A 57,671-nucleotide genomic window follows, 5' to 3' on the forward strand; every position below is an offset into this window, starting at 1 on the left:
ATTCTTTGCAGAAACATTCAGTTTCGCAGTCTGTGCATAAGTTGCGGCTACCACCTGCGACAAGCAAATGGCTAGCATTAACACGGTTAATTTCATGATTTTTATAGTCTTTTTGAAGGTTACAAAAACAACTATACGTTGATTATCCATACTTTAATTGTTTTAAGATTAAACACATTTTCCACGGCAATGGAAATTTAATTGAATCACACACAAAAGGAGAATCCGGCAAGATTTACACCTTTTTCTAAATTCTTACATTATCCACTCATTTCATTTGATTTTAGATTAACATTATTCCTTTACTTCTTACTTCTCAGAAATTGTTACATGCCGATCATCTATCTTGTATTTAATCGGAATAGACAGGTTTACAATTTCCATAATATCTTTTATACTTTGTCCCCGATAAAAAGTACCTGTAAATGTACGTTGATTTAAAATCTCGGAGTTTACGGTAAATTGCATGCCATAAACGTGACTTAACCGATCAAGAATTGCCTTCAGGCTTTGTTCATGAAAATAATAATACCCTGTGGTCCAAGAGGTAAATTGTCTGGCATCTACATGAAAAAGTGAAGCTTGTTTCGTATTTCGATTATATATGAGCTGCTGGTTAGGACGCATAATTGTCCGTTCCGGAAAATTCATTGTTTTCAACTGTACTGAACCTTCCAACAATGTGGTTATCACCAATGAATCCAACGGGTAAGCCATCACATTGAATTTTGTTCCCAATGCTTCTATATCTTGTTCTTTGGTCTTTACGATGAAAGGCTTGTCTTTTTGTTTGGCAACATCAAAATAGGCCTCTCCTTCCAGATATACGATACGTTTGTCTTTGCCATAATCTTTGTCATAATGGAAAGTTGTTTTAGAGCCCAAACTGATATGTGTTCCGTCCGGCAGTTCAACAACATCGGCTTCCAGTCCGTCTCCTCCGATATATTTGGAATATAAGCTATTATCTTCTTCATGAAAGAACAAGAAATACATAGAACTGATTGCCACAGCCAAAAGGGCTACGGCAGCATAAGTACTGATTTGATACCAAAGATTGAAGCGGCGGGATTGTGAATTTTTCTTTTTATTTAGTAAACGCCCCCAGCTTTCGCTTGTTTCCAAAGGGGTACTTAAAGGCAGACCTGCATCATACATTGCCTTAATTTCGAAAAATAACTCCTTATTAGAAGCACTCTCGTTCACCCAATTGTAAAAACAGTCTGTTTCTTCCTGGGTAAGATTATTCTGCAAATAACCTATAATTAACTCTGTATGTTCGTTTTCCATGATATCTTCTTTGAATTGCTACCTTTCGGTGACTTAGTCCTTTATGAACTTATAACGAATGGCAGCAAAAAAGTACTCACACAAAAACAAACTTTTTTTAAAATTAAATACGAACGGTTGAAAATGAGGGTGAATACGGAAAGGAGCATACTACAACCGGTAATACCTCTCCGCATTCCCGAAATAAATCTGAAATAACACATCTTCCGGCAAACTGAGGATAAGCGTCCAAACGCCGGGCTATCTCCCGGTAGTCCCATTCCAAGCTGCCCAGGTGGGCACCGGCGAAAGTCAGGCCGGGATAACGTTGCAAGATACGGTCCCGGGCTTCGATCTACTGCTGCCAGGAAGGGATTTCCGGATGCAGCCAGGCATAGTCGCATGAAAGTGAGCGTCTATCTTCGGAAAGTGTTCGAAGTCCATCCTCCGGCTATTTTTTAAACGTCATTTTATAAACGTTGGTCTCTTTAGGTTCAAAGCCGACGGATCGGTACAACTGGTTTGCCGCAACGCGTGTGGGACTGGAGGTCAGCATCAGGATGGAATTGCCGAGCGACTCCACATAACGGATGGCATGTTCTACCAACTTATAACCTAACGCCTTGCCACGAAAACGCTGGTCGACAACCACATCTTCTATCCAGTGCTTCTGCCCGGTAGGAGTTTTATAGGAACCGACCGTCAGCATGCCAGCTATTTCATCTTCATAGGAGATCAGGAAAAGGTGGCTGCTACCGGAGACGATCATCGTTTGCAAGTCGGTATCGGTAAACGAGACCGGGGAGGAAGTCAGCTGAGAAAGAAGCTCATTAATGATACCGACATATGCCGGATCGAATTCTTTCACTTCGAATATCTTCATTCTTTCCATATATAATAGGATTTAAGTAAAGCCCTAGGTTCAAATCAAGGTAAAAAGATAAAAGAAAAGATGCGAACAATGCTTACGGAGATAAAGCAAAGACCTGTACAGCTGGTTCTCAACTGTGCGGACAGAGAGACCCAACTGATCCGCAATCTCGGCCGCTTTCATCCCTTTCAGATAGGAAAGACGGAAAATCTCCTGGTTCCTCTCGGGTAGCTCCGCCACTTTCTTCATCAAAAGATCCAATAGGTCTTTCCGCATGAACAGTTCATCGGACGACTCAAAATAGTCCAGTTCCTCCAGTTTGAGCTGGACGGCCCGGTGATCCAGAATTTCCTGCTCCATATTCGAACGGCGCAGGTGATCGATACAGGCGTTGCGGACAGCAACGTAAAGAATACGTTTCAGATCGGCATCCGGAAGAAGGAAGACTTGTTTGTCCCATAGCTTGAGAAAAACGTCGTGCACAATATCTTCCGCAAAGAAACCCGAGACGAACTTCCCCGCAAAGCGAAGTAACATCGGAGCATATTCAAGATATATGCGCTGATAGCAGTTTGTCGTCTGATCTTTCACTTCCATCTTGCAAACATATAAAATATCAGGTATTATTCCGCAACTTCGCCCGCTTTTAACGCATATTACCCGCTCAAAAAGTTCAGAAGCGGAAGAGTGTCCCCCCGAAGGCAACCTCTGCAGTCCGGCAGATATTTCAGGAGAGTAAGGCAGATATTTTCATTACACCGGCATCTATTTTCGAATACCTGCCGATTTATTTTTCGTCCGACAGGAGTCGAACAGCTGTTCGACTAGGCTCAGACAGCTATCCCACACAGGTCGAACAGCTGTCTGACCTGTGTCAAACAAAGATTATATCGGCACTTAAGAGAAAATACAACGGCATCCGGAAATCTTTTCCCCGGCAGAATGGTAAATACATCCCGGCAAGAGGCAACAGGAAGACACCCGAAGTCGCAAAACAGAAAAAGGGCACAAGCCGATCGCGACCTGTGCCCTTTTTCCATCTCTTTACTTTACAATAAAACTATGTACGGACGGCTCATCGAAAGTGACGGAGTCGATCGCACCCGTTTCGGTATTGAAATAGCGGATCGTGTCCTTCTCCGTATTCTGGACGGTTACCTTCCAGCCGTCGCCTTCCCGGTCGATCGACAGGATATCCGTCGTGTTGCTGCCGGGAGATACGGCCAGGCCGTCGGCACAATGAACGGTTTCGATGTGATAACGTCTTACATCGACCGGGAATTTCTTACCGTTGCAGATAAATGTAGCTTCATGTTTCTGCTCATTACTTTGCCAATCCGTGTTCAACAGATAAATTGTACGACGGTCTTTACTGTCCCAAACCGTAAAACCAACAGACGGGGCGGCTTCGATCCAACCTTTCGAAAGCTCTTCACCGGTCGTTGCCGATGCCAACTCACGCATCGTAGCTTCATACTGGCTTCTCAGGGAAGCCTCCGCCGGATAGACCGTTTGCGGGAAATAGATGATCTTACCCGATCCGAACGGGACTACAGTTTTTGCAGACAACGATTTATAGTTATCACCCAGCATCTCACGAATAACGGCATCATTTACCGGGAATTTCACCGGCTGGTCCGGTTGAAGTTCTGCATTCAGATGAGCAGCTGTCAAAACAAGCGTGCCACCTCCAAATACATAGTTACGGATACGGAGGAAATCGCCCTCCTCAAAACTGTTCCACCCCAGGAAAACCATTGCCTTATATTTATTCATCACATCCTGCGGAGCTTCAATAGGCAAGATATCTACTGTTCCATAAGGCGTAGAAGTAAACCAACCTTTCGGACCGCAACCGTCGACGATATTATCAGGATAAAAGACATTCAGTAAATCAAAACTTTCCGTCGCCTTATTGAACGCCCATTTATCTCCTTTCTGCGACCACAGACTGCCGCGACCGAATGATTTCCAGGCATCGTTTCTTCCCTGGATAACAGCGATATTACTTTTCAGTTCGCCACGGCGGGTATGCGTTTCTATAAAGTCCAGTACACGATGCTGCGCGTACAGATGTTCCTTACCGGACTGGGAATAACGGTCGTTGGCATATTCATCCAGCCACAATGCCTCTTCGGTGTTCATATGGGAAGAGCCGTGCATATAGGCAACTGCCAGCGACATATATAAACGCAGGGAATGCTTCGGATCGGTGAAAGGTCCTGATCCCCACTGCATGGCATGCAAAGTTCCATAGTCCTGTTTGCTATAGGCACGTGAAGCACCACGCAGCGAAGAGAGGATAATTTCTTCCGGACCGTACATCTGTTCGGCTCCCAACCAGTTATAACCTGCCTGATACAAATAGCGGAACATAGTAGACGGTCCCGTATGACGACTGCTCTCTCCCTTGGAGTAACGGAAATTCTCAACCAGTTTACGAGCACCGTCAGCCATATCTTTCACACCCTGCGGGTCATAGTGAATAAATACGCCATGATCGGTATAGATAGGACGATGTTTGGCAAAGATACCGCCATAAGGACGGTTACGGGCAGCCATATCCGAAAAGACTCCCTGATAGAGGAAATGTTGCCAGTAATAATAACCGCCGTCATTTTCATGCGCCTGCTTTCCGCGGAACATGGGAGAAGCCAGTGTTTCCAGATCCGGGTTGATACGTTTTCCTGCCAGCGTACGTCCTTCCACCTGCCAGGCATAAGGGACCTGTAACTTATTCAGCAAACCGGTATAGTGACGAATCACTTCCGGACGGGCCACACGGAAACCGCTCCACTGGTAAGACGGACGGAACTGGTACCAGTTTCCGACACGTTTGGAAATATACCATTTGAAGAAATAATCATACGGCGTATATTCCTTATCGATATAAATTTCATCGCCCGAAGAGATATACACCTCATCCGGTTCTTTTTCTATGATCTGGCGAATCATGACTTCCGCTTTCCGGCTGCCGTCGTCGAAGGTCATCGGAACAGCAGACGCATAATCGCCGGCACGAAATTCCACTACATGCAAACCGGTCTCTTTCAATTCTATTTCCTGAAATGAGGGAATGACTGCAGCCGGAGCCTGTACCTTCAAACGAACATCCGGCTTATTGGTTTCCACCAAAACACCAAAAGCAGCTCCTGCCGTTACATATTCCGGAACGGAGACCACTTCGAAGTCGCGGGCACTCTCCTCGATAATCTCCAGGGAACGGAGTTCATACGGATAAGCAGCCCGGTTATCTTCTTTCAATAAAGTCAGTTTCAAATCCCCTTTCCCCTGTACGGCATCCGGCAGAAGGATATAGAAGTCGGCAATATCGGAAGCTCTGTCGAAAATATTACCTTCGTAAACAGTCGTGCCGTTAAAATCCAGCCTCCAACGCGGCCAGCTCCGGGTAGACAGGTTACAGCCTGTCCAGTAATTATAATCGTCTGTTTTATCGGCAAACTTTGCAAAAGGAATGGAGCATACCTGTTTCTTGTTCTGCGTCAACCTCGGAGCTTCCACCCAGCACTCGCCACTGAAATGCGTGCCACCGATGCGCAGGAAGGCACAGGCTACATTTTCCGGCAGGATAAATTTCTGCGTCACAGACTGAAACTTGCCGGAACCTTCGGGCACCGGAAAATAAAGCAGGGAATCCGGGCGATCATAAATATCGTCTTTGTAGCGTCCCGGCTTTTTATAGAATAACTCGATCTCCACCCCGAAGTCTCCGCCGGATGACACGGACAGATTCTGACGCTTTACGACCGGCAATGTCACCGTCAATTCACCGGGTTTCAGCAAGTCACCCGACAGGCGGTAATAAGCATGCCGCTCGAAGTTATTATCTTCTCCTTTGAAATATAAGGAGTACTTATCCTTCTTCACATGAACGGAATCCAGATTGTCATCGATATAGAACTCCGACCGCCTGAACATTTCTTCGCCTCTTTTCTCAAAAGGTGCCGGCATTTGCACACCGCCGACTACACGAAGGAATTTCCGGACAGGCCACGCTTGTTCTTCAAACGAGATGCTTTCGGTAACACTGCTACCCGGCATCAATACATGGACCTTCCCGCCCGCGGAAGGAGTGAACAGTACCGTTCTTTTCTCTGTCTGCACATCATCGGCAAACACGGAGGATACGGCTAACAATTGACAGATCAGAAGATAAAAGACTTTTTTCATAACTAATATTCAGAGATGTCTGTTAATAAATCAGCTCAAAAGTACAATTAATTTATGTACTTTTGCCATTCCATTGAACGAATAGAAAGAAAATGATCGTTATCAGAGATACGGATTTATTAAAAGGGAAAAGACTGGTCGCCACCATCGGGTTCTTCGATGGAGTCCATTTGGGCCACCGGTTCCTGATCGATGAACTGAAAGGTATTGCCAGGGCTAAAAATCAACCCTCGGCAGTTATCACCTTCCCGGAACACCCACGCGCCGTATTACATTCGGATTATCAGCCGAAATTACTAAATTCATTCGAGGAAAAACTAGAGCAACTGGCAACTACCGGAGTCGATTATTGCATCGTCCTCGATTTTACGATAGAGCTGTCGCGATTGACGGCGCAAGAGTTTATCACTTCCATATTGGCAGAAAAACTCCACACAGATGCGTTACTGATCGGTTACGACCATCGGTTCGGACACGACCGCAAAGACGGTTTCGAGCAATACGTTGTTTATGGTGCCGCCTGCGGAATGGAAGTGCTGAAAGCCTCTCCCTATGACGAAGGGCGTACAGCAGTCAGTTCTTCGGAGATCCGGAAATTATTGACCGACTGCCATGTGGAAGAAGCCGCCCGGTTGCTGACTTATCCCTACAGGCTGCAGGGAACGATCGTAAACGGATATAAAGTCGGGCGCAAACTGGGATTTCCGACCGCCAACATACAGGTGGACGAACCTTTTAAAATTGTTCCGGGAATCGGAGTATATGCCGTCTGGGTGTATCTGAAAGGGAAAAGATATAAAGGAATGTTGTATATCGGCAACCGCCCCACGCTCGATAACGGCGATAATATCACATTGGAAGTGAATATACTGGACTTCTCGGGAGACATCTATAATAATGAAATAACCGTTGCGTTTATATATTATGTACGAGGCGATGTCAAGTTTAACTCGCTGGAAGAACTGATTGAGCAGCTCGGCCGTGATCGGGAGACAGTGGATAAGATATTAATTAGTTGACAGTTGACAAGTGACAGTTGACAGTTATTGGCAAGGAGTAAGTGTTGCCGGTAACTTCAACTGTCAATTGTCAACTGTCAACTGTCAACTATAAAAAAATGTACTACGAAGCAATAGATACTTTAAAAGGGATGATCAGTCGTCCTTCTTTCAGCCGGGATGAAGCTGCTGTAGCCGATTTCCTGCAACAAAGCTGGCAGGCAGCCGGACATACAGTACACCGTAAAGGAAATAACCTGTGGATTGTTTCCCCCGGTTTCGATCTGAATAAGCCGACCCTGTTGCTGAACTCACATATCGATACCGTCAAACCGGCCTCCGGCTGGACAAAAGATCCTTTCCACCCGGAAGAAAGCGAAGACGAAAAGCTATATGGCCTGGGAAGTAATGATGCCGGAGCAAGCGTTGTCTCATTATATGCAGCTTTCTCCCTGCTGACCGGCAAGGAACAGGCATACAATCTGATATTCTTGGCATCCTGCGAAGAAGAAGTATCCGGCAAAAACGGTCTGGAGAGCGTTCTTCCCGACTTACCTCCGATTGCTTTCGCTATTGTCGGCGAACCAACCAAAATGCAACCGGCTGTAGCCGAAAAAGGGCTGATGGTCCTCGACTGTGTTTCCATCGGGAAAGCTGGACATGCCGCCCGGAATGAAGGAATCAACGCGATCACACTGGCGATAAAAGACATTGAATGGTTCAACAACCATCAGTTTCCGGAAAAAAGCGATTTCCTCGGACCGGTAAAGATGAGCGTCACGATCATTCATGCCGGAACGCAGCATAATGTCGTTCCCGACCGCTGTGAATTTACGGTCGATATCCGTACCAACGAGTTCTATCCCAACGAGAAACTGTTTGAACTGATAAAAGAGCAGGTCGGCTGTGAAGTAAAAGCGCGCAGTTTCCGCCTGAACTCGACGCGAACCGACCTCAGCCACCCGTTCGTACAGCGGGCGATCCTGATGGGAAAAGAACCGTTCGGCTCGCCTACGCTAAGCGACCAGGCACTTATGCCGTTCCCGTCCGTCAAGATCGGTCCGGGCAACTCTGCCCGCTCACATGCGGCAGACGAGTACATCGGGCTGTTGGAAATAAGGGAAGCGATCGACACCTATGTACGGTTACTGGACGGACTGAAACTCTAATCGTATGCTGAAAAAGATACTGGGAACAATCGGAACACGCTATCTGATTGCCTTTCTGAACCTGATGCTTATTTTCATAAATGCCAAGGCATTGGGTGTGGAAGGGGTCGGACTGGTGGGCATTCTCCTGGCATCTATCAATATAGCCGTCGTGTTCAACGGAGTGCTTTCCGGCAACACGATTGTCTATTTCATGAACCGGTATTCCCTGCACACCATTTTATTCCCGGCTTATGTATGGCCCTTTATCGGATCAGCGCTGGCGTGTGCGTTCATGCTACTTTTCGGGCTGTTTCCTCCAGCATATCTGACGGATATCTATATACTGTCACTGATCTCTTCTTTCATTACAACCAACGCCCGTTTCCTGCTGGGCAAGGATAAAATTACCGGATTCAATATCACTTATATGCTGCAAAGCGGCCTGCTGTTCTTCATCCTTCTATATTTCTATTATATAGCAGGGAAACAGGAAGTTTCATCTTATATTTACGGATTGTACATCACTTACGGGATTGCCCTTGCCGGCAGCCTGCTTCTCCTTTTCCCCCATCTGATCCGGAAAGAGAATAAACCGGCAGACAAGCCATTCCTTTCCATCCTGAAAGAGATGTTTTCCTATGGTCTTTGGGGAAGTGCCGACAATATAGCCGAAGTGTTGACCACCCGCCTGAACTATTTCCTTATCCAACGCTTTGCCGGTCTGGGCAGTGTCGGTCTGCTGGATGCAGGGACAAAAATATCGGAGAGCGTCTGGCATATCAGCCGGAGTGTCAGTTTTATCGAATACAGCAGTGTGGCGCAAACGACGGATCCCGAAATACAAAAGAGAACGACCCTGAAGCTGTTCAAACTCACTTTCAGCGCAATCGCATCAGCCACCATCTGTATCCTGTTCATTCCGGAATGGATTTATACGGATTATCTGTTCAGTCCCGAATTTACAGGCATGCGAAAAGTCATATTCGGCTTATCCGTTGGGATTGTAGCTTTAGGATGCAACAGCATACTCAGCCATTATTTTATCGGAAGCGGAAAAATACGTTACAGCGCGGTCAGTTCCTGCATCGGACTTCTCACCCTGTCGATAGCGGGCTATATACTGATACCTTTGCACGGCGTTGTCGGGGCAGCCATCAGCTCCAGCATAGCATTCTGCGCCATGCTGGCATTTTCGATGACAGTATTCTGCCGGCAGAACCAGACACGAATAAGCGAGTTCATTCCCGACAAGGAAGATGTCGATGAACTCGCCAGGCGGATACGTCAAAAGCTCTCCCGTTAATTTTCTCAATAACGGAAACTTCCGCCTCCCAGGAACTCACGCAGTAGTGAAGTGCCGGGCAAACCGACATCCGGAATATAATTAAAGTAACGCAGGAAGCGCAACAGGCGATAAGCCTCCGCATTCTCTTCCTCGTCTTCACGCACCTCTGCCAGGATCGGCTCGGCAAACTTACGCAAAGCCGCCAGTTCATAGAGCATGGCACTGTTAAACATCGCATCCGCATTTTCCTGATAAGGGAAAATCCATTTATCTTCTCCCCTTCGCACGCTCGGCCAGCGGGCAATCGTATCTTTGGCAGAATAACCCCGGAAACGGTAGTCACGGATGATACGCCGCAGCAAACGGTTATCCGTAGTCGGTATCCAGTTGTGATTATCCAATGATATGGAAGTAAGTACGGAGACATACACCCGGTACTTATACTTATCATCTATCATGGAGGTCAGCTCCGGATTCAGTGCATGAATACCTTCTATCACCAACACCGAATTTTCACGCATCTTCAGCTTCTTACCTTTATAAACCCGCAGGCCCGTTTCGAAATTGAAACTAGGCACTTCGATCTCCTCGCCCGACAGCAGCTTCTTCATCTCGCTGTTGAAATAAGGCAGATCGAGCGCATAAAGCGACTCAAAGTCATAATCGCCGGATTCATCTTTCGGCGTATCTTCCCTATTCAGGAAATAATCGTCGAGCGAGATACTGACAGGATGAATCAGATTCGTTATCAACTGTACTTCCAGACGTTTACAGAAAGTCGTTTTCCCGGAAGAAGACGGACCGGAGATCAGCACAATACGAACTCCGTCCTGGTAACGCCCGGCTATCTCTTCCGCAATTTTTGCCACCTGCTTTTCCTGCATCGCTTCGGATACCATGATCAGTTCCGATGTATGACCGTTTTCGATGGCACGGTTCAGATCGCCCACATTATTCAGGTCCAGTGTCCGCTGCAAAGTCAGATGCTGTTTATAAGCTTCAAACATCTTGTCCTGTTTAATGGCCGGTTCCAACTCCAGCGGATTCCTTCTTTTCGGAATCTGGAGCAGCACACCGTCAAAATAAGGAACGATATCGAACAATTGGATATAACCGGTGGAAGGCGTCAGACAGCCGTAAAAGAAATTCACATAACCATCCAATTCGTAATAAGAAGTATACGGCATACCCGCCGTTTCGATCAGACGTGCCTTATCGTTCATGCCCCGTTCACGGAAAAGAACGGTTGCATCCACAGTCCGGACCGTTTTATGCAGAAAAGGCAGGTCGGCATCGATAATTTCACGCATTCGCTTCTTTATCTTGTCGATCGTCTCCCCGTCTATCTTCTTTCCGTTATGGATCACACAGTAGTAACCTTTTGAGATCGGATGTTCTAAATTTAATGTAGCGGAGGGCAACACATCGTTAACCGCTTTCGAGAAAATATGGCACAGCGAACGGACATACGTACGAAGTCCGGAAAGCTGCGTATAATCCACGAACTCAATATCTTTCGGATGCCAGCAACGATAATTCAAGCTCTCGACCTTATTGTTCACTTTTGCATTCATCGGACGGTAACGCAGAGGCGCACCGATCATCGTATAAATATCCAATAAAGAAGAACCGATGGGAACCTCTTTATAGGTATTGTTATTTTTGCAATAAATTGTGATTGTTTCAGACATATTATATCAGTTATTATTTGTAGTTTTGCTGCCTAAAGTTAGGAATATTAATCGGATATACTTCCAGGTATAACTATTTTTTGATGGATAATACAATTTTTACCGTACTTAAACTGCTAGGCTCGCTTGCTTTATTAATGTACGGAATGAAAGTGATGAGCGAAGGCCTCCAAAAGCTTACGGGAGACCGACTACGTAATATCCTAGGCGCCATGACTACGAATAGGTTCACCGGACTGCTCACAGGAGCTTTCGTCACAGCCGCCGTACAGTCATCCACCGCTACCACCGTTATGACCGTAAGTTTTGTCAACGCCGGTCTCCTGACTCTAACACAAGCCATCTCCGTCATCATGGGAGCCAACATAGGAACGACAGTCACCGCCTGGGTCATGTCAATCTTCGGTTTCCAGTTCAATATGACAAATGTCATTTATCCCCTCTTCGCATTATCTCTCCCTCTGATATTCTCTAAAAAAAGCGGACGCAAGTCATTCGGTGAATTCGTTTTCGGATTTGCCTTTATGTTTTTAGGGTTAACGACTTTGCGGGAGAACGCCATGCATATGGACCTGGAACACAACCAGGCAATCATTTCATTCATTACCTCCTGCAAGGAATGGGGCATGTTCTCCGTATTGCTGTTCCTGCTGATCGGAAGTGTGATTACAATGGCGGTCCAGTCGTCCGCGGCTGTCATGGCTATTACGTTAATCCTGTGCTCCAGCGGAGTCCTCGACCTGTACCTGGGTATCGCACTGGTGATGGGCGAAAATATCGGAACGACGGTGACCTCCAATATCGCTGCACTCACCGGTAATGCGCAGGCACGAAGGGCGGCATTTGCCCACTTCATATTCAACTTCTTCGGAATCATTTGGGTACTCTGTATCTTCCATCCGTTTATCGATATGGTAAAAGACCTGGTTAATTACGTAGCACCCAATACACCGAAAGAAATTGCCATCACTTACACGCTGTCAGCATTCCATACCGCATTTAACATTTGCAATGTACTGATATTGATATGGTTCATAAAACCTATCGAACGCCTGGTTTGTTTTGTCATCAAATCAAAGCCGGAGGACGAAGAATATCGCCTGCATTACATCACCGGAGGTTTGCTTTCGACGGCTGAATTATCGATCCTGCAAGCCAATAAAGAGATATCTCTTTTTGCAGAACGGACCACACGCATGTTCAACATGGTGAAGGATGCGTTTTATGAAAAGGACGAAGACGCCTTTATGAAAACGTATAACCGGATCGAGAAATACGAGAACATCAGCGACCATATGGAGATCGAGATAGCCAACTACCTGACGCTCGTGGCAGAAGGCCGCCTGAGTTCGGAAAGTAAGGAAGAGATCCGTATCATGCTCCGTGCCGTATCGGAGATAGAAAGTATTGCCGATTCATGTAACAACCTGGCACGCACCATTAAACACCGGAACGAAGGGAAGTCAGACTTTACCGAGAAGCAGAACCACTGCATCGACAAGATGTTCGAACTGGTCACTATGGCACTGCATCAAATGAACTCTATATTGAAAAAGCCGGAATTGACACACGATGACATCAATCCGTCTTACAATATCGAGAACGAAATAAATAATTATCGCAACCTGCTGAAACAACATAATGTGGAAGATATCAATAATAAGCAATACCAGTATCAGGACGGGGTATATTATATGGATATCGTCAGTGAAGCTGAAAAGTTAGGAGATTACGTACTAAATGTTGTCCAGGCCGTTATAGAGAAAAAGATATAATTATGCATACATTCATTATAATCGGATATTTATCCACTTAAATTTACATTAATGGACTATTCTTTTTTTGATTTTCTTACGCTTGTAGGAGCATTAGGTATGTTCCTATACGGAATGAAAGTGATGAGTGAAGGGTTACAGAAAGTCGCGGGGGACAAACTTCGAAGTATCCTCTCGGTAATGACGACAAACCGTTTCACCGGTGTTCTGACCGGTATTTTAATAACAGCACTCATCCAGTCTTCCAGTGCCACAACGGTGATGGTCGTGAGCTTTGTCAACGCAGGCCTTCTGACACTAACCCAATCCATCAGTGTTATCATGGGAGCCAACGTCGGTACAACGGTCACGGCATGGATCATCTCCCTTTTCGGATTCAAGGTCGATATCAGTGTTTTTTCCCTGCCGCTTATCGCTTTATGCATCCCGTTGATATTCTCCGGTAAAAGTAAGCGAAAATCGTGGGGTGAGTTTTTAATGGGTTTCGCCTTTCTGTTTATGGGGCTGTCTTACCTGAAATCATCGGTACCCGACCTGCAGAGCAATCCTGAAATTCTCTCTTTCCTTCAAGATTATACCTCACTGGGATATCCGTCCCTTCTTATTTTCCTGCTTTTAGGAACAATTCTTACCATCATCGTCCAATCATCCAGTGCCACTGTAGCCATCACGCTGATCATGTGTACACAGGGATGGATTCCTTTCGAAATGGCTGCTGCCATGGTATTGGGCGAAAATATAGGAACAACCATTACAGCCAATATTGCTGCCATTTCAGCGAACGTATCCGCCCGTCGTGCAGCTATTGCCCACTTAATGTTCAACGTGTTCGGCGTATGCTGGGTAATGGTATTGTTCTATCCGTTCACCAATATGGTTTCATGGATCGTAACCAACTACGGTCCGGGTGATCCGAATGAAATGACCCAATTTCTGAGCACGCTCGATCCGAAGACGATCTCACTGATCACTTCCAGTGCACAGATCACAGACCCGCACCTGCTGGCGCTTCAAAAACAATTAATGACACTGCAGGTTTCCGTATCATACGGCCTGTCCCTGTTCCATACCATATTCAACATAGCAAACGTATGTATCATGGTCTGGTTCGTGAAATTCTACGTATATGTTTGTTCAGCCCTTATCAAGCCAAAGAATGTAAGCGACGAAGAAGAGTTCCAGCTGAAATACATTCCGTCGGGTATGCTTTCAACTTCCGAGTTGTCATTGATGCAGGCTAAAAAGGAAATTGCCGTATTCGGAGAGCGTACGCAGCGCATGTTCGGCATGGTCAAGGACCTGTTCTATGAAAAGAACGAGGATAACTTCCTGAAAGTATACAGCCGCATCGAGAAATACGAGAACATCAGCGACCGCATGGAAATCGAGATCGCCAATTACCTGACATTCGTTGCTGAAGGCCGCCTGAGCTCGGAAGGTAAAGAAGAGATCCGCATCATGCTCCGTACCGTTACGGAAATAGAAAGTATTGCCGACTCCTGTAACAACCTGGCACGTGGTATCAGACGCCGCAACGAAGGCAAATCTGAGTTCACCGACGAACAGAACCACAACATCGACCAGATGTTCGCCCTGTTGGAAAAGGCGTTGACCCGAATGAATGAAATCCTTCACATGCCGGAAGTCGTACACGATGATATCAACCAGTCTTACAACATTGAAAACGAGATCAACAATTATCGTAATCAGTTGAAGATCCATAATATGGAAGATGTCAACAACAAGAAGTATCACTATCAGGACGGTGTATACTATATGGACCTTGTCGGCGAATCGGAAAAATTGGGTGACTATGTATTAAATGTAGTACAGGCCGTTATCGAGAAGAAGATATAATCGCCTGTAAAATAATAATAACTAAAAAAGCTCTTTCCGGATTCGGGAAGAGCTTTTTTAGGCTTATGGATATAACTCTCAGGGCTCACCAAGATATTCAAAAACGAGCGTTACTTGTTTGGGAGTTAAAATCTTCTGTCCGTTATAGTAGCCGGCATCGACAAGGGCCTGCATGAGCGGTTTGTTATACACGAACCAGCGTTTTAGCTGTACGCCTGCGCTGCGGATACTGCTGTGCGGGAAATACATCACACTCAGCTCTTTGATAGATAATGTTGTTGGTTTCATCTTGACAACAAAGATAGCTAAAAGAATTGAAAATCGGAATGTTTATCGTACTATCTTTAATAGGACCAATCCGGAAAGAATCAGGAGGAGCAATAAGGTTGGGAGCTGCCAGGTTGTCTCTTTCTTTTTTTCCTGCGTTTGTGTGGATAACCGTTCGAGTTGCTCTTCATATTGATAAACAAGTGTCTGCAAGCTGTCGCAGGTAGCTGTGACAAACAAGGTGTCGTGCCGAAAGCGGATTTCGGCTGTCGCCTGTCCGCTTTTTTGTATAAAAGCAGAACCGGCAGGCAGTTCTTTCAGCGTGCCGACCGGGACAGCCAGGGTTGCACGACTTTCGGGAACTTTACCTGTCTGGATGGATAAACGGCTGATTTGCCGCAAGCTATCAGTCTGTTGCCGATATGAGCCGGTTTGTTTACCGACCGAACAGCTTGTAAGAAGTAATATTACAAATGGAAATAAACTGTGTTTCATTGGATAAAATCATATTGTCTGCGAAACTCTGTGCTCTGTCTGCGTAATCTGCGTTCCTTAATATCGACTTTTGACATATTGCCTTACTTGTAAAGTACCTGTTGCCGGTTGAAACCTTCGCGATAGGAAAGATGCAGGAACTTTTTCCGCCGGTAAACGATTGCCTGGTCGAAAGCCAGTCCGGATGCTTGCAAGATTCCCAATAAACCCTCCGGTCCTTCGGTGATATAGCAATCGGCAGCTTCGCCTTTCGTATGCTGCGAATTTTTCACGCCTCCTGCAAGTAAATTGACAGCCTCGTTGCGGTAGCCGCTGGTGATGGCGATGGTTTTGCCATAACGCTCCCGGAGCGGTTGCAACAGATAGCCTGTAAGGTTTTTCAATGCCAGAAGCGCTTGCGGGTTAGGGATGTTTTCAAGCCCCTGTTCGATAGCGATCCGACTGTAAGTAAATTCTTCTAAGGTGAAATTTCTTGATAGTTGGAGATGCATATTTTCTAAATTGGCATATTAGCACATTATTTTTTTGATTTATAGTTATAATCGATCCCGAACAACGCCCCGGCAAAGGTGCTTGTCTCGCCAAAAGCCACCAGTACGCTGTTGTGGATTTCCCCCAGCGGTGCCGTCCAAAAGCCGAAAAATAGAAGCAGGATGCCGGCTGCAGTCAGCAGCACGGCAATCCAAAGTTGTACGCTGTGTTTCTTCACTCTTTCATTGTCAATTATCAATTGCCAATTATTCAATTACCGGTCTGTCGTCCTCTCCGCTTCCGCCGTCCTCTTCTTTCTTTTCGGTTGAAGTGAAGGCGACCAGCTTCTTCGTGTTGCGTAAGGATGCACCGGGCGTAAAGATCACGCGCGCCCCTTTTACATCTGCCTGGGTGAACGACTTTTTGTCGGCAGCTCCCTTGCTGGAGAGTGAGAGGCGGAAATTACCGAACTCGCCCAACTGCACGATACGCCCTGCACGAAGTTCCATGTCGAGGATAAAGTTAAGGTTGTCCAACACCGCTTTTACATCCGCACTGGAAACGGTAGATCGCGCTCCGATCATAATACACAGTGTATCCATGTCGGTGTAACCGTTGTAATCCGGTATCGCGTAAATTTTTTCCTGTGCTGCGCCGCCTTTCAGGTCGGTCACTTTTCTTGTTACTAATTTGTAGCCCTGGGCCATTGTTTAATAAATTGTTTTTAAGGTTGATAATTTGTTGTTTTGTCTGATTGACAATGCAAAGGTACGACGGGGCGCCGGGGCGGAGTTGAGTTGTGTGCAGATGGGTGATAATATGGACAGGTATTCTTCTATATTCAAGAATTAATTCCTATCTTTGCATTACAAAGTATTAATAATTAATATGCTATGGCTCGACCGATTAAAGAAACTCCGGTATTAACCGGCAAAGACGCTAAACGCTTTGCAGAGAAAATGGCAAATCTTGAACCTGAAAGTAAGGAAGAGAAAGAGGCTGCAAAGAAAGTTTACGAGAAGTTCAAAGCCATTGCTTCATTCGTTTTGTAACAATGGCAATTGATGATTACGACTTTCTACCATTAAAAGTAGAAACTGATATAAAACCGTTTAAGAGCAAGGACAGCGACTTAAACGGTTTTTTATTGGATGATGCCAAAAGGTATCTGACAGAACTTATGGCTGTAACTTATTTACTTGAAGACAGGGTAACAGGAGTAACTGTCGCTTATTTCAGCCTGCTAAACGACAAAATAACCTTTGATCCGGAACAGCGCTCCATTTGGAACAGACTGAGTCGTCGTATCGCCAATCCCAAACGAAGGAAACATTACCCGGCAGTGAAAGTAGGTAGATTAGCCATTTCTGAAGCGCATGCAGGACAAGGGCTCGGACGAGATATTATACGTTTAGTCAAGTTTATGTTTACTCACGGAAATAGGACCGGATGTCGTTTCATCACTGTGGATGCCTATCAAAATGCGGTGAGCTTTTATCAAAAATGCGGATTCGATTTCATATCAGAAAAAGACGAAGGAGATGTGACCCGCTCTATGTATTATGACCTGAAAAGGTTTTTGGATGAATGATCCTTCTACCTCTATAATAAAAACAACGAAGCCCCGGAAGAAAACTCTTTCGGGGCTTTGTTGTTGTCTGCTTTATCTCTTCACAGAGATCGAACAGAAGAACTTTATTTCATTACTTTAGTATTAATACTGACTGCTTGTTCGCCCATCGCGGGGTACTTGGCAGGCATACTTCTAGGGTCATGTCAAACCGCTCAGCCAATTAAATTTATTGATTATAAATAATTTGTTGTTTTGTCTGATTGACAATACAAAGGTACAACGGGCAGGAAAGGCGGAGTTGAGTTGTGTGCAGATGGATCGCATTAAATGATCTTTTGCATAATATCCTTTATCTCCAGGTTTAATTTAGAAAAGGCGAACCACTTTTTACCGAGGTCTTTCAGCGAAGCACCGTCGAGTTGCATTCTTGGAGTTGACACGGTAGCCTACAGACAATATGGCATCCAGATTATAAAATCTAGTTTGGTATTTTTGTTTACCATCATTACCCATATATTCCAAAATGGAATATGTGCTTTCTTCATTCAGTTCACCTGAATCATATATATTCTTTAAGTGCTTGGATATAGCAGGTTGCTTCACACCGAACAGCTCGGCTATTTGTACTTGGGTTAACCAAACAGTTTCGTTTTCTACTCTGACTTCCATCTTTAAAGTAGCTTCCGGATAGTAAAAAATGATCTCTCCTTTATTTTTCATAGCTATACGATTTTGTTCGTGGCAAAGTTAAGATTATTATTTATCTGATAGTTGTTTTTAGGAAAAATATATGTCATTTCTGTGTATTAAATAACGAAAGCCCGACGGAATAATCCGCCGGGCTTGTTTTTGCCTGTCGTCACCCTTCACAGGGGTCAGAACAGAAGAACTTTATTTCATTACTTTAGTATTAATACTGATCGCTTGTTCGCCTGTCGCAGGGTAATTATCATGGGGCGCTTCGCGAACCGCCCCTACGATGCGCGGTCATTAACAATTAATTTATTGATTATAAATGTTTCCTATTGTGTCGTTATTTTACGATTGCTTTTACTGCAGCTTCGCCTTCAACGGCTACTACAACTACACCTGCAGGAGCAGCGATTGTAGCTTCAGAAGAAGAAACGACTGTGTTAGCAACCTGCTGGCCAAGTACGTTAGTGATTACAACGTTCTTGCCTTCAGCACCCTTAACGATTACGGCACCGTTAGTTGCAACAACTGATACACCTTCTGTTGCGATACCTTCGTTAGCTGTCGGAATTACATTTTCCAATACTTCCAAATCGAAGATTTCTGCTTCAGCTTCTTCTTTTGTTACAACAGGAATACCGTTGTGGAACTTAACATAACCACGTACTGCTTCATCTTTTACTTCACCTTCGTATTTACCAGCTGGTATTTCATCATCTTCTGTATAATAAGTAGCCGGAGTATAAAGAGTTTCGATAGTGAATGCATCACTCTTAGTATCTACATAACGGAATGCGAAAGAGCAAACTTTGTCAGCAGTATTGTTCAATTCAATCTTATCGCCAGTGCTTGTGATGAACAAAGAGTCTATCACATGTTTAGCCTGAACGAATCCTAAACGATAGTATGTATCACCACTATAGTTCTGGAAAGCGCAATCTTTACGACCTGCATTTACAGAATCCACTAAGTTAACCAAATAACGACCGTCGATGAATCCTTCTGTCGGAATTGCATGTAAGCAATCTTCTTCACCACAGATCGGGCAATACTTACCGGCAGGAACTTTTTCAGCATCTACAGCCAACATGAACTGAGGTCTCCAAGTACCGAATCCGGCAGCTGTGTCAGCATACATAGCAGGATTCTTTTCTGCATACTGCGGATCTAAGAAGTTCTGGATACCTAAGAAACCTTCGATTGCATCGCCCTTAGCATCTTCCAACAGACAACCTGTTTCATACAAAACGTAGTTGTTATCGATGTTACGGAAAATCTTGATTGTATCCAAAGCTTCTGTTGTACCAACTGAACGATACAAGTCAGAGATTGCGTCAGTGATTACGAACAGGTCATTCTGAACGTTTTCATAAGCATCTACATCACCAGTCAATTCGTTAGCATTGTGTGCGCCGTACAATTTATCCAAACCACAGAATGCACCATCAGTAGTTGTCAGATATTTATCATCATCTTCTTTAGATGCGAAATCATCGCCTTCTCTCAAGATGTTAAAGCTTTCGTCGTTCTTGCCTTTCAAGACGATGTTGATCTTAGCATCACCTGTTGCTAACGCCTTCAACTCATAACGTTTGTTTACAGCGTCATAAGACAATGCGTTACCAGCCAAATCGGTGATGTTGTAACGGTACATATTCAATGTATCTTCTTTTGTCACTTCTTCGCCGTCTTTGTCTACACCAACATACGGAGTGAAATGCTTTATTACAGCCAGGTCACTTTCTTTCACCTGAGTGAAACGGAATTCGATAGCCTCTGCAGCATCTTTAGTCCAAGTAATCTTGTTGTCTTTGCCTAAAGTCATATAAGCAGTATCATCCAATGCAACCAGCGGAGTACCGATATTGAATGTCTTAGTGATCAACTGGTCTGCAGTGTATTCGCCACCGAAGTAACCATTGAATTTGTTATCACCCGGAGTACCTACAGCTACGATTGTATAGTTAATAGAACCGTCTGTATACACATCAGCTTTATCTGTCTTGCGAAGAGCTGCAATTTCAACAGTATTACCAGATTCACGGTTCATGAATGTAGCACCACCCTGATACAACCACTGTCCTTCCGGCTGATTCAAAGCAACCTGAGCAACAGGGATGAAGTCTTCACCTTCACAAGCAGGATTGGCAACTTTCTTAGCACCTTCTGCTACACATGTAATGTTCAACAGTTTGTCGCGGAAGATAGCATAATCGATCTTGTTGCTTGAACCGAAACGAACCCAAGTGTTGTCTTTTGAGTCTTTATCGCCTGCCGTAGCTATATAATCAGCAGTACCTTCAGTTCCTTCTACTGCGACTGTCAAATAAGCAGTTCCATCAATAACAGCTACTTCCAATTCGTAGTTTTTGTCTTCACCCAATGCTACAACTTCCAATGGTTCGCCATCTACAGTAGAAGGTTGAGTAATTCGATAAGTAGCAGCTAAGATTTTACCATCTGCTTTTGCTTTATCATAATCTTTCTTTGTCAAAGCGGCAAACTTGTAACCTAAAGTTTTTGCGCCAGTTTCCAATTCACCAGACAAAGTACCCCAAGTTTCTTTGGTCAATACGATGTATTTACCGGCTGCATTCTTCAACATCATGCCATCAGCTGTAAATTCAGCTTTCAGTTGACCTGCAAATTCATTACCTTTCAAAGAATTGTAAGCTTTGAAGCCTTCCCACTGACCTTTGTTCTTATTCCAAACCTGGGCGCCGATAGACATTTCGAATGTCTTTTTGTTGCCGTAATCTATAGCAGGGTTGTTCTCGTTGTCTCCGGGGAATACAACATCAGGAACAGCAGTTACATCACAATACCAAGCAGAAGAACTCAAGCCTCCATTAGGTCCAGCATAACCTCCTACTGTATTCTGAAATATCAACTGATCACTATTACCATTGAATACATTATAAGTTTTTCCATCAACAGTAATAGCCAATGGTTCACCGCTAACTCTATTAATCAATTGATAACCAACCGGAGTTTCAGTTCCATTCACTACTGTTTTGTAAACTTTAATTGTCCACTGGGCATCTTCTCCTTTTGCAGCAGAACAACCATCTGCATTCAAATCCAAGAAAGCAGTACCATCTGTTGCCGGACTAGCTGTATTCACCTGAATGTAATAATATTGCCCTGCAGTTTTACCTTGAATTGCTTCTGCAATCTTCGCTGCATCTGCCGTGCTGAACAATCCACCAGCCAGCAACAAGCCAGCCATAAGCGTAGAAAACTTTTTGTTCATAAACCTTTAAATTTAATATTAATAATAGTGTTAAAATAGTATCGTAATACGTATTTGTTAAAAGGTGTTTAGCAAAATGACTAGTTTAAACGACCCTTTTTTCTCGTCATTTTTAGGTCAAATTCAAGTTTTATACAGAAAAGCGAAGTTTTTATACAAACAATGCTATGTGATTGATAAGAAAGGCTATATATTTGGAAAAATAAATTTGAAAAGAATTGCAAGTTAAAAAACTAGTCGTACCTTTGTGACGAGAAAAAAGGGTCGTTTAAATTAGTCATTCCGTTTTAACATTTCAAACACTTGTAAAACAAGATTTGTACCACAATAAAGCCGCCTATTTCACCCTAAATTTAACATTTACAGCATATTCGGATAAAGATTTGATATACTGCCTATTACCCATTCTTTCATCCGTTTTTTCTTTTTTCAATGTAAACACCTATACGACAATCGTTTATATTTCAAAACCTCTCTTCACCCCGACACCCCGCTGCCAAGACCTCTTGATTTCCGACTCATACACCGGAACACGGAAAACATTCGGCCTGGTTCTTCTTTTCAAACCGGAGCGCCCAGTCGCATTCATAAAAAATTTACAATAACCCCCATTCACCTCCATACCCAATCCGAACGCATTTTAAATTTCTTCCGAATGAAATTTCATTTTCTCTCGGAAGAAATTTTATTTTCTCCCGCAACCCCTTTTTTCACGCTCCGGAAGACCGGTTCGGAATAAACATAGAAAATAACAATAAGAAAATTTACATTCGTTAACAATCGGTCGTATATATATAAAAATCCGTATGGGTACTATATTAAAAAAAGGATAGCCAATAAATGTTAAACTACCATTTTAATCCATTGAAATATAAGGTATATACAAAACATATAATTATCTTTGCAATGGAAAGATAACCAATCCGCAACTATGTGATCGATTACCTTATCCATATTATTTAATAACCATAAACATTATTTCTTTGAAAAAGGAAGAGACGTTAGCAAAGAAACAGGAGACGTTGACCGTCGCTGTTCAAAAAGGAGTAGGCATACTCAGTGAAAATGCCAAACAAAGCCTTGCTTGTAAGTCGGAAGGCCATCGATTAATCGACCGGATCAACCACGAAGGAGGCGTGAACGAAACCTTAGCTCTCGAAATCGAAAGCTATCTCTCACATTGTCGTAGCATATTATCGACTATGGGCAACACCCGAAAACCATTTACCAAACAACTGACGGAGGTACAAAAACTATTCGTTTCACTTGAAAATGAGATCGATCCCACGAAAAAGGACAGTCCGGCAAATGAACTGGCAGACCGTCTCAGCGCGTGGAAACTCGCCCGGATACGCGAAGCCGAAAAGGAGGAACAGCGTCTGATGGCTAATTTCCAACGCACCGAAAAGCGCCTTGCCGGACGCGAAGACCTGAACGACGCTCAGAAAGCCACAGCCCTCAGCCGTGCAGAAAATCGCCTGCAATCCGGATGTGCTATCCTGAAAATGAATGCCATAGCCACCGAACTCATGCCTGTTGCGACTGAACCCGAAGGTTATATCGACCTGCTGCGCCTATGGTGGCAGGAAATCGGTAGAAACCTGCCCGACAGCGACCTGCAGCGTATCTTCCGCCCGATGTTGTCGTATGCCCGCAAGCAAGCCCGCAAAAACATCCTTATCGACAGTGTTTACGTAGAATACCGCCCGGTTCCGAAAGGGATCCAGGCGGCATGATTCAGGCACAGATTTCACGGTATTCAAGAACCAGGTACACGGATGACGTGGATTTGGTTCTTTATTAGCACATTAAAAAATAAGATGAATAAAATTTCAACAACCTTTTCTCTGATTTCCGTCAAGGACGGGAAATTCAAAGCCCGCTATGAAGTCTTTACGGAAAGTACGGGTGACAACCGCGTGATCACGTATGAAAATACGGATCCTGTGCACAATGATCAGATCGAAGCAATGCAACGACTGGCGTATCATATGGTTAATTTTGTAGAAGTGGCGGCAAACAGCGACAGCCTGCTCATCACCGGTTTCCAACGTCAGAACTGCGGCAACGCGCAATTGCTGACCATCTATGCCCGCATGGAAAACCACCGGCACGACTCCTGTGGCAATATCGTCAGCCGTTTTTACATCGGCCGTGACGAATACCCTTCGATCGACTTGCTGCTGGAAGACCTTTCTGCCTGCGAACGCGAGGCGCTGGCCTATATCGAAACCGGCAAGCGTCTGGAGCACGACATGTTTATCCGTCTGGACGAAAGCGATTTATCCATCCTTCGTTCTGCTGCCTGATGAAAAGATGTACACTCACCATCGGCTGCCTCCTGGGAGACCAGGCGGCAGCTTGCCTGATGCGACTGATTACAGGCGAAAAAGGTTCGCGCAATTACAGTTATTCGTGCGGAGAGGAATACGGATATTTCTACGATCCGTTCCTGAAAAAATGGATGGCATTCGACAACCGGCACAACACCTGCCTGGTCGAACAGTGCAACACCTCGAAAGAGGCCGAAAACTTTCTCTATGACGACGGAGCCTTATTCGCCGCTTAGCGAGCTGATCCGTAAGCACACGGGCGAGGAAGTGATGGCGGAATACCGTTTTCATCCTTCGCGGGACTGGCGGTTCGACTTCGCCATCCCTTCCCGCCGCGTGGCTATCGAGGTGGAAGGCGGCGCCTTTAACGGTGGCCGCCATATCCGCCCCGACGGTTACCTGCGCGACATGGAGAAATATAATGAGGCGGCAGTCTCCGGCTGGTGCGTGATACGCGTGCTGCCGTCGGAACTGCTGACGTTTAAGACGGTGCGGCTCATTATTCGGGCGATACAAAATTAATTTATTACAATCATGGCAAGACCCATAAAGAAAGGACTGGATTATTTTCCGGTCGATACCGATATATTCGATAATATACAAGTGCGTAAACTGAAAAGCCGGTACAAAGCATCCGGCTTCTTGATTTACTTCACTATTCTATGCGATGTTTACAAGAAAGAAGGCTATTTCCTTCAACTCTCGGACGATTATGTGTATGACCTTTCCGACCGTATCGGCGAAACGGAAGAAAGAGTGCAGGAGGTCATCTCATTCTGTTTGCAGACCGATTTGTTTAATCGTCGGATATACGAACTCTATAAAGTAATAACGTCTAAAAGTATTCAAGTAAGGTACATTCAAGCACAGAAGCGGAGCAAAAATACCGTTCGCGAAGAGTTGGACTGCATTCATGTAGCAGAAACCCCGGTTATTGTTGCAGAAACTATCGAAAATACGACAAAAAGTGCACATATTATATTAGGATAATATTAAACTAAATATAGAGAGTGAGAGTGCGCGCGAGGAGCCGATTGAAATTCCGGAAAAAAGTTTCGATGAAAAGTGCGCTGCGTGGCAGAAGGAGCTACTCGAAGACGAAGAATGGTGCGCTTCGTCCGTAAGGCAATCCGGACTGGGAACAGACTTCCATGCCATGCTTCCCGCCAAGATGCAGGAGTTTCAGGATTTCATCATTGCCAACAACGAGAAAGAATCCATCTGCTCGAAACAAGACTATGCTCGCCGTTTCTATTTTTGGTGGCTTTATCACGGGCTGAAAAAATATTCCGGCGGCAATCAGCCGGGGTTGCTCGTTCGTGGAAAGGAGAAGCAGAAATCACGGATAGAAGAAATCATCGACCTGGGGAAAAGTTCGACCGAACTGGCTCTCCAATTTTATAAAAATGCCGTATGAGCCTGGAAATCCGTTTACGCCAAGCTCTCGGTGACCGCCGGATTGCAGCCTATAGCGTGGAAGAACTGCTTCCGGCGGTCAACACGGTCCTGCTTCAGGCGTATGTGCTTGTCGGTTTCACTCCACCCAAAAGTGCGGATGTGGCACTGCTGACCAGCAAACTGGCTGCCGACTTGCAGGAATCGTATCCTTTTCTGACCTTGCGGGAACTGTCGCTCTGTTTCGAACTGGGTGCCAAAGGCGAATATGGCGACTTTATGGGGTTGAACCTGCGCACGTTTACCCGCTGGCTGAAAACGTATCAAACAAGCGAATTGCGTTACCGTGCGGTTGTGGAACGTGACAGGCAGGCGCAGGCGGCTCTTCCGCCGGTCTCCGAAGCCTATAAGGAAGAACACGAACGGACATACCTGCTCCGTGTGTTCGAGCAATACCGTGCCGGCTATCCGCTTGACCGCCTTTATCCGGCACGTGTCTATCGTTCCCTGCAGGAACGCGGCATTATCCGCAACACACCGGAAGAAAAGTGGGCAGCCGTACGGCAAGCAGCCGGATACCAGCCTGCCGGAAATATGATCGTCAGCGATGACGTCCGGCAGGTGTTGGTGAAACAGCAGGCGATGGCGATTCTTTTAAAACGCTTTTTCGACCGGCTGATCAAGGAAGAAAAGGAATTGTTCGGAAAGACGGCAGCGTGAGGAAACTAGAGCGACTCCACAATCCTGCGCTGTTCTTCAAAAAAGACAATGCGGTCTTTCTCTCCGCTCCTCGAAATCAGCGTGGAAGTCCGGATCAGCGACTGCATCCATTTCTTCATCCGTTGGAAGATAGCCTCGTCCGGAGAGGTGGCATCATTCAACGTAAAAGATTTGATCATTGTCAGATGGCAATGATGCGTTTCCACATAACTGTAACTGGTTTCAAAATTCACACTGCTGACAAAGAAATGGACATTCTTTCCTTCTCTCCAAAATCCCCTGGCTGCAAGCGCTTCCATATCATCTATAAATGTCAGCAGCTCCTTTTTCAGCACTTCTATCTCCTGGCGGGTTATCAGGTAAATACTGGCAAAATATTTAATGTCATTTACCAGATATCGGAAAGTCATGCTATCCATAATATGATAGGCGTTGGCAGCCTCACGCGTCTCCATAACGATCTCGCTGTTGATCAGCAACAAACGGTCCGGCAGGACAATCTCGCTGAATTTAACAGGCATCGCATTACTGCACTGATACATCCATTTGAAAAGATAGAACTGGTAAATATGCCTGTAGTCCAAGACCAGCGACTGGGGAAGAATATTCAAAGCTCCGCCGACTTCCGAATCCGGATCATCCTTGAGATATCTCAGTTCGTTTACGAAATGCTCAAGCATATCGCAATCCTCTTCACTCGGATTCAGGAAATTCACCATCTTCAACTGGAACGGCCTGCTTTTACCCGAGGCACACCCAATGATATGATCCAGCGAAATATCCAGCTTATCGGCAATAATCGCTATTTCGAAGATAGTAAAAGGGACATCGCCTCGCAACCTGCGATAGACGGCTTCTTTTTCCAGCATCAAAAGATCGGCCAATTGGTTTGTCAGTTTTCCTCTACCCGGGATCTTCTCTTTAATGGCCGCTACAAGATTTTCATACAACAGGTCATTCTTCATAACATAATCATTTTTTCAAATTTGGTCTTCAGTTCCCGGCGTTTATTCTAAAAAAACGACATTTCTGTCCTCTACAAATATAGGCAAACTTTTGATTATGTCTCTGATTATATCCGCTTATTACCTTTATTTTTTAATCACAAGGCAATGTAAACCAAAACCTTGAACCCTTCCCAGGCGTTGAATCCACACCGATCTCGCCTTGTAAGGCTTTGACGATCGTTTTACAAATAGACAGGCCAAGACCTGTGCCCTGCCTGAAAGAGTCCACTTTGGTAAACCGCTCGAAAATCGTATCGATATGCGCCGCAGAAACACCGATGCCGGTATCGCTAACCTCAAACAGCACATGATCCTCTTTCACGCTATAGGAAAGGCTTATATGACCTTGTTCAGTAAACTTAATGGCATTCGAGAGCAAATTGGACATCACCTGCGTCACTCGTTTCGGGTCCGTATAAAGTATTTTATCCGGCAACGCATCCAGGTCGCAGATCATGGTGACACCCTCCTGTACTTTCAGCGAATGCACCTTATATTGTTCACGGCATATTTCCTTTATATTGACATCGGTCAACGAATAGTCCATCACGCCGGATTCTATCTTCGAGAAATCCAGGATATCGGTTATCAGGCGAAGAAGCAAGTCGCAGTTCTGGTTGATGATCTTCACATATTCATCTTTCTCCTCTTCGTCATCCATTTCGGCCAGGATACCGGAAAAACCGACTATGGCATTCAGCGGCGTACGTATCTCATGACTCATATTCGCCAGGAAAGTCGATTTCAACATATCCGCTTCACGTGCTTTCTGCATTTCCAGTTCATTCTTTCGCGACTCGTCGCGTGCCTGCTGTAATTTCTCTTCCAGCTGCTTTTCAGCCGTTATATCCGTGATGTAGCAAACGACCTTGCTGGGATGCCCGTCTTTATTGATCTTATGGGCCTGTGCATTGATGCGTACCCAGGCTGGTTCTTCACGGACAAACATTTTACAGACGAAACTACAGTTATTGATATCTCCGCGGACGACCTGCAAGAGCGGCTCCATATTATTGGTCGGAACATCTCCGAAGCGCCCCAGATTCCACAATTCCTGGATAGACAGATAATTATGCGTCTTCAGGTAATTGAACAGATGATTAGAGCTGGAATGATCGTTCAGCACAGGATCGATATACAATTCATCCTCTTCCACATTATACTCTCCGACAATCGAACGACCGGACAAGAGCACGGCTTTCAGAATAGCCAGGTTGTTCCTGGTCTGCTCCGCTTTACGCTGCACGTCCGTATTATCAGAGATGATCAGCAAATATCCCACCCGTCCGAACTCCGGATCGTTCAGGCTGATCCCTTTTACCTGCAGATATTTGATCTGGTCGACAAAAGCAGACGGATAATAGCTGGAACTCTGTATGATACTGAAATCATACACAAGAGGAAAACTGAAAGCCCTCCCGCTTTGGATGCCTTTCAGCATCTTGGCGGGAACAGCCGGATTCTCAAACAGGTTGACCCCCAAAAGGTCTTTACGCGTGGAACCGAAAATATGCGCATCGGCTTCGTTAATATCCACCAAATATCCTTCCGAGTCATACAGTTCCACACCGATAGGCAGATTATTGAAGAACTGTTTAAACTTGGTACTGAGCTCCGCCAGATGTTTCCGCGATTCTTCCAGGCTTGCCTGCGTCTCCCAGCGTTCTATGATAAGGGAAAACATATTGGCTATTATATGCAGGTCTTCTATTTCCGTGGCCGTCCAAGAGCGCTGTACACGCACCGAATCAAATCCGATAAATCCTTGTATCCTGTTATGGAAAGAAAGCGGTATTATAAGCATGGATTTCAATCTCTGCAATTCAAATAACCGTTTATCCGTTTCTGCTTCCGACGGCAGGTCGCACAGGTCGCACATGACGATATCGCGCCCGCTCTTCACGGTCTTCATGATCCAGGGAATCGTCTCGTCCGTCAGTTCCGAATGATTTTCTTTGGGAGCTTCTACCCATTCGCTCATCACCTCGCAGGGAAAATAAGCGGTCCGCCCGTCTTTCTCGAAGATGGCGACATAGCCCCAATCCGCATCGAAAAAGTTCAGCAACAAACTCATGGCTTTCTCTATCGGCTGCTGTTCTTCATTGAACAACAATACAAGTACCTCGGATATAATACGCTTGATATTCGAAGCTTCCGTAACCGGATTTCCGGCATTCACACGCTGCCTCTCGTCTTGTGCTTCCAATAATCGTATTAGTTCTTCTCGGGATAACTCGCTATATTTGTTTTTTGTTAGCGTTGATATCATACTAGTGAAACTTTATAAACGCAAAAATATTGAATAGTTTTGATTTTTAAAGCATTTCAAGGAAGTATTTCTTCTGCCGACATGTTAAAAGTGATCCGGATTTGCCCGGTAAACGGATTCTTTAGAACAATTATGCTTTTAATCATAAGCGGGTTCACCGTAAAAAGTTATATTTGCATGTTCTAATGTAGACGATTTTAAATATGTTGAAGCAACAGTTACAACAAAAGTTACAGCAAAAGCTCTCTCCACAGCAGATCCAGTTAATCCGGCTTCTGGAACTTCCCGCCATCGAGCTGGAAGAACGCATCAAGCACGAACTGGAGGATAACCCTGCACTGGAGGAGGGAAAAGACATTGCGGACGACTTTGAACGGACTGACGACGAGGGAGTTGATGATATATCTACAAACGAAACAGAGACAGACCTCTCGCTCGGAGACTATATGAGCGAAGATGATATACCGGACTATAAGCTCCGGGAGATCAGTGAAAAGACAGAACGCAAAGAGGATATTCCCTTTTCCGTAAGCCAGTCGCTGAACGAATATCTGCTCCAGCAGCTCGGACTGCGCGACCTGCCGGAAAAAGAAGTAAAAATAGCCGAATACATTATCGGAAATATAGACGACGACGGTTATCTGCGCCGTGAACTGTCCGCCATTGCCGACGACCTGGTGTTTCAGGCGGGACAGGATGTCGACGAAAAAGAGATAGAAGAAGTCCTTGCCATCATACAGGACTTCGACCCCGCCGGTGTCGGTGCCCGCAACCTGCAGGAATGCCTGTTACTGCAACTGGGTCGCAAAGAACCGACCGAAGGGACCAACCAGGCAATCCATATCCTCACCGAATATTTCGAGGAGTTCACCCGCAAGCATTACGATAAGATCCTGCGGGGGCTCAACATCAGCGAAGCGACCCTGAAAAAGGCGATTCACGAAATAATCGCCCTCGATCCTAAACCTTGCAGCAGCTGGGGCGGTTCTATGGAAGTAGCCATGAGCCAGGTCATTCCGGACTTCCTGGTCGAAGCTGTAAACGGTGAGCTGATCCTGAGCATGAACAACCGCGACATTCCCGATCTGCGGATCAGCCGCGAGTATGCGGAAATGTTCCAGGACTACGCAGGCAACAAGGCCAACCAGACATCCAAGATGCGCGAAGCGGTACAGTTTGTCAAGCAGAAGCTGGACTCCGCCCAATGGTTTATCGATGCCATCCGGCAACGCCAGGAAACCCTGCAGCGCACCATGGAAGCGATCATCCTCCTGCAGCGGGATTTTTTCCTGACAGGCGACGATGCAACGCTGCGACCGATGATACTGAAAGACGTGGCCGAACGTGCCGGATACGACATATCGACCATTTCGAGGGTTAGCAACAGCAAGTATGTGCAGACCAATTTCGGCATCTACCCTCTGAAATTCTTCTTCTCCGAATCGATGCAGACCGACAGCGGCGAGGAAATATCCACCCGTGAGGTGAAGAAGATCATGAAAGAACATATAGACAGTGAGGATAAACGTAAACCGCTTACCGACGAGGAGCTCACCACGATCCTGAAGGAGAAAGGGTACGTAATCGCCCGCCGTACAGTCGCCAAATACCGGGAACAACTCGATATACCGGTTGCAAGGCTCAGAAAAGAAATCTAAATTTGAAGCGTTATGAGATTGTTTTCAAATATAATATCCGGAATGTTCCACCCGTTGCTGATGGTGACGTATGGAGTCATACTGGCATTGTCGTTCACCTACCTGGCGATCTACCCGCCCACCATGAAGATGTTCCTGGTTGGAGGAGCATTCCTTTCGACTGCGGTCGTACCGGGTATTTTCATCTTCCTGATGGTCAAGAACGGGGCTGCCGGCGACCTGGAACTGACGGACCGCAAGGAACGGGTCGTCCCATATCTGATTATTATCACCTCCATCATGGTCTGTATCTTCTATATGTACAAGATGATGATCCCATTCTGGTTCCTGTCGCTGATGATGGGTGCCTGCGTCGCACTGATCATCTCGTTGTGCATTAACTTTTACTGGAAGATCAGCGCCCACACCCTGGGCATCGGAGGACTTTTAGGGGGTATCATGGGGGTGGCACGCATCCACCTGATCAATCCTTACTGGGGGTTCATTATCATCCTCCTGGCAGCCGGGCTGGTCGGTACTTCGCGTATCTTCCTGAAAAGGCATACGCCCATGCAGGTTTATGCCGGCTTTTGTCTCGGTTTTATATGTACCTTTGTAGCCTCATTATTGAGTTATATCTATTTATTCATCTAATAAAAACACTAAAGTTATGAACTTTCCTGCTGATTTAAAGTACACAAAAGATCACGAATGGATTCGTGTAGACGGCGCTGTTGCCTATGTTGGTATCACTGACTACGCTCAGAGCGAATTGGGCGAAATCGTTTATGTAGACATCACGACAGAAGGTGAAACAATTGCCAAAGAAGAAGTTTTCGGAACTATCGAAGCTGTAAAGACTGTTTCCGACCTGTTCATGCCGGTAAGCGGTGAAGTGATCCAGGGTAACTCTGAACTGGATGACAAACCCGAACTGGTAAACGAAGATGTTTACGGAAACGGCTGGTTGATCAAGATCTCCATCTCTGATCCTTCAGAACTGGACGACCTGTTGTCGGCTGCCGAATACGAACAATTGATTGCTAAATAAATGACACCTGTAGTAAGCATTATCATGGGCAGTACTTCTGATCTGCCCGTAATGGAAAAAGCAGCCAAACTGCTGGACGAGATGGAGATCCCGTTCGAAATGCATGCGTTGTCTGCACACCGCACTCCGGCTGAAGTGGAAGCTTTTGCCAAAGGAGCCAAAGACCGCGGTATCAAAGTTATTATTGCTGCAGCCGGTATGGCAGCACATTTGTGCGGAGTGATCGCCTCCATGACTACCCTTCCGGTAATCGGTGTGCCCATCAACTCCACACTCGACGGTATGGATGCCCTGTTGGCTATCGTACAGATGCCTCCGGGAATCCCTGTTGCCACTGTCGGTATCAACGGAGCATTAAATGCCGGAATCCTGGCCGTTCAGATGCTTGCTGTCGGAGACGAACAACTCCAGGGTAAGCTGGCCGACTACAAGGAAAATCTGAAGAAAAAGATCGTAAAAGCCAACGAAGAGCTGGCTCAGGTATCTTTTAAATACAAAACAAACTAGTTGACAGTTGACAAGTGACAGTTGACAGATGGGCTTCACGCTCGGCAAATATGTCAACTGTCAACTGTCAACTGTCAACTGTCAACTGAAAGAAATGGAACATCTTTTTAACTACAGTCGTCGTAAATCATCTGTTGTCAATATAGGAAACACGCCGCTGGGAGGCGAAAATCCGATACGTATCCAATCCATGGCCAATGTATCCACGATGGATACCGAAGCAGCTGTCCGCCAGGCTATCCGTATGATCGAAGCCGGCTGCGAATATGTACGTTTCACCGCACAGGGTGAACGTGAAGCCCGTAACCTGGGCGAGATCCGGAAAGAACTGAACAGCCAGGGATACACGACTCCGCTTGTCGCCGATATTCATTTCAACCCCAGGGCCGCCGACGCAGCCGCCGAAGAGGTGGAGAAAGTGCGCATCAACCCCGGTAACTATGTTGACAAAGTAAAGACATTTGACCTTCTGGAATATACCGACGAAGAATATGCCGCCGAATTGCAGAAGATACGCGACCGTTTTGTCCCTTTCCTCGATATTTGTAAAAAACACGGCACCGCCATCCGCATTGGCGTAAATCATGGTTCACTGTCCGACCGCATCATGAGCCGGTACGGTGATACTCCGGAAGGAATGGTTGCTTCCTGCATGGAGTTTCTGCGCATCTGCCGGGATGAGAATTTCCCGGATGTAGTGATCTCCATCAAAGCCTCCAACACGGTCGTCATGGTACGCACCGTACGTCTGCTTGTCCGCACGATGGACGCAGAAGACATGCACTACCCGCTCCACCTGGGTGTGACCGAAGCCGGTGACGGCGAAGACGGGCGCATCAAAAGTGCCGTCGGCATCGGTACCCTTCTGACCGACGGGATAGGCGATACGATCCGCGTATCCCTCAGCGAAGATCCCGAAGCGGAAATACCTGTCGCCCGTAAACTGGCGGACTATATACAGGAACGCCGGGAGCACAGACCGATCATTGCCTCGCCCGCTCCCGGATACGATCCGGTGACAGCCTCACGCCGCATCAGCCGTGTGACGGAAGGCATCGGAGGTAATTTCCCTCCCGTCGTTATCTCGGACCGCAGTAACGGCGACTTTGAAATCGACTATTCATCCCTGCCCGATTATATCTACATCGGAAAGGAAGATCCGGACAATCTGCCCGAGACATTCCGTCTGCTGGTAGACGCTCATTTCTGGAAAGAACGTCCGAACGCCTATCCTTACTTCATCGCTTCCGAGATAGAAGAGATGAAAGAACTCAACGCTCCGCTGAAATTCATCCGCTTGACCTACAACGACCTGACGGACCAGACACTGGAGATACTGAAACAAGATAAAACTGCCGTAGTAGTCCTGAGCACCCACCATCGGAACGGTGTCGGTTCACAGCGTGCCGCCATGCACAAGCTGCTGGCTGCCGGTTGCGATATCCCCGTCATCCTGCACCGCGACTATCACGAAACAGACAAGGAGTCTTTACAGCTTAAAGCGGGGGCAGACTTCGGCACCTTGTTGCTCGACGGCTTCGGCGACGGTATCATGATTCATAATCATGAGCTTGAAGCTCCTGTTATCGACAACTATATGTTCGGTATCCTACAGGCAACCCGTTCACGCATCAGCAAGACGGAATATATCTCCTGCCCGAGTTGCGGACGTACACTCTACGACCTGCAGACGACCATTGCCCGCATCAAGGAAGCGACCTCGCATTTGAAAGGGCTGAAGATCGGCATCATGGGCTGTATTGTAAACGGCCCGGGCGAAATGGCAGATGCCGATTACGGGTATGTCGGTGCCGGACGCGGACAGATCAGCCTGTATAAAGGCAAGGAGTGCGTATTGAAAAACATACCCGAAGAAGATGCTGTAGAACGTTTAGTTCAGTTAATAAAAGAGAACGGAGACTGGATTAATTGACAGTTGACAGATGACAGATAAGAAAAGGAGTAGTTAACAATATATAGCAAGCTAAAACAACTGTCAACTGTCACTTGTCAACTATCAACTTTTCCATATCTTTGTCCGTCAAACAAATAAGAACAAATGGAAGTAAAAATAATAAACAAGTCCCATCACCCTCTCCCTGCCTATGCGACAGCATTGTCTGCCGGCATGGACATTCGTGCAAACCTGACAGAGCCCGTAGTGCTGAAACCGTTGGAACGCAAACTGATCCCGACAGGATTATACATTGCCCTCCCGGAAGGTTACGAAGCACAGATGCGCCCTCGCAGCGGATTGGCACTGAAACACGGCATTACCCTGCTGAACACTCCGGGAACGATCGATGCGGATTACCGCGGCGAGATCGGCGTCATCCTGGTGAACCTCTCATCCGAACCCTTTACCGTAAACGACGGAGAACGTATCTGCCAGATGGTGATCGCCACCTACAACCAGGTAAGCTGGAAGCCGGTGGAAATGCTCGACGATACGCAGCGCGGTGCCGGAGGTTTCGGACATACCGGTAAAGAATAATATAGAAAACGAACATATGCTGAAACAAGTAATATACGGGATACTCTTTTCACTCTTCCTGCTCGCCGGAATCCACCCGCTACATGCGGAAGAAACCCGGAAAGAAACTCCCACCAAGGCAAACGGATTGAGTGAGGCTGAACGGAGAAAATTCGATTATTTCTTCCTTGAAGGGCTGAATCTGAAGACATCCGGAAAATTCGACGCTGCTTTCGATGCATTCAACTATTGTCTCGCCATCGACTCGACGGCATCGCCTGTACTCTACGAACTATCCTCGTTCTATGTGCAGATGAACCGGCCGGAAAAGGCAGTCGATATGTTGCAGCGTGCCGTTGCCAACAGCACGGACAACTTCACCTACCGGATGGCACTGGCTACGATCAGCCGCAACCTGGGTATGTACGGAGAAGCTGCCGATGAGTATGAGAAACTGGTGAAAGCCTTTCCCGGAAAGACTGAACTGAATTACTACCTGGCAGAAGCACTGACACAGGAAGGCGAGATCGGCAAAGCCATCGATGCGTATAATGCCCTCGAATCGTCCATCGGCATGAACGAAGCCCTTTCCATGCAGAAATACAAGCTCTACAACCAGTTGGAACAGTCGGACGCCGCTTTCAAAGAAATAGAGAAACTGGCAGCCAAATATCCGATGGAGGCGCGCTACCAGATCATTCTCGGTGACCTGCATCTGGAGAAGAACGATACGGTAAAAGCGCGTTCGTATTACGACAAAGCGTATGAGATCGATCCGGGCAATCCCTATTACATCGTATCCATGGCGAACTACTACGAAGCAACCGGCAACAAAGACGCTGCCGAAACACAGATACGCAACGCCCTGATCAACGAGAAACTGGATGTAGATACCAAAGTAGCCATCCTCTCCCGTTACATCCTGAAACTGCAGCAGACACAGAAAGGGACAGACAGTGCGAATGCCCTGTTCCAGACATTACTGGAGCAGCATCCCGAAGATACCGACCTGAAACAGATGTACGGCAGTCTGCTGATCGCACAGGGAAAGACGGACGAAGCCCGTTTCCAGTTTCAGCTTGTCACTGAGATGGAGCCGGAAAACGCCGCAGCCTGGCAGCAACTGCTGAACATGTCGCTGAAAGCCGAAGATATTCCGGAGGTGATCCGTATCTGCACCAAATGTCAGGAACTCTTTCCGGACGCTCCCGAATATTACTTCTACCTGGGTATCGCCTATTATCAGCAGGAGAAATACCAGGAAGCCCTGAATACCTATTATGCGGGCATCAATATCATCCCGGCAGAGAATCCCCGGTTAAAGTCCGACTTCTACGGTCAGATCGGCGATATCTACTATCAGATGAAACAGATGGACCAGACCTACAAGGCATACGACGAGGCACTGAAATATAACGACAATAATATCGTTGTCCTCAATAACTATGCCTACTTCCTTTCGCTGGATAAAAAGGACCTGAAAAAGGCAGAACGCATGAGTGCCCAGTGCATCAAGCTCGAACCGGACAATGCGACGTATCTGGATACCTACGCCTGGATATTCTTCGTACAGGGCAACTATACCCTTGCCAAGATATACATCGAAAGTGCATTGGAAAAAGACACGACCAAAAGCGCAGAGCTGGTCGACCATTACGGAGACATCCTGTTCATGACAGGAGATAAGGACGGTGCCGTCGCCCAATGGAAGAAAGCCCGTGAAATGGGAAAAGAGAGCGAGACACTCGACCGCAAGATCATTGAAGGCAAATATATCGAAGAGGAGGAAGCCAAATGAGAATCCCGTTCTTAACGCGAGTACAACTGCCGGCACTGATAGTCGTATGCATCTTACTGGTCCTGTCGGGCTGTAAATCGTCGAAAAAGGTCGGAACGGTTGTTTCCGGCGGTGCCAAGGCGCACAATGAATTTTTCGAAGCGATGGAAGAACACTCGTTCCGGTTCAATACGATGACTGCCCGCCTGAATGCGGAGCTGAAGGGCACTAAAAATAACATGAGTTCACGTGTGGACCTGAAGATGGTCAAAGACAGTGCATTCCAGTTATCCGTCCAGCCGTTCCTGGGTATCGAAGTGTTCCGTGCCGAATTTACAGTCGACAGCATAAAGGTGGTAGACCGTATGAACAAACGCTATGTAGCCGAACGCTATGCCGACCTGAAAGGACAGACTCCGATCGAGTTCAACTTCTACAACCTGCAGGCGTTGTTCACCAACCATATTTTCCTGCCGGGACAGCAGTTTATCGAACCGAAACAGTTCAAACGTTTCAAGCTGAACCAGGAAGGATCGACGGCTGAGATCCGGATCAAGGATTCACTCGGACTGCTTTATACTTTCTTTGCCGACGGCGAAGAGAAGTTGCTCTCAACCTACATCACCGATCCGTCCGAACAGTACGCCCTGCAATGGGATTATGCCGACTTCCGCGTGACGGACGGACAACCGTTCCCGCAGTTGATGGACGTAAATGTGCTGGCTAACGGCTCCTCTCAGGGTGGAATCGCTTTCCGTTTTTCCCGCATACAGACAAATGTGCCGGTTAATCTGGAGTTTTCCATTCCGGCTAAATATAAACGTATTACCTTTGCACAGATCCTGAAGTCAATCAGTAACAGTCAGAAATAGAAATGAAATACACTTGGTTTGTCATATTCACGTTAACTGCCCTGACCGCCTTCGGTCAGAAGTCAGCCCGGGTGAGACAGCTCGAAGAACAGCGTAAAAAGGCGTTGGCGGAGATCGAAATGACAAACCAGTTGCTGAAAGAGACTACCCAGACGGCACAAAACTCGCTCAACCGCTTGAACCTGCTTTCGCAGCAGATCCTTTCCCGAAAGAAAGTGATCAGCCTGCTCAATCAGGAGGTAGGCGAACTGGATGACCAGATCGTTGCTTCCCGCCGGGAAATCACCAGGCTGGAAAAAGAGTTGGGCGGTAAACGTGACAATTACGGCAAGTCCATGCAAAGTATGTTTAAACGCCGCAGCTCACAGGACAAACTGCTTTTCATCCTCTCTGCCGACAACTTCGCACAATCCATGCGCCGCATGCGTTACCTGCGCGAATATGCCGACTGGCAAAAACAGCAGGCTACCGAGATCATCGACAAGCAAACCGAGATAGCACTCAAGCAGAAAGAGCTTGAAAAAACACGCTCCGAAAAGAATGCGTTGCTGAGCACCCGCGAACAGGAAAGTAAAAAGCTCCAGACCGAAGAGAACAACCAGAAGGTCGAAGTACAGCAACTCAGTAAGAAACAAAAGGAACTGAAAGAACAACTCCGTAAGAAACAACAGCAGGCGAATGCCTTGAACCGTCAGATCGAAAAGCAGATAGCCGAAGAGATAGCCCGTGCCGAAGCCGAAGCAAAGGCTGCCCGCGAGCGTGAACGCCGTGCCCGTGAAAAGGCGAAAGCCGAAGGCAAAGCACCAGCCAAAGAGCCTATACAGGAAGAGCGTGTAGCCGATACAAAAGGCGGTTATGCCATGACCCGGGCGGAAAAGAAACTTTCCGACGACTTTGCCGGCAATCGCGGACGTTTGCCGTTCCCTGTCGCCGGACGTTATACCATCGTCGGCACTTTCGGAGAGCAACAGCACCAGGAATTGAAATATGTACGTACCAACAATAGCGGTATCGACATCCAGACTACTCCGGGAGCAGATGCCCGCGCCGTATTCAATGGCGAAGTGACCCGTGTATTCGTGGTTCCGGGCTACAACAACTCTGTCATCATACGCCACGGTAACTACCTGACGGTCTACAGTAACCTAAGCCAGGTATATGTAAAGGCAGGCGACAAGGTCAGCACCCGCCAGGCAATCGGCAAGATATTCACCGACACGGAAAGCGGCAATGCCACGATCCTCCACTTCCAGCTTTGGAAAGAAAAAACGAAACTGAATCCTTCGCCCTGGCTCGACTAAGCAGTTGACTGTTGACAGAGGACAGTTGACAGTTGACAGTTAGGCTTCGCATTCGGCCCCCCCAAAAATATTAAACCTAAATAACCGCCTCTACATTCATTGCGGATAATAACTGTCAACTGTCACTTGTCAACTGTCAACTGAAAAAAGTTTCCTATCTTTGTCCCCGATTAAAAAGAAGATTATGTATTGGACGCTCTTTCTTACGTTCCTCAAAATAGGCGTGGGGACGATAGGTGGCGGATACGCCATGTTGCCGCTAATTCAGCGGGAAGTCGTAGACCGCGGTTGGTTATCCAAAGAAGATTTCATCGACCTCTTCTCCGTCGCACAGTCATTACCGGGTATCTTCGCAGTAAATATCTCCATCTTTGTCGGCTATAAACTGAAAAAAAGTGTGGGAAGTGTAGTCTGCGCCCTGGGTACGATTCTGCCGTCTTTCGTGATCATCCTGCTGATCGCTACGTTCTTTACCCAGGTACAGGACAATGAATGGGTGGAAAAAATATTCAAGGGGTTGCGTCCCGCTGTTGTGGCGTTGATCGCTGTTCCCTGTATCACTACGGCACGTTCCATCAAGCTGAATTATGTTTCGATGCTGATCCCCATCGCAGCTGCGTTGCTTATCTGGATAGGAGGCGTTTCGCCGGTATGGATCATTCTAGCCGCTATTGCCGGAGGGTTGGTGTATGGTTTAAAGATAAAGAAGAATTGATATGATTTGGTTACAGTTACTTTATGTCTATCTGAAGATCGGAATCTTCGGTTTTGGTGGCGGATATGCCATGCTCTCGCTGATACAGGCGGATGTAGTGGACCGCTATGGATGGATTTCCCTGCAGGAGTTTACGGATATTGTGGCGATCTCGCAGATGACACCCGGACCGATCGGGATCAACAGTGCGACTTATATCGGTTACACAGCCATTCATAATGCCGGATACCCGCCGTTCATGGCTGTTCTCGGTTCGTGCCTGACTACATTTGCCGTGTGTCTGCCTTCGTTCATCCTGGTATTGGTCATTTCCTATTTCTTTGCCAAATTCAAGAACAACAAATACGTCGTAGCCGCTTTCACAGGCCTGCGCCCTGCCACGGTCGGACTGATAGCTGCCGCCGCCTTACTGTTGATGAACAAGGAGAACTTCATCGACTACAAAAGTTTCCTGATCTTCGGTGCCGCCTTTATCCTCACCTGGAAGTTCAAGATCCACCCGATCCTGATGATCGCATTGGCAGGAATCGCCGGAGTGATACTGTATTGGTAAAACATATGCCTTTTACAGGCATATCCGTCCCCATAAGAGAAAATACTGTTTCTTCCAGGAGAAAATACTGTTTCTTCCGAGAGAAAATATAGTTTCCTTCGAGAGAAACTTTTGTTTCCCCCGGAAGAAACTATTCCCGCTAAGGCAAAAGTATCGTTGTTGGTTGCATATTTCTATCACTTCGCATTAAACCTTTTTCCTTCCCTCTTGTCTATATTTTGATTCTGTTGTGTATCTTTACACGCCTATTGATAAGTTTTAAAGTAGATACCATTGAAAATATGACGAAGAGAGTGAAGTGGGGCGTTACCGCCGCGATCTTCCTGATGATTGCAGGGATGATTGCTTATCCACAGATTAAAAACCAGTTGACAGCATCCGGCAAGGATTCCGTTGTACCACCCGCACCGGGAACAAGTGCACGTAAACAGGTGCTGAACATTAACGCCGAAGTATTGAAATTTCAATCGCTGACCGACAAAGTAATCAGTACAGGCAGTATCATTCCCGACGAAGAAGTAGACTTATCCTTCGAATCGTCCGGAAAAGTAGTGAATATCTATTTCACCGAAGGTACGCATGTAAAAGCCGGTGACCTGCTTGCCAAGATCAATGACAAACCCCTGCAGGCACAGCTCCGGAAACTGGAAGCCCAGATTCCGTTGGCAAAAGACCGGGTATACCGCCAGCGCACCTTGCTGGAAAAAGACGCGGTCAGCCAGGAAGCCTACGAGCAGGTGACTACCGAATATGAAAAACTAATGGCGGATATCGATCTCGTAAAGGCCAACATCCTGCAAACCGAACTGCGCGCGCCTTTCGACGGCATCATCGGTCTGCGTTCCGTCAGTGAAGGGGCGTATGTGTCTCCTACTACCGTCATTACCAAGCTGACTAAGATATCGCCGTTGAAGATCGAGTTCTCCATCCCTGAAAGATATGCAAACGACGTGAACAACGGCACGACGATCGTCTTCCGCCTGGAAGATTCGGACGGTATCATGCGCGATTACAATGCCAGAGTATATGCCGTCGAAAGTAAAATGGATATGACAACCCGCACCCTGAAGGTACGCGCCACTTATCCGAATACAAACGAAACGATTTTCCCCGGACGCTATACCTCTGTCGAGATCACCAAACGCGAGATCATGAACGCACTTGCCATCCCAAGCGAGGCGCTGATCCCGGAAATGGGCAAGAACGTCGTTTACCTCTACAAAAACGGGGTAGCCGACCCGGCAGAGATTGAGATCGGCCTGCGTACCGAAAGTCACGTACAGGTACTCAAAGGTTTACAACCCGGCGACACGCTGATCACTTCGGGTGTGATGCAGCTCCGGACCGGCATGAATGTTACTATTGATAATCTGTATTAAATTTCCCTATGGCAAATATATCGGAAACCAGTATAAACAGGCCGGTACTTTCGACGGTAATGATGCTTATCATCCTGCTGTTCGGTATGATCGGCTACAAGTTCCTGGGGGTTCGCGAGTTCCCCAGTGTGGACCAGCCCATTATCTCGGTAAACGTGTCCTATCCGGGAGCGAACGCCGAGGTTATCATGAACCAGATCACGGAGCCGCTGGAACAGAACATCAACGGTATCCCGGGTATCCGTTCCCTGAGCAGTGTCAGCAGCCAGGGTAGCAGCCGTATCACCGTCGAGTTCGAACTGTCGGTGGATATGGAAACGGCAGCCAACGACGTGCGCGACAAGGTATCGCGTGCCCAGCGTTATCTGCCGCGCGACTGCGACCCTCCGACCGTAGCCAAGGCAGATGCCGATGCGACTCCCATCATGCAGATCGGCGTGCAAAGCAACCGGCGCTCGCTGATGGAACTGAGTGAAATAGCTGAACTGACTGTAAAAGAACGCCTGCAGACGATCTCGAATGTAAGCGGTGTGGATATATGGGGACAGAAACGTTACTCCATGCGACTGTGGCTCGACCCGATCAAGATGGCAGGCTATGGCGTCACCCCACTGGACGTAAAGAATGCCGTGGATGCGGAAAACGTGGAATTGCCTTCCGGTAGCATCGAAGGGAATACGATCGATCTGTCTATCCGTACCCTGGGGCTGATGCATACGGCAAAAGAGTTCGACGACCTGATCGTCAAGGAAGATGCCAACAATATCGTCCGTTTCAAAGACGTCGGACGGGCAGAACTGGCACCGGAAGACCTGCGCAGTATCCTGCGTAAGAACGGTGAACCGATGGTGATTTGCGTGATCGTTCCTCAGCCGGGCGCCAACCATATCGAGATTGCCGACGAGGCTTACAACCGTATCGAGCAGTTGAAGAAAGACCTGCCGGAAGATGTTTCGATCGAAATGATCTACGACAATACCCGTTTCATCCGCGCCTCTATCGCCGAAGTGGAAGAGACGATCTATGTGGCATTGGCACTGGTAGTATTGATCATCTTCCTGTTCCTTCGTGACTGGCGCGTGACGCTGGTTCCCTGCGTGGTAATTCCAGTGTCGCTGGTGGGTGCTTTCTTCGTGATGTATATCTCCGGTTTCTCCATCAACGTATTGACCATGCTGGCAGTCGTTCTTTCAGTCGGACTGGTGGTGGACGACGCGATCGTGGTGGCGGAAAATATCTATGTCCGCATCGAACAAGGCATGAATCCGAAGGAGGCTGGTATAGAAGGGTCGAAAGAAATCTTCTTCGCTGTAGTCTCGACGACGGTAACCCTCGTTTCGGTGTTCCTTCCGATTGTGTTTATGGAGGGGATGACGGGACGTTTGTTCAAGGAGTTCAGTATCGTGATTGCCGGTTCGGTGACGATCTCTTCGTTTGTCGCCCTGACCTTCACGCCGATGCTTGCAACCAAATTGCTTCGCAGACGGGAAAAGAAGAACTGGCTGTATGTAAAAACCGAACCTTTCTTCGAAGGGTTGAACAATATCTATGCCCGGTCACTCAACTATTTCTTGAGCCATAAATGGTGGGCTATTCCTATAGTAGTCATCATGTTCGGTTCGATCGGCTACTTTTGGAAAACGATCCGTTCCGAGCTGTCGCCGCTGGAGGACCGCTCTTCCATATCCATCAATATGCGTGCCCAGGAAGGTGCCACTTTCGAGTTCATCCGCGATTTCTCCGACCGGATCGCTACACTCGCCGACTCCATCGCCCCGGAGCGTAAGTTCCTGACAAACCGTTCTTCCAGCAGCAACGCCAATATCAGCGTGATCCTGCCGGATATTAAAGAGCGTGAACGTTCGCAGATGGAGATAGCCGAGAAGCTGTCGGCAGCCGTACGTAAGGAAACGCAGGCACGCGCCTTCGTTCAGCAGCAGTCTACTTTTGGCGGACGACGCGGCGGTATGCCTGTACAGTATGTATTGCAGGCACCCAGTTTGGAAAAGCTGGCGGAAAAGCTGCCTGAATTCATGCTGAAAGTAAACGAAAGCCCTGTCTTCCAGATGGCGGATGTGAACCTGAAGTTCACCAAGCCGGAGACACGTATCGAGATCGATCGCGACAAGGCTTCTTCGCTGGGGGTCAGCACGCGCAACATCGCACAGACATTGCAGTATGCATTGAGCGGGCAGCGTATGGGTTATTTCTATATGAATGGTAAACAATATCAGATACTAGGCGAAATCAACCGCCAGCAGCGTAACACGCCGCTCGACCTGAAGTCGATCTATGTGCGCAGCGACAACGGTTCGATGATCCAGCTGGATAACCTGGTGACACTGCATGAAGACGTGGCACCGCCTCAGTTATACCGTTACAACCGTTTCGTTTCGGCAACGGTTTCCAGCGGTCTGAACAAAGGATATACCATCGGTGACGGTCTGGACGAAATGGACCGTATCGCGGCAGAGACACTGGACGGCAGTTTCCGGACAGCCCTTTCCGGTGAATCGAAAGAGTTCCGCGAAAGTTCTTCCAGCCTGATGTTTGCCATGATCCTGGCATTGCTGATGATCTACCTGGTACTTGCCGCCCAGTTCGAGAGCTTCAAGGACCCGTTGGTGGTGATGTTCACCGTGCCGCTGGCTATCGCGGGAGCTTTAATCTTTATGAGTTATTCGGGTATCACGATGAATATATTCAGTCAGATCGGTATCATCATGCTGATCGGTCTGGTAGCAAAGAACGGTATCCTGATCGTGGAGTTTGCCAACCAGCGCCAGGAGGCAGGGCTGAGTATGGCGGAAGCGATCCGTTCGGCCTCCACACAGCGCCTGCGTCCGATCCTGATGACCAGTGTGTCTACTATCCTCGGACTGGTGCCGCTGGTATATGCGACAGGCGAAGGAGCACAGGGACGTGTTGCCATGGGTATTGCCGTAGTGGGCGGTATGTTGGTATCGACATTCCTTACCCTGTTCATCGTTCCTGCCATGTATAGTTTTATTTCAACAGACAGAGCAAAAAAGATATGAAAAAGGTCTTATTCATGATACTGGCTGTTTCTGCTTCCCTGGGCGTAAAGACACAGGAGATATACAGCCTGAAGCAATGCATCGAAACCGGACTGGAGCGCAACTACTCCATCCGTATCGTACGCAACGAGCAACTGATCAGTGACAATAACGCGACACCGGGCAATGCCGGTTACCTGCCGACAGTGGATATGAGCGGCGGGTTCAGCGGCTCGATCAATAACAACCGCAACAAATTAGCCGACGGTACGACCGAGAAGCAGAACGGTGTCAATAACGAAACCGGCGACATCGGGCTGAACGTGAACTGGACGGTATTCGACGGTTTCGGTATCCAGGCGGAATATGCACGGCTGAAAGAACTTCAACGAATGGGCGAACTGAACACGCGCCTGACGATAGAGGATTTCGTAGCCACGCTCTCGGGCGAATATTACAACCTGATCCGCCAACATATCCGTTTACGTAACCTGCGTTCATCCCTCGACCTTTCCCGCGAGCGTGTCCGTATTGCGGAAGAGCGTTATCACATCGGTTCGGGCTCGCGCATGGACCTGCAGCAGGCACAGGTGGACTTCAACGCCGACAGTTCCAATGTGCTGAACCAGCTGGAGGTGGTACATACTTCCCGCATCCGCTTGAACGAGCTGATGGCACTCGATAATATAGACGAGCAGATCGCCCTGAAAGATTCGGTGATACGCCCGAACATCTTCCTCGACGAAGTGGACCTGTGGCAAAGCACGCTGGCTTCGAATGCCTCCCTGCTGATCGCCCAAAAGAACCAGACGCTAACCGAATTGGAATATAAAAAGGTGAAGAGCCGCGACTACCCGTATGTCAAGCTGAATGCGGGCTACGGTTATACCGCAAACTGGTACGAGGTGGGTGCCACCGACCTGCAGCAACGCCTGGGACTGAACTATGGCCTGACGGTAGGTCTGAACCTGTTCGACGGTCTGAACCGTCGCCGCGAACGTCGTAATGCACGTATCCAGATAGAAAACAGCCAGCTGAAGAAACAGGAGCTGGAATTGGGCCTGCGTGCCGACATGAGTAATCTGTGGATGGCTTACCAGAATAATCTGGGTCTGTGGAATCTGGAGAAAGAGAATGTCGTTGTGGCTTTGGAAAACCATCGCATCGCAATCGACCGCTATAAACTGGGTGAGTTATCCGGCATCGAGCTTCGTGAAGCCCAGATAAGCCTGCTGGAAGCCGAAGAGCGGCAGTCCATATCAGAATATTCGACAAAGCTATGCGAAATATCCCTCCTGCAACTAAGCGGTCAGATTTTGACCTATGTAGCTCCGGAACCGGAGAAAGCTAGTTTTTAAAAACACCACAATATGATAAAAATACTTCTGTTAACCGATTTTTCCAGTGGCTACAGCCGGTCGCTTCTGGAAAATGTCGTTAGATATGCAAGGGAAGTCGGTCCATGGGCCTTTTATCGAATGCCCTTGTATTTCCGGGAACTTTATGGCGACGAAGGAGTTGTGGAATGGGCGAAAAAATGGGGAGCGGACGCAATCATCGCCCAGTTCTCGGATATAGACCTATCTGTTTTAAACCAGTTAAATATACCGATCATCGTTCAAAATTACAAAGAACGAAGCTCCGGTATTTCCAATCTGACGGGTGACTATTTCGGGACAGGTGTCATCGCTGCTAATTTTTTCCTGCATAAAGGCTATAAGTCATTTGCTTACTATGGTCTGACAGATACAGTGTGGGGACGTGAACGTGGCGAAGGCTTCAAAAAGATCGTCAGCAACAAGGGGTATGAGGTTTATGAATTTAATAACCGGAAACGGGTACCCAGTGAAAAATGGAGTTTTGATGTCGAACAAGTAAGCAGATGGTTACTAAGCCTACCTAAGCCGATAGCCCTTTTTGCCTGTGACGACTATTATGCCCTACAAATCACCGAAGTCTGCAAGATGTATGATATCAGCATTCCCGAAGAAATCGCAGTGTTGGGTGTAGACAATGATAAATTATTATGTAATATCTCCGATCCTCAACTATCGTCCATTGAACTGGATATAGAAAATGGCGGTTATGAAGCAGGAAAACTACTTCATCAGTTTATAGAAAAGAAGATCATTGCACCGGTCGATATTATAATAAAACCTGTACGGATCGTCCCCCGTGCCTCTACGGAACGTTTTGCCGTATCCGACAGACATATAGAACAACTACTGCAATACATCGACAATAATTATCAGAATCCTTTATCAGTCGATGAACTGACTCAAATAATACCTTTCTCAAGACGAGTGTTGGAAAAGAAATTTAAACGAGAAACCGGAACGTCCGTATACCAATACCTTCTGGATCTCCGCATAGAGAAATTCGCCGACCTGCTGATCACTACCGACCTGCCGCTGATCGAGGCTGCAACCCGGTCAGGCTTCACTGACTACAAAAATATTTCCCGTATCTTTACCAAAGCAAAAGAAATGACTCCTCTCCAATATCGGAAACGATTCACCCCTAAAAACAAATAAAACAAAGTCGACCCTTTATGAAGAAGCGTTCGTTTTTTGAGGTTTTTATTTCGCAATCGGTACCATGTGAGCTTATTTTTTATGCTTACTTTGTGTTGTTTGAACATTAAAACAGCACTATTATGAATGCAATATCATCATCAAACAGTAGAAAAGAGGTTAAGACAATCATCACTAACGGGAAATTGATCCTTTCGAGCGGAATCCTCGATAATGGTTATATCATTATCGAAAACGGTAAAATAACCGATATAGGGCAAGGTCAACCTCCATATAACGAGGCTAGTGAAGTCATCGATGCCAAACAACAGTATGTTTCCCCCGGTTTTATCGATCTGCACACCCACGGAGCCGGAGGCGCTGACTTTATGGACGGAACAGTAGAAGCTTATCTGACTGTGGCTAACACACATGCACGTTACGGTACAACCGCTTTATTACCCACTACACTGACTTGCCCCGATGAAGAGCTTTTTCATACGTTTGAAGTCTTCCGTGAAGCACGGAAACAGAATAAAACCGGAGCAAAGTTCCTGGGTCTCCATCTGGAAGGACCTTATTTTTCTTATAACCAGCGGGGAGCACAAGATCCGGCAAACCTAAAAACTCCAACACCGGAACATTATACCAAGATATTGAATGCCACAGACGAGATTGTACGCTGGAGCATAGCTCCGGAACTGGACGGTGCTATGGAATTAGGTCAATTACTCTGTGAGAAACAAATAATTCCTTCCGTCGGGCATACAGACGCAATCTGTGAGGAAGTGATGGAAGCTCATAAATCCGGGTATTCCCTGATGACCCATCTTTATTCAGGAATGCAAACCGTTACCCGTCGTAACGCCCTCCGCTATGCAGGAGCCGTAGAAGCCGCATTCCTGATAGACGACATGGATGTCGAGATCATTGCAGACGGTATCCACCTTCCTAAAAGCCTGCTTCAACTCATTCACAAATTCAAAGGAACCGACAGGATCGCCCTGATAACTGATTCCATGCGCGGAGCAGGAATGCCTGAAGGTCAATACAAGCTGGGAAGCCTGAAAGAAGGACAAACCGTAATAGTAGAAGACGGCGTTGCCAAACTTCCTGACAGGAGTGCTTTCGCAGGCAGTGTAGCAACAGCCGACCGCCTTATCCGGACGATGGTGCAGCTTGCCGGAATCCCCTTAACGGATGCTGTAAAAATGATGACAGCCACGCCCGCCCGTATCCTGCATATGGATGACAGAATGGGTTCCCTTGAGACAGGAAAAGAGGCAGATATCCTGTTGTTCGACGATCAGATAAAGATAACACGCACTCTCATAAACGGAAATACAGTTTATCAAATTTGACGTATTTTGAGGATTCTGTTTCGGCAAGTGGGTAAAAATGAATAATTCATCTCCCTAAATTTGTCATATTGAGATTTACTAAAATTAAGCAATATGACAACAAGACGCAATTTCATAAAAAGAGCAGTAACCGGAACAGCTATGCTATCATTCGGTGGCGTGTTGCCGGAATTCAGTGCGAAAAGCTATGCGAACATAGTAGGAGCGAACGACCGGATTCAGATAGGATGTATAGGAGTGAATTCCCGTGGAGCCGCTTTGGCAAGGAATTTTGCCAAACAGGAGAACTGCATCATAAAACACATTTGCGATGTCGACTCCAGAGCTTTAAACAAATGTATTGCAGAAGTTTCCAAAATCAGCAATACAACTCCGAAAGGATATAAGGATTTACGTCTGTTGCTTGAAAAGAAAGATCTGGATGCAGTAGTGATAGCCACTCCCGACCACTGGCATGCTCCGGCAGCCTTACTGGCGATGAAGGCAGACAAGCACGTTTATCTTGAAAAACCATGTAGCCATTCACCGGAAGAAGGCGAAATACTGGTTCGTGCAGCACAAAAATACAATAAGGTAGTCCAAATGGGAAACCAGCGCCGTTCATGGCCTAATGTTGTGGAAGCTATCAACGAGATTAAAGCAGGAACCATAGGAAATGTCTTTTTCGGAAAATCATGGTACACGAACAACCGGGCACCCATCGGAACCGGGAAAAAAGCCTCCGTCCCTGACTGGCTTGACTGGGAGCTATGGCAAGGACCTGCTCCACGTACCGCTTACAAAGATAATGTCATCCATTATAACTGGCACTGGTTCTGGCAATGGGGTACCGGAGAAGCTCTGAATAACGGCACACACATGATCGATCTGTTACGGTGGGGCATGGAACTCGATTATCCGACTAACGTACAATCGACCGGAGGACGTTACTATTACCAGGATGACTGGGAAGCACCCGATACACAGGTTATCAACCTGGACTTTGGCGGAAAGAAATCAATGATATGGGAGGGGCATTCCTGTAATTCTTTCAAAATAGAGGGGAACTCAGTCGGTGCACTTTTCTACGGGGAAAAAGCCAATCTATTGATAGGAGGCGGAAACCATTATAAAATCATGGATCATAAAAACCAGGTTCTCCGCGAAGTAGAAAGTAAAATACAGACTGACCCACGTAACCGAATGGATCCGGCACAGCAACTGGATGCCATCCATATCCAGAACTTTTTTAATGCGATCAAAAAAGGAGAGCAACTTAATGCCGGGATAGAATCCGGACATATAAGCACGCTTCTCGTACAACTGGGAAACATCGCCCAACGTTCAGGAGAAAGACTGGAAACCGATCCTGAAAACGGGCATATCAAAAACAAGCTGATAGCAGATAAATACTGGTCGAGAAACTATCAGGAAGGCTGGGAAATGAAATTATAAATACAGTTTATATGTCAGAGAACAATCACACAACAGAAAAGCAAAATGTCATAATCGGAATCGCCATCATCGGTGTCGTATTCTTTATTATCGGCTTTGTATCATGGGTCAATTCTATATTGATTCCTTATTTCAGGATAGCTTGTGAATTAACGAACTACCAATCGTATTTTGTTACGTTCGCCTTCTATATAGCCTATCTGGTCATGTCGGTCCCAGTAGCCTATTTACTGAAAAAAACCGGTTATAAAAAAGGAATGATGTACGGATTCTTCTGCCTGGCAGCAGGCGCATTGCTTTTTATTCCGGCAGCATTGAACAGGACTTACTGGATTTTTCTAACCGGTCTGTTTACTATGGGAACCGGATTGTCGGTCCTTCAGGCGGCAGCCAATCCTTATATCACTATTATAGGTCCCATTGAAACAGCTGCCCGTCGTATCAGCATAATGGGGGTATGTAACAAATTCGCCGGTATAGTCTCTCCTATCATATTTGCAGCAGTCGTACTAGGCAAAAGCCAGGATATCCTGGAATCCGTAGAATCAGGACTGTTGAGCGGGATAGCCAAGGAGGCAGCCCTCAATGAACTGATACGTGGAGTCATACTTCCCTACAGCATACTCAGTCTCTTACTCCTGTTTATCGGTCTATTCATCTATAAATCGAAACTACCCGATATCAACCCGGAAGAAGAGAATGAAGAGTTGGCGACCGCCAACTGCAATAAGACCTCTGTTTTCCAGTTTCCTTATCTGATACTTGGAGTATTGGCATTATTCCTACATGTCGGAACACAAGTCGTAGCCATAGATACGATCATCAGCTATGCAGGTTCCATGGGAGTCGGCCTGCTGGATGCCAAGTTCTTCCCATCCTACACACTCGGAGCAACTATATTGGGTTACCTGTTGGGAATAGTTTTGATCCCCAGATATATTTCACAAAAAAATGCATTGATAGTCTGTACAGTATTAGGATTGCTCCTCTCTTTTGGAGTTATTTTCGCTCATACGAACATTTCCTTGTTAGGTCATAATGCTGGTTTATCCATTTGGTTCCTGGCTTCCCTGGGACTCCCCAACTCACTGATTTATGCAGGTATATGGCCTCATGCTATACGTAATCTGGGACGTTTCACCAAAATAGGTTCATCCATGTTGGTCATGGCCCTCTGCGGGAATGCGATCCTTCCGCTTGTCTATGGCAAACTGGCAGATACAACATCCCTGCAAACCGGCTACTGGGTATTAATACCTTGCTATATATATCTGATCTGGTACGCCGTCTTCGGATACCGCATTATGAACTGGTCATTAAAGAAATAAATAAAAACAAAAGTAAAATGATACACTTTAAAAACAACAAGCTTACTGTACAGGTATTCACTGACAGGCAATCTATGGGAACGAACGCTGCATCGGATGTCGCACAAACGATCCGTGAGTTATTACGAAACAAAGACGAAATCAATATGATCTTTGCAGCCGCTCCTTCCCAAAATGATTTCCTGGCAGAACTTATTGCCGACAGCACGATCGAATGGAACCGGATCAATGCCTTTCATATGGATGAATATATCGGCTTAGAGCCGGATGCCCCGCAAGGATTCGGAAATTTCCTGGGAGAACATATATTCAGAAAAGTTGACTTCAAACAGGTCTACTACATACAAATGACAAAAGACCATTTCGAACAGGAATGCGAGCGCTATACCCGGTTACTTTCCGAAAGAACAATCGATATTATCTGCATGGGAATAGGCGAGAACGGACATATCGCTTTCAACGATCCCCATGTAGCCGATTTCAACGACAAAGCCTGGATGAAAGTGGTCGACCTTGCTCCTCAATGCAGGCTACAACAAGTGCACGACGGCTGTTTTCCATCACTTAACGAAGTTCCTCATCAGGCATTCACGCTCACCATCCCTGTCCTGATGTCGGCTACATATACTTTTTGCATAGTCCCGGCTACAACAAAGGCACAGGCTATCTACAACACACTGTACGCTCCGATAAGTGAAAAATATCCATCTACGATTTTACGCAATAAAGAAAATGCCCGGCTATATCTGGATATGGACAGCGCATCCCTTTTACCAGAGAAATACAGGATAATAAATAATAACTCCTAAAAGATAATCCTATGAAACGAAATGTACTATTACTACTTGTTTTCCAATTGCTCACAGCTTTCGGACTCCAGGCACAGGAGACTATCAGGCTGGGCATTATCGGGTTAGACACCTCCCACTCCGAGGCTTTTATTAAGTTGATCAACGGAGAGAACCAGGCACCCGATTACGTCGGTTTTAAGATAGTAGCCGCTTATCCCTACGGATCGCAAACGATCGAATCCAGCTACAACCGCATACCTAAATATACGGAGACAGCTAAAAGTCATGGAATACAAATAACCTCATCCATAGCAGAACTACTAAAACAGGTAGACTGTGTCTTACTGGAAACAAACGACGGGACCTTACATCCCGAACAGGCAACAGAAGTCATAAAAAGCGGTAAATCGTTGTTCATAGACAAGCCTGTAGCCGCCCGTCTTTCCGATGTTCTGGCAATCTACAAACTGGCGGAAGAAAAACAAGTGCCCATATTCTCCTCTTCGGCACTACGTTTCTCTCCACGAAATTCAGAACTGAGAAACGGAAACGGCCCGGAAGGAAAGGTTGTCGGAGCAGACTGCTATTCACCCTGTACAAACGAACCTTCACATGCGGGATTCTTTTGGTACGGGATCCATGGAGTAGAAATATTATACACCCTGATGGGAGCAGGATGCCAATCCGTCACATGTACTTCCAATGAAGGTTCCGATGTCGCTGTAGGTGTTTGGGAAGATGGTCGCATAGGGACTTTTCGAGGACTAAGGAACAGTTCTCATTCCTATGGCGGTACGGTCATTTGTGAAAAGAAAGTTGTTCCTGCCGGAGGATACGAAGGGTATGAAGGACTATTAAAATCGATCCTCACATTTTTCCGGACAGGCAAAGCCCCCGTCAGCCCGTCAGAAACGATAGAGATATACACATTCATGGAAACAGCCAATGAAAGTATACGGCAAGGCGGCAAACCGGTAAATACAAAAGATATTTATAATAAAGCATTATCCCTGGTGAAAAATTAGGAAGTTTATTAATCTTAAAAGTACGATGGTATGAAAAAAATCAACAATGGAAAAAGACTGGCATTCGATCTATTACTTATGGCCTTCCTGCTTATGACCATAGTACCAGTTTTTGCAGCAGAGACAAATAACATTCCTTCTGCCACTCAACAAAAACAAGCAGTCACAGGTATCGTCACCGACAACAAAGGAGAAGTGATACCCGGTGTAAATGTAATGGAAAAAGGGACTACCAACGGAGTTATAACGGACGTTAACGGTCATTACACCATAACCGTTACAAATGAAAATGCAGTATTGGCATTCTCCTTTATCGGGTACGTAACGAAGGAAGTCCCTGTAAAAAGGCAAAAGACACTCAACATCAGCCTGGCAGAAGAGATCCTGAATCTGGAAGAGGTTGTCGTGGTTGGATACGGTGTACAAAAGAAAAGAGACCTGACAGGTGCCGTGACCCAGGTAAAAGCGACTTCACTGGAAAAAGAACGTCCCGCTACCGTTCAGGATATCCTTAGGGCAAACGTTGCCGGCTTGAATATCGGACTCGATAACTCAGCGAAAGGCGGCGGTAGCATGGAGATTCGCGGAAAACGTTCGATCAAAGCCAGCAACGAACCCTTATTGGTGGTAGACGGTATTATTTACTACGGAAGCCTCGATGAAATCAATCCGAACGATATCGCCCAAATCGACGTATTGAAAGATGCCAGCTCGGCAGCCGTTTATGGTGCCAAATCTGCAGCCGGAGTCGTGCTGATCACAACGAAAAAAGGATCGGCTGAAAAACCTACCGTCCAATTCAATGCCAGCGTCGGCATCTCCACCCTCGCGAAGAAGATGGATGTTTACAACCCACAGGAATACCTTGCATGGCGTGAAGATGTGCAGGAAAGTATCTTCGAAGATCATAAACCGGGAGAATTTTCAGACCCCAACAACCTTCCGGCAGGTGTAACCCTGGAAGACTGGATCTCCTATCGTCCCACTACCGGCAACTACACCTATGACTGGCTCGTCCGCCTGGGACTGTTCGAACCGGAGCTTGACAACTATTTTGCCGGAAGAACATTCGACTGGTATGATGAAACATATCAGAAAGCATTCCGACAAGATTATAATGTCAACATTTCAGGAAAGAAAGATAAAGTCAGTTATTACTGGTCATTGGGTTACCTGAACAATGAAGGTATTGTTATCGGTGATAAATACAAATCTTATAGAAGCCGGCTGAAACTGGACTTCGATGTAACCTCTTGGCTGTCAGCCGGTGTCAATGTACAATATTCTTATCGCGACCAGGGAGCTATCCCACGCAGTGTGAACCAGATATGGGCAAATACTCCCTATTCCACTCCGACAGATCTGGACGGTAACCCGATGCTGTATCCGACAGGTATAGACAATGCCAGTTCCATTAACTCGGCTTATAACGATTCATTCATAGACCGTTCGGCGATACGCAATTCCTTCACCGGAAGCATGTATGCCAAAATAAAACTGCCGTTCGGTATTTCTTATCAGGTAAATTTCTCTCCCCGCCTGTTACTGTACAACTACAGGAACCACCGCTCTTCACAACATCCTGTATGGAAATCATTCGGCGGAGATGCGGAGCGAAGAAGTGAAATGTCCTACAACTGGCAGGTGGATAACCTGATCCGTTGGGAACATACATTTGCCCAAAAACACCAGGTAGAAGTGACCTTGTTACAGAATGCTGAAGAAAACCAATCCTGGCAGGAAATACAGACTACTCAGCAATTTGCCCCCAGCGACATACTGGGTTATCACAGAATGCAGGCAGGTACGGTACCGGCAATCTCCAGCAACGACACCAGAAATACCGGCGATGCCCTGATGGGACGCTTGTTCTACTCGTTCGACAAAAAATATATGCTTACAGCATCCGTCAGACGGGACGGTTATTCGGCATTCGGCGTATCCAATCCGCATGCGACTTTTCCTTCTGTTGCTCTCGGATGGGTATTTTCAGAAGAACCGTTCTTCAAATTCCCCGCAATGGACTTCGGTAAACTGCGTGTATCCTGGGGACAAAACGGAAACAGGGATATCGGTATGTACGCAGCTTTAGCTGAAATGAAAACGGACCAGTACATTTATCAGACCCTGAATGGTAATATAGACCTCTCCAACTCCGTATACGTAAGCACAATGGCAAACAAAGACCTGAAATGGGAAACAACCAGTTCCTTTAACTTCGGTCTTGATTTCGGATTCCTCGACAGCCGCATTTCCGGTAATATCGACGTGTACAAAATGGTTACTTCCGACCTGTTGATCAACCGCAGCCTCACGGAAACAATCGGTTTCGGTGAAGTTATGGCCAACCTGGGCGAAGTTCAGAATACAGGTTTTGAACTTTCCCTGAGGACCTTGAATATCGATGCAAAGAACTTCCAGTGGAATACCACATTTAATTTCTCTTTAAACCGTAACAAAGTAAACCATCTGTACGGCGATTATGAAAATGTACTTGACGACAACGGAAATGTCATCGGACGGAAAGAGATGGACGATATCAAGAACGAATGGTTCATCGGAAAGGATATCAGTTCCATCTGGACATACAACGTTATCGGTGTATGGCAGGAAAATGAAGCCGAACAGGCTGCTGAATATGGTCTTCGACCAGGAGATATGAAGATCAAGGATGTGGACGGCAATAAAATCTATGATAACAACGATAAGGAGTTTATCGGATACAAAACACCGCGTTTCCGCTGGACCCTTCGCAACGAATTCACCTTGTTTAAAAACTGGAACCTGTCCTTTATGCTTTATTCTTATTGGGGACATAAAGCGCCTTACCAGCGTGCAAAGCATTTCGAAGCCGGTACACTGACAAAGACCAACTATTTCAAGATCCCTTACTGGACTGCGGAAAATCCGACCAACGAGTATGCCCGCTTATATTCGGATGACAAGAATATCGGAGCGAACTTCTATCGTTCCCTGTCATTCATCCGGCTGGATAATATATCCATAGGCTATACCGTACCTAAATCATTCCTGAACAAATTCAAAATAGAGGGAATGAACATCTACGGAACGATCAAGAATGTAGGTTGCTGGGCTCCGGACTGGGAATATTATGACCCGGAAGCATACAACGCCGACAGCCCCAATACCGTAAGCAGTACCAATCGCACCTATACACTGGGTGTCAATGTAACATTCTAATGTCTAACTAAATAATACTATTCAGTCATGAAAAAAATAATATATGCTATCCTGACAACAATGCTCCTGGCAACAGGTTGTAGCGAATCCTGGTTAGATCCGGATCCATTGTCTTTCTACTCTCCGGGAAATACCTTGATCGATAAAGAAGGAATGTTGAGTTCCGTTACGGCATGCGACCGTTTACTGCGGGAAGAGTTCGTAGGACAACATTCTCCCATACTGACCGCTATGATCTTTTCAGAGCAATGCGTTTTGGGAACGACTGATATCTCCGGTCCCGCCCAGAACCTGAATGAAAAGATCCTGCCGACAGCAAATAATAACTGGGACCAGACAAACCGTATGTACTGGTACTGGACCAACGATTATCTCGGCATACGTTACGCCAATACCGTAATAACCCGAATAGACGATGCGACATACGAATCCGAAAGCGAACGAAACAATATCCTGGGTATGGCATTATGGCACAGAGCCTTCCGCTACTACCAGCTTTGTATGTTATTCAATGATATTCCCGCCATCTTCACAGAGGTGGAAACTCCCGTTACCAACTTATGTTCGGTGGAACGCGATGGTATCCTGAAGAAGATCAAATCGGATATGGAATTTGCAGTTCAATGGGTTGCGGAAGATAATAGCAGAGGACGCATCTCCAAAGGAGCCTGCTATCATCTGCTAGCCAAAATCTGCCTGACCCTCGGAGATTTTGATGAAGCCATAAAAGCAACCAATGCCGTTATCGACGGAGGACGTTACAGTTTAATGACTAATCGTTTCGGCGTTGACGTTACTGACAACACCAAAAATGTACTTTGGGATTTGCACCGCCCGCTGAATAAAAACAGCACGGAAAACAAAGAAGTCCTACTGGCAACACTGGACCGATATGAATACCAGACAGCAAAATCATCCCAAAAGACACTGGCTATGCGTAACTTTCTCCCGTTTTGGGCCAACACGACCAATCGTATCCAAACTCCCGACGGCAAACCGGGTATGTCCGACAAACGCCTGAAAGAGCCGGAACTGGATTATAATGGTATTTACGGACGAGGCATCGGACGTTGCCGCCTGACATGGTACAGCTCCAATGCCGTCTGGGACGACAGCAACGACCTGCGCCATACCCCCGGAAACTGGATGAAAATGACAGATCTTGTCTATAA

General features: G+C 46.5%; 49 protein-coding genes and 1 pseudogene (1 of these 50 cut by a window edge). 36 read left to right on the plus strand and 14 right to left on the minus strand.

Features of this window, described 5'->3' with window-relative positions:
• Positions 1-309: 309 nt before the first annotated feature.
• The 4 genes from DXD68_RS09420 to DXD68_RS09440 form a co-directional block, all read right to left on the minus strand.
• A complete protein-coding gene (locus DXD68_RS09420) occupies positions 310-1,290 on the minus strand; it encodes a FecR family protein (protein WP_122361388.1) in 981 nt (326 codons plus the stop codon).
• 430 nt (positions 1,291-1,720) lie between these two features.
• Positions 1,721-2,161: a GNAT family N-acetyltransferase gene (locus DXD68_RS09430; RefSeq protein WP_233577065.1), complete on the minus strand. Its 441-nt coding sequence runs from the start codon at positions 2,159-2,161 to the stop codon at positions 1,721-1,723.
• A gap of 30 nt (positions 2,162-2,191) precedes the next feature.
• Positions 2,192-2,737 carry an RNA polymerase sigma-70 factor gene (locus DXD68_RS09435; protein WP_122361391.1) on the minus strand — a complete coding sequence of 182 codons (546 nt, stop codon included), beginning with the start codon at positions 2,735-2,737 and terminating at the stop codon, positions 2,192-2,194.
• 447 nt (positions 2,738-3,184) lie between these two features.
• On the minus strand, positions 3,185-6,331 hold the full coding sequence (locus DXD68_RS09440; protein ID WP_122361392.1) for a hypothetical protein: 3,147 nt from the start codon (positions 6,329-6,331) through the stop codon (positions 3,185-3,187).
• A gap of 92 nt (positions 6,332-6,423) precedes the next feature.
• On the opposite strand from DXD68_RS09440, the gene ribF reads away from it, so the two are divergent.
• The 3 genes from ribF to DXD68_RS09455 all read left to right on the plus strand — a co-directional run bounded on the left by ribF (position 6,424) and on the right by DXD68_RS09455 (position 9,783).
• Complete coding sequence (gene ribF, locus DXD68_RS09445; RefSeq protein ID WP_122361393.1) at positions 6,424-7,350, plus strand: riboflavin biosynthesis protein RibF; 927 nt, start codon at positions 6,424-6,426, stop codon at positions 7,348-7,350.
• Positions 7,351-7,448: 98 nt separating this feature from the next.
• Positions 7,449-8,498 carry a M20 family metallo-hydrolase gene (locus DXD68_RS09450; RefSeq protein WP_122361394.1) on the plus strand — a complete coding sequence of 350 codons (1,050 nt, stop codon included), beginning with the start codon at positions 7,449-7,451 and terminating at the stop codon, positions 8,496-8,498.
• 4 nt (positions 8,499-8,502) lie between these two features.
• Entirely contained in the window at positions 8,503-9,783 is a 1,281-nt protein-coding gene (locus DXD68_RS09455; RefSeq protein ID WP_122361395.1) for a lipopolysaccharide biosynthesis protein, read from the plus strand.
• 5 nt (positions 9,784-9,788) lie between these two features.
• Here the strand turns inward: DXD68_RS09455 and DXD68_RS09460 are convergent, their stop codons facing one another.
• A complete protein-coding gene (locus DXD68_RS09460; RefSeq protein ID WP_122361396.1) occupies positions 9,789-11,456 on the minus strand; it encodes a nucleoside kinase in 1,668 nt (555 codons plus the stop codon).
• 83 nt (positions 11,457-11,539) lie between these two features.
• Between DXD68_RS09460 and DXD68_RS09465 the strand changes: the two genes are divergently transcribed.
• Positions 11,540-13,231 (plus strand): Na/Pi cotransporter family protein, encoded by a 1,692-nt coding sequence (locus DXD68_RS09465; protein ID WP_122361397.1) that lies wholly within the window; start codon positions 11,540-11,542, stop codon positions 13,229-13,231.
• A gap of 51 nt (positions 13,232-13,282) precedes the next feature.
• Positions 13,283-15,088 carry a Na/Pi cotransporter family protein gene (locus DXD68_RS09470; RefSeq protein WP_122361398.1) on the plus strand — a complete coding sequence of 602 codons (1,806 nt, stop codon included), beginning with the start codon at positions 13,283-13,285 and terminating at the stop codon, positions 15,086-15,088.
• Between the two features lie 78 nt (positions 15,089-15,166).
• On the opposite strand, the gene DXD68_RS09475 is transcribed toward DXD68_RS09470, so the two are convergent.
• The 5 genes from DXD68_RS09475 to DXD68_RS09495 form a co-directional block, all read right to left on the minus strand.
• A complete protein-coding gene (locus tag DXD68_RS09475) occupies positions 15,167-15,376 on the minus strand; it encodes a DUF4248 domain-containing protein (protein ID WP_122361399.1) in 210 nt (69 codons plus the stop codon).
• A gap of 42 nt (positions 15,377-15,418) precedes the next feature.
• On the minus strand, positions 15,419-15,850 hold the full coding sequence (locus DXD68_RS09480) for a hypothetical protein (RefSeq protein ID WP_147382989.1): 432 nt from the start codon (positions 15,848-15,850) through the stop codon (positions 15,419-15,421).
• A gap of 83 nt (positions 15,851-15,933) precedes the next feature.
• The gene (locus DXD68_RS09485) at positions 15,934-16,341 is read right to left on the minus strand and encodes a D-Ala-D-Ala carboxypeptidase family metallohydrolase (RefSeq protein ID WP_122361401.1); all 408 of its coding nucleotides are present in this window, start codon (positions 16,339-16,341) and stop codon (positions 15,934-15,936) included.
• Between the two features lie 26 nt (positions 16,342-16,367).
• Positions 16,368-16,559, minus strand: coding sequence for a hypothetical protein (locus DXD68_RS09490; RefSeq protein WP_122361464.1), 192 nt, complete (start codon positions 16,557-16,559; stop codon positions 16,368-16,370).
• Between the two features lie 28 nt (positions 16,560-16,587).
• Positions 16,588-17,028 carry an HU family DNA-binding protein gene (locus tag DXD68_RS09495; protein ID WP_122361402.1) on the minus strand — a complete coding sequence of 147 codons (441 nt, stop codon included), beginning with the start codon at positions 17,026-17,028 and terminating at the stop codon, positions 16,588-16,590.
• 186 nt (positions 17,029-17,214) lie between these two features.
• Here DXD68_RS09495 and DXD68_RS24270 point away from each other — a divergent pair, with 186 nt between their 5' ends.
• Both DXD68_RS24270 and DXD68_RS09500 read left to right on the plus strand, forming a co-directional pair.
• The gene (locus tag DXD68_RS24270; protein WP_199715602.1) at positions 17,215-17,373 is read left to right on the plus strand and encodes a hypothetical protein; all 159 of its coding nucleotides are present in this window, start codon (positions 17,215-17,217) and stop codon (positions 17,371-17,373) included.
• A 2-nt stretch (positions 17,374-17,375) separates the two neighbouring features.
• Positions 17,376-17,912, plus strand: coding sequence for a GNAT family N-acetyltransferase (locus tag DXD68_RS09500; protein WP_122361403.1), 537 nt, complete (start codon positions 17,376-17,378; stop codon positions 17,910-17,912).
• A 399-nt stretch (positions 17,913-18,311) separates the two neighbouring features.
• Here the strand turns inward: DXD68_RS09500 and DXD68_RS09505 are convergent.
• Both DXD68_RS09505 and DXD68_RS09510 read right to left on the minus strand, forming a co-directional pair.
• A pseudogene (locus DXD68_RS09505) lies at positions 18,312-18,614 on the minus strand (DNA-binding protein); the annotation flags it as partial.
• A 313-nt stretch (positions 18,615-18,927) separates the two neighbouring features.
• Positions 18,928-21,840 (minus strand): DUF6383 domain-containing protein, encoded by a 2,913-nt coding sequence (locus DXD68_RS09510; RefSeq protein ID WP_147382990.1) that lies wholly within the window; start codon positions 21,838-21,840, stop codon positions 18,928-18,930.
• Between the two features lie 983 nt (positions 21,841-22,823).
• Here DXD68_RS09510 and DXD68_RS09515 point away from each other — a divergent pair.
• The 7 genes from DXD68_RS09515 (at position 22,824) to DXD68_RS09545 (ending at position 26,288) form a co-directional block, all read left to right on the plus strand.
• Positions 22,824-23,576 carry a hypothetical protein gene (locus DXD68_RS09515; RefSeq protein WP_122361405.1) on the plus strand — a complete coding sequence of 251 codons (753 nt, stop codon included), beginning with the start codon at positions 22,824-22,826 and terminating at the stop codon, positions 23,574-23,576.
• 42 nt (positions 23,577-23,618) lie between these two features.
• A complete protein-coding gene (locus DXD68_RS09520) occupies positions 23,619-24,149 on the plus strand; it encodes a hypothetical protein (protein ID WP_147382991.1) in 531 nt (176 codons plus the stop codon).
• The gene (locus DXD68_RS09525; protein ID WP_122361407.1) at positions 24,149-24,409 is read left to right on the plus strand and encodes a hypothetical protein; all 261 of its coding nucleotides are present in this window, start codon (positions 24,149-24,151) and stop codon (positions 24,407-24,409) included. Before DXD68_RS09520 ends, DXD68_RS09525 begins: the two co-directional genes overlap by 1 nt.
• Positions 24,381-24,695 carry an endonuclease domain-containing protein gene (locus DXD68_RS24450; RefSeq protein WP_233577067.1) on the plus strand — a complete coding sequence of 105 codons (315 nt, stop codon included), beginning with the start codon at positions 24,381-24,383 and terminating at the stop codon, positions 24,693-24,695. The genes DXD68_RS09525 and DXD68_RS24450 overlap by 29 nt, the downstream gene beginning before the upstream one ends.
• Positions 24,696-24,707: 12 nt before the next feature.
• Complete coding sequence (locus tag DXD68_RS24455; protein WP_233577069.1) at positions 24,708-25,163, plus strand: DUF4373 domain-containing protein; 456 nt, start codon at positions 24,708-24,710, stop codon at positions 25,161-25,163.
• Between the two features lie 166 nt (positions 25,164-25,329).
• Complete coding sequence (locus DXD68_RS09540) at positions 25,330-25,590, plus strand: hypothetical protein (RefSeq protein ID WP_122361408.1); 261 nt, start codon at positions 25,330-25,332, stop codon at positions 25,588-25,590.
• Entirely contained in the window at positions 25,587-26,288 is a 702-nt protein-coding gene (locus tag DXD68_RS09545) for a hypothetical protein (RefSeq protein WP_122361409.1), read from the plus strand. The genes DXD68_RS09540 and DXD68_RS09545 overlap by 4 nt, the downstream gene beginning before the upstream one ends.
• A gap of 5 nt (positions 26,289-26,293) precedes the next feature.
• Here the strand turns inward: DXD68_RS09545 and DXD68_RS09550 are convergent, their stop codons facing one another.
• Positions 26,294-27,253: a helix-turn-helix domain-containing protein gene (locus tag DXD68_RS09550; protein ID WP_122361410.1), complete on the minus strand. Its 960-nt coding sequence runs from the start codon at positions 27,251-27,253 to the stop codon at positions 26,294-26,296.
• Positions 27,254-27,386: 133 nt separating this feature from the next.
• Positions 27,387-29,564: an ATP-binding protein gene (locus DXD68_RS09555; protein WP_122361411.1), complete on the minus strand. Its 2,178-nt coding sequence runs from the start codon at positions 29,562-29,564 to the stop codon at positions 27,387-27,389.
• 203 nt (positions 29,565-29,767) lie between these two features.
• On the opposite strand from DXD68_RS09555, the gene rpoN reads away from it, so the two are divergent.
• The 22 genes from rpoN to DXD68_RS09665 all read left to right on the plus strand — a co-directional run.
• Complete coding sequence (gene rpoN, locus DXD68_RS09560; protein ID WP_122361412.1) at positions 29,768-31,222, plus strand: RNA polymerase factor sigma-54; 1,455 nt, start codon at positions 29,768-29,770, stop codon at positions 31,220-31,222.
• A gap of 12 nt (positions 31,223-31,234) precedes the next feature.
• Positions 31,235-31,855, plus strand: coding sequence for a hypothetical protein (locus DXD68_RS09565; protein WP_122361413.1), 621 nt, complete (start codon positions 31,235-31,237; stop codon positions 31,853-31,855).
• 16 nt (positions 31,856-31,871) lie between these two features.
• Positions 31,872-32,252, plus strand: a complete 381-nt coding sequence (gcvH, locus tag DXD68_RS09570; RefSeq protein ID WP_122361414.1) for a glycine cleavage system protein GcvH — start codon at positions 31,872-31,874, stop codon at positions 32,250-32,252.
• The gene (gene purE, locus DXD68_RS09575; protein ID WP_028730303.1) at positions 32,253-32,759 is read left to right on the plus strand and encodes a 5-(carboxyamino)imidazole ribonucleotide mutase; all 507 of its coding nucleotides are present in this window, start codon (positions 32,253-32,255) and stop codon (positions 32,757-32,759) included.
• 94 nt (positions 32,760-32,853) lie between these two features.
• Positions 32,854-34,692, plus strand: a complete 1,839-nt coding sequence (locus tag DXD68_RS09580; protein ID WP_122361465.1) for a 4-hydroxy-3-methylbut-2-en-1-yl diphosphate synthase — start codon at positions 32,854-32,856, stop codon at positions 34,690-34,692.
• Positions 34,693-34,818: 126 nt separating this feature from the next.
• Positions 34,819-35,253 (plus strand): dUTP diphosphatase, encoded by a 435-nt coding sequence (gene dut / locus DXD68_RS09585; protein ID WP_122361415.1) that lies wholly within the window; start codon positions 34,819-34,821, stop codon positions 35,251-35,253.
• Between the two features lie 16 nt (positions 35,254-35,269).
• Complete coding sequence (locus tag DXD68_RS09590; RefSeq protein ID WP_122361416.1) at positions 35,270-37,030, plus strand: tetratricopeptide repeat protein; 1,761 nt, start codon at positions 35,270-35,272, stop codon at positions 37,028-37,030.
• A complete protein-coding gene (locus DXD68_RS09595) occupies positions 37,027-37,881 on the plus strand; it encodes a DUF4292 domain-containing protein (protein ID WP_122361417.1) in 855 nt (284 codons plus the stop codon). The genes DXD68_RS09590 and DXD68_RS09595 overlap by 4 nt, the downstream gene beginning before the upstream one ends.
• Positions 37,882-37,883: 2 nt before the next feature.
• A complete protein-coding gene (locus DXD68_RS09600; protein WP_122361418.1) occupies positions 37,884-39,182 on the plus strand; it encodes a murein hydrolase activator EnvC family protein in 1,299 nt (432 codons plus the stop codon).
• Between the two features lie 184 nt (positions 39,183-39,366).
• Entirely contained in the window at positions 39,367-39,897 is a 531-nt protein-coding gene (locus DXD68_RS09605) for a chromate transporter (protein ID WP_122361419.1), read from the plus strand.
• A 1-nt stretch (position 39,898) separates the two neighbouring features.
• Positions 39,899-40,450 (plus strand): chromate transporter, encoded by a 552-nt coding sequence (locus tag DXD68_RS09610; protein ID WP_122361420.1) that lies wholly within the window; start codon positions 39,899-39,901, stop codon positions 40,448-40,450.
• A gap of 281 nt (positions 40,451-40,731) precedes the next feature.
• Complete coding sequence (locus DXD68_RS09615; RefSeq protein WP_122361421.1) at positions 40,732-41,829, plus strand: efflux RND transporter periplasmic adaptor subunit; 1,098 nt, start codon at positions 40,732-40,734, stop codon at positions 41,827-41,829.
• Positions 41,830-41,837: 8 nt separating this feature from the next.
• Entirely contained in the window at positions 41,838-44,867 is a 3,030-nt protein-coding gene (locus DXD68_RS09620; protein WP_122361422.1) for an efflux RND transporter permease subunit, read from the plus strand.
• A 14-nt stretch (positions 44,868-44,881) separates the two neighbouring features.
• On the plus strand, positions 44,882-46,204 hold the full coding sequence (locus DXD68_RS09625) for a TolC family protein (protein WP_410510714.1): 1,323 nt from the start codon (positions 44,882-44,884) through the stop codon (positions 46,202-46,204).
• A 12-nt stretch (positions 46,205-46,216) separates the two neighbouring features.
• Positions 46,217-47,380 (plus strand): xylose operon transcription regulator XylR, encoded by a 1,164-nt coding sequence (locus DXD68_RS09630; RefSeq protein ID WP_122361424.1) that lies wholly within the window; start codon positions 46,217-46,219, stop codon positions 47,378-47,380.
• 122 nt (positions 47,381-47,502) lie between these two features.
• Positions 47,503-48,720, plus strand: a complete 1,218-nt coding sequence (nagA, locus tag DXD68_RS09635; protein ID WP_122361425.1) for an N-acetylglucosamine-6-phosphate deacetylase — start codon at positions 47,503-47,505, stop codon at positions 48,718-48,720.
• A gap of 93 nt (positions 48,721-48,813) precedes the next feature.
• Complete coding sequence (locus DXD68_RS09640) at positions 48,814-50,154, plus strand: Gfo/Idh/MocA family protein (protein WP_122361426.1); 1,341 nt, start codon at positions 48,814-48,816, stop codon at positions 50,152-50,154.
• A gap of 11 nt (positions 50,155-50,165) precedes the next feature.
• Positions 50,166-51,482: a sugar MFS transporter gene (locus DXD68_RS09645; protein WP_122361427.1), complete on the plus strand. Its 1,317-nt coding sequence runs from the start codon at positions 50,166-50,168 to the stop codon at positions 51,480-51,482.
• Positions 51,483-51,499: 17 nt separating this feature from the next.
• Complete coding sequence (locus tag DXD68_RS09650) at positions 51,500-52,291, plus strand: 6-phosphogluconolactonase (protein WP_122361428.1); 792 nt, start codon at positions 51,500-51,502, stop codon at positions 52,289-52,291.
• 11 nt (positions 52,292-52,302) lie between these two features.
• Entirely contained in the window at positions 52,303-53,298 is a 996-nt protein-coding gene (locus DXD68_RS09655; protein ID WP_046145994.1) for a Gfo/Idh/MocA family protein, read from the plus strand.
• Between the two features lie 30 nt (positions 53,299-53,328).
• Positions 53,329-56,499, plus strand: a complete 3,171-nt coding sequence (locus tag DXD68_RS09660) for a SusC/RagA family TonB-linked outer membrane protein (RefSeq protein WP_233577072.1) — start codon at positions 53,329-53,331, stop codon at positions 56,497-56,499.
• Positions 56,500-56,526: 27 nt separating this feature from the next.
• On the plus strand, positions 56,527-57,671 hold the 5' portion of the coding sequence (locus tag DXD68_RS09665; RefSeq protein ID WP_199715607.1) for a RagB/SusD family nutrient uptake outer membrane protein. It continues 706 nt past the right edge of the window; 1,145 of the gene's 1,851 nt are visible here — the first part of the coding sequence; its start codon is at positions 56,527-56,529; the stop codon falls past the right edge of the window.

It is taken from the genome of Parabacteroides sp. TM07-1AC, from assembly GCF_003480915.1.
GTDB classification, from domain to species: Bacteria; Bacteroidota; Bacteroidia; order Bacteroidales; family Tannerellaceae; genus Parabacteroides; species Parabacteroides chongii.

Excerpts from the sequence above, each read along its gene's own strand:
- dut (WP_122361415.1), top strand. The coding sequence starts at position 34,819 with ATGGAAGTAAAAATAATAAACAAGTCCCATCACCCTCTCCCTGCCTAT.
- DXD68_RS09460 (WP_122361396.1), bottom strand. The coding sequence starts at position 11,456 with ATGTCTGAAACAATCACAATTTATTGCAAAAATAACAATACCTATAAA.
- ribF (WP_122361393.1), top strand. The coding sequence starts at position 6,424 with ATGATCGTTATCAGAGATACGGATTTATTAAAAGGGAAAAGACTGGTC.
- DXD68_RS09520 (WP_147382991.1), top strand. The coding sequence starts at position 23,619 with ATGACGTGGATTTGGTTCTTTATTAGCACATTAAAAAATAAGATGAAT.
- nagA (WP_122361425.1), top strand. The coding sequence starts at position 47,503 with ATGAATGCAATATCATCATCAAACAGTAGAAAAGAGGTTAAGACAATC.
- DXD68_RS09600 (WP_122361418.1), top strand. The coding sequence starts at position 37,884 with ATGAAATACACTTGGTTTGTCATATTCACGTTAACTGCCCTGACCGCC.
- DXD68_RS09645 (WP_122361427.1), top strand. The coding sequence starts at position 50,166 with ATGTCAGAGAACAATCACACAACAGAAAAGCAAAATGTCATAATCGGA.
- rpoN (WP_122361412.1), top strand. The coding sequence starts at position 29,768 with ATGTTGAAGCAACAGTTACAACAAAAGTTACAGCAAAAGCTCTCTCCA.
- DXD68_RS09610 (WP_122361420.1), top strand. The coding sequence starts at position 39,899 with ATGATTTGGTTACAGTTACTTTATGTCTATCTGAAGATCGGAATCTTC.
- DXD68_RS09440 (WP_122361392.1), bottom strand. The coding sequence starts at position 6,331 with ATGAAAAAAGTCTTTTATCTTCTGATCTGTCAATTGTTAGCCGTATCC.
- DXD68_RS09615 (WP_122361421.1), top strand. The coding sequence starts at position 40,732 with ATGACGAAGAGAGTGAAGTGGGGCGTTACCGCCGCGATCTTCCTGATG.
- DXD68_RS09595 (WP_122361417.1), top strand. The coding sequence starts at position 37,027 with ATGAGAATCCCGTTCTTAACGCGAGTACAACTGCCGGCACTGATAGTC.
- DXD68_RS09495 (WP_122361402.1), bottom strand. The coding sequence starts at position 17,028 with ATGGCCCAGGGCTACAAATTAGTAACAAGAAAAGTGACCGACCTGAAA.
- DXD68_RS09565 (WP_122361413.1), top strand. The coding sequence starts at position 31,235 with ATGAGATTGTTTTCAAATATAATATCCGGAATGTTCCACCCGTTGCTG.
- DXD68_RS09470 (WP_122361398.1), top strand. The coding sequence starts at position 13,283 with ATGGACTATTCTTTTTTTGATTTTCTTACGCTTGTAGGAGCATTAGGT.
- DXD68_RS09455 (WP_122361395.1), top strand. The coding sequence starts at position 8,503 with ATGCTGAAAAAGATACTGGGAACAATCGGAACACGCTATCTGATTGCC.
- DXD68_RS09420 (WP_122361388.1), bottom strand. The coding sequence starts at position 1,290 with ATGGAAAACGAACATACAGAGTTAATTATAGGTTATTTGCAGAATAAT.
- DXD68_RS09620 (WP_122361422.1), top strand. The coding sequence starts at position 41,838 with ATGGCAAATATATCGGAAACCAGTATAAACAGGCCGGTACTTTCGACG.
- gcvH (WP_122361414.1), top strand. The coding sequence starts at position 31,872 with ATGAACTTTCCTGCTGATTTAAAGTACACAAAAGATCACGAATGGATT.
- DXD68_RS09435 (WP_122361391.1), bottom strand. The coding sequence starts at position 2,737 with ATGGAAGTGAAAGATCAGACGACAAACTGCTATCAGCGCATATATCTT.
- DXD68_RS09465 (WP_122361397.1), top strand. The coding sequence starts at position 11,540 with ATGGATAATACAATTTTTACCGTACTTAAACTGCTAGGCTCGCTTGCT.
- DXD68_RS09430 (WP_233577065.1), bottom strand. The coding sequence starts at position 2,161 with ATGGAAAGAATGAAGATATTCGAAGTGAAAGAATTCGATCCGGCATAT.
- DXD68_RS09485 (WP_122361401.1), bottom strand. The coding sequence starts at position 16,341 with ATGCATCTCCAACTATCAAGAAATTTCACCTTAGAAGAATTTACTTAC.
- DXD68_RS09500 (WP_122361403.1), top strand. The coding sequence starts at position 17,376 with ATGGCAATTGATGATTACGACTTTCTACCATTAAAAGTAGAAACTGAT.
- DXD68_RS09580 (WP_122361465.1), top strand. The coding sequence starts at position 32,854 with ATGGAACATCTTTTTAACTACAGTCGTCGTAAATCATCTGTTGTCAAT.
- DXD68_RS24270 (WP_199715602.1), top strand. The coding sequence starts at position 17,215 with ATGGCTCGACCGATTAAAGAAACTCCGGTATTAACCGGCAAAGACGCT.
- DXD68_RS09655 (WP_046145994.1), top strand. The coding sequence starts at position 52,303 with ATGAAACGAAATGTACTATTACTACTTGTTTTCCAATTGCTCACAGCT.
- DXD68_RS09630 (WP_122361424.1), top strand. The coding sequence starts at position 46,217 with ATGATAAAAATACTTCTGTTAACCGATTTTTCCAGTGGCTACAGCCGG.
- DXD68_RS09650 (WP_122361428.1), top strand. The coding sequence starts at position 51,500 with ATGATACACTTTAAAAACAACAAGCTTACTGTACAGGTATTCACTGAC.
- DXD68_RS09640 (WP_122361426.1), top strand. The coding sequence starts at position 48,814 with ATGACAACAAGACGCAATTTCATAAAAAGAGCAGTAACCGGAACAGCT.
- DXD68_RS09525 (WP_122361407.1), top strand. The coding sequence starts at position 24,149 with ATGAAAAGATGTACACTCACCATCGGCTGCCTCCTGGGAGACCAGGCG.
- DXD68_RS09540 (WP_122361408.1), top strand. The coding sequence starts at position 25,330 with ATGCTTCCCGCCAAGATGCAGGAGTTTCAGGATTTCATCATTGCCAAC.
- purE (WP_028730303.1), top strand. The coding sequence starts at position 32,253 with ATGACACCTGTAGTAAGCATTATCATGGGCAGTACTTCTGATCTGCCC.
- DXD68_RS24450 (WP_233577067.1), top strand. The coding sequence starts at position 24,381 with ATGACGACGGAGCCTTATTCGCCGCTTAGCGAGCTGATCCGTAAGCAC.
- DXD68_RS09475 (WP_122361399.1), bottom strand. The coding sequence starts at position 15,376 with ATGAAACCAACAACATTATCTATCAAAGAGCTGAGTGTGATGTATTTC.
- DXD68_RS09605 (WP_122361419.1), top strand. The coding sequence starts at position 39,367 with ATGTATTGGACGCTCTTTCTTACGTTCCTCAAAATAGGCGTGGGGACG.
- DXD68_RS09550 (WP_122361410.1), bottom strand. The coding sequence starts at position 27,253 with ATGAAGAATGACCTGTTGTATGAAAATCTTGTAGCGGCCATTAAAGAG.
- DXD68_RS09480 (WP_147382989.1), bottom strand. The coding sequence starts at position 15,850 with ATGAAACACAGTTTATTTCCATTTGTAATATTACTTCTTACAAGCTGT.
- DXD68_RS09510 (WP_147382990.1), bottom strand. The coding sequence starts at position 21,840 with ATGAACAAAAAGTTTTCTACGCTTATGGCTGGCTTGTTGCTGGCTGGT.
- DXD68_RS09625 (WP_410510714.1), top strand. The coding sequence starts at position 44,882 with ATGATACTGGCTGTTTCTGCTTCCCTGGGCGTAAAGACACAGGAGATA.
- DXD68_RS09590 (WP_122361416.1), top strand. The coding sequence starts at position 35,270 with ATGCTGAAACAAGTAATATACGGGATACTCTTTTCACTCTTCCTGCTC.
- DXD68_RS09660 (WP_233577072.1), top strand. The coding sequence starts at position 53,329 with ATGAAAAAAATCAACAATGGAAAAAGACTGGCATTCGATCTATTACTT.
- DXD68_RS09545 (WP_122361409.1), top strand. The coding sequence starts at position 25,587 with ATGAGCCTGGAAATCCGTTTACGCCAAGCTCTCGGTGACCGCCGGATT.
- DXD68_RS09450 (WP_122361394.1), top strand. The coding sequence starts at position 7,449 with ATGTACTACGAAGCAATAGATACTTTAAAAGGGATGATCAGTCGTCCT.
- DXD68_RS09555 (WP_122361411.1), bottom strand. The coding sequence starts at position 29,564 with ATGATATCAACGCTAACAAAAAACAAATATAGCGAGTTATCCCGAGAA.
- DXD68_RS24455 (WP_233577069.1), top strand. The coding sequence starts at position 24,708 with ATGGCAAGACCCATAAAGAAAGGACTGGATTATTTTCCGGTCGATACC.